Below are 55,623 nucleotides of genomic sequence, written 5' to 3' on the forward strand. Positions count from 1 at the left end.
TAGGGCGGGATCTTGTACCCGGCATAGAGCCCGGAATCGACGCGCACGTGCATGCCGCCCGCTGCGTGATAGCTTTTCACCAGCCCCGGTGAGGGAGCAAACGTGAACGGGTCTTCCGCGTTGATGCGGCACTCGATCGCGTGGCCCTTGAACTCGATCTCGTCTTGCTTGACCGAGAGCGGCTTGCCATCGGCAATGCGGATCTGTTCGCGCACGAGATCGACGCCGGTGATCGCTTCGGTGACGGGATGTTCCACCTGCAGGCGGGTGTTCATCTCGATGAAGTAGAACTCGCCGTTTTCCCACAGGAACTCGATCGTGCCCGCCCCGCGATAGCCCATGTCGGCCATCGCCTTGGCGACGATGCCGCCCATGCGATTGCGTTCTTCGGTCGAGATGACGGGCGAGGGCGCTTCTTCGAGCACCTTCTGGTGGCGGCGCTGGAGCGAACAGTCGCGTTCGCCCAGATGGATCGCATTGCCGTTGCCGTCACCGAAGATCTGGAATTCGATGTGGCGCGGGTTGCCGAGGTACTTCTCGATATAGACCGTGGCATCTCCGAACGCGGCCTTGGCCTCGCTCCCGGCCTGCTGGATCAGCGTTTCGAGCTCTTCGGGGCCGTTGCATACCTTCATGCCGCGACCGCCGCCACCCGATGCGGCCTTGATGATGACCGGATAGCCCGCCTTCTCGGCAATCGCCTTGGCTTCGGCGATGTCGGAAACCGCGCCGTCCGATCCGGGCACGAGCGGCAGCCCCAGCGCGCCTGCGGTGCGCTTCGCCTCGATCTTGTCGCCCATCGTGCGGATGTGTTCGGGCTTGGGGCCGATCCACGTGATGTCGTGCGCTTCAACGATCTCGGCGAACTTGGCGTTCTCCGAGAGGAAGCCGTAGCCGGGGTGGATCGCGTCGGCATGGGTGATCTCGGCAGCCGAGATGATTGCCGCGACGTTCAGGTAGCTGTCACGCGCAGCAGGCGGGCCGATGCAGACCGCATGGTCGGCAAGGCGCACGTGCATCGCGTCGGCATCAGCGGTGGAGTGCACCGCGACCGTCTCGATGCCCATTTCATGTGCGGCGCGGTGGATGCGCAGCGCGATTTCGCCGCGGTTGGCGATCAGCAGGCGCTTGATGGCCATGTGCGGTCCTTACGCGATCACGACCAGCGGCTGGTCGAATTCGACCGGCTGCGCGTTCTCGACGAGGATGGCCTTCACGACACCTGCGGCAGGCGCGGTTATCGGGTTCATGACCTTCATCGCCTCGATGATCAGGACGGTATCGCCCGCCTTGACCGTCTGGCCGACGGTGACGAAGTTCGCGGCGCCCGGCTCGGCGGCGAGATAGCAGGTGCCGACCATCGGCGACTTGAGCGCGTTGGCGTTGTCGTCTGCAGGTGCGGCAGCCGGGGCTGCAGCTGGAGCAGCAACCGGAGCGGGAGCAGCGGCGGCAGGTGCCGGGACCGAGACTTGCGCCACGGGCGCTGCGGTGATCTGGCGGGCGACGCGGATCTTGCGCTCGCCATCCTCGACTTCGATTTCGGAAAGCCCGGTTTCGGCAAGAAGCTCTGCCAGTTCGCGCACCAGCTTGCTGTCAATTGCCATGTTGTCGGCCTTGTCGCCGCGTTCGTGACCCATTGGAATTTCCTCGCGGGGTATGAATTCAGACCGCGCGCCATGCCCCCAAGATGTCCGGCTGGCAAGGGGCGCAGGCCCTTGAAGGTGGAAAAACGCGCGTCCTAAAGCCGCGAAACGGCGTACAGCGCGACGAGATAGCTGTTCGCGCCAAATCCGCATACCGTGCCGAGCGCCGCCATGCCGACATAGGACTTGTGGCGGAAGTCCTCGCGCTTGTGCGGATTGGACAGGTGGACCTCGATCACCGGAACCTTGATCGACTTGATTGCATCGTGGATCGCGACCGAAGTGTGAGTGTAAGCCCCGGCGTTGAGCAGGACGGCCTTGACGCCTTCGGCCTGGGCTTCATGCAGCCAGTCGACCAGATGGCCTTCATGGTTGGACTGGCGCATGTCGATCTCAAGCCCCAGTTCGCGGCCGCGATCTTCAAGCATCCCTGCAATGTCATCCAGCGTCTGCGACCCGTAGATCTCGGGCTCACGCAGGCCAAGCAGGTTGAGGTTGGGGCCATTGAGCACGTAGACCGTCGTGCCTTGCCCGAATGATTGCGTCATGTGATCCCCCGATCGCGATTTGCCTGTCGTGATAGACGTTGCAGGCAAACGTGCAAGGGAGGAGGGCGTGTCAGCCGCCCGGAGCGATGGCCGGGCCGGGCGGGGATTCGATGGTGTTGTCGTAGATCGCGCTGTCCGGGGAATCGTCGGTGACGCCACCGTTGTCGGCAGCTTCGCCGTAGATCGGCTCGCCGCCAGCGTCTGGCGCAGGAGCCGGATTGCCGGTCGCCGCCATGCTCAGCGCCTCGCGTGAGCGCTTGTCTGCGGCCTCGGCCTTTGCCTCGAGCGCGGCGAGGCGCGCCTCGAGCTTTTCGTCGGCCGCTTTGCCGCAGCCGCCGAGCAGGGCCGCAAGCGCCACGAGCGCGGGAACGGCCGCACGAAGAGTCCGCCTGCCAGCGAGCGGCAGTGTCTGCGAGGATTGGGCCGACCTTGTTGTCATGGCCGTCTCAATAGCAGGCGGAAGTTACCAGAAACTAACCAAGAAGACCGGCAATCACCGGTCGCTGCCGCGAACCTTGCCCCACTGGCGAGCGGCAGTGTAGCCAAGGTAGCCGGTGCCGAAGAGGGCATAGAGCGGCTCGGGCAAACCGCCCAGATAGGCGTTCATGCCGGCGGCGATGTCTTGCGCAGCCTGCGGGCGGAACGCCGCGATCAGGCCCATCGGCAGGGCCCAGAGGATCATCGCGTACATCACATAGAGAAAGCCGGGCCGGGCGCGACTGGTCCAGCGGTCGGCCGATCCGGCCTCGGCGAGGATTGCCGAAATGCACGCCTGCAACTGCTTGAGCTCCTGCGTGCCTTCGAGTTTGAGCAGTTCGAGCTTTGCCCGGTCGCGGGCGTCCTTGTCGGGGATCACCTTGTCGATGGTGCCGGAAACAGGGGAGATCAGTGCTTCGAGAATACCCATTGCGTCGCCCTTTCGAGAAGTTGGACGCGCGATGAGGTAACCATGTCGGCTGATGTAGGAAAACGGTTTTCAGCAAAAAGGCCCGAAACGCTTGGAGCGCCGGGCCTTTTGGAAAATTGGTCGGGACGAGAGGATTCGAACCTCCGACCCCCACACCCCCAGTGTGATGCGCTACCAGGCTGCGCTACGTCCCGACCGGAAGCGCGCCTATAGGCAGCACTTTCTGCGATGGCAAGCGTCTGATTGGCGAAAGGTTCCGCATGCGAGGCGTGGCGTAACGCCGCGTCAGATTGCCTAGGCTATTGCAAACTGCTAACCGCGCCGCTTGCAGCAGCCGAGGCCGCGTTTTGCAGGATGTCTGCAGGCGGTGCGGTTGCAAAACCATAGTCGCGATCCCAGAAACGGACCCATGATGCTGAGCACTCTTTCCGCCGCCGCCGCGAATGCCGGACAACCGCCTGCCTGGATGAGCTTCCTGCCGCTGGTGGCGATGGGCTTCATCTTCTGGTTCCTGATCCTGCGCCCGCAGATGCGCCAGCAGAAGGAGCACAAGGCCAAGATCGCCGCGATGAAGAAGGGCGATATGGTCGTGACGGCCGGTGGCCTGATCGGCAAGGTCATCAAGCTCGACGATCATTATGCGGAACTGGAACTCGGGCCGAATGTCCGGGTGAAGGCCGTGCGCGCGACCATCGGCGACATCGTGCCACCTGCAGGTTCCGCGCCTGCAAACGACTGATGGCCAACGACTGAATTCTCTTTTCCTGAAAGCTGACCGCCCATGCTCGATTTTCCGCGCTGGAAGGTGATCTGGCTCTGGCTCATCACGCTGATCTGCGTGGCCGCCGCCACTCCCTCGCTCACCTCCACCATGGGCCTTTCGTGGCCGACCGCACTGCCCGAACCCAAGGTGAACCTCGGGCTTGACCTTGCCGGTGGGAGTCACATCCTGCTTGAGGCAGACCCTGCGCAGGTGCGCCAGCAGCGCATCGAGGGGATGGAGGAATCGGTCCGCAACAAGCTGAAGCAGGATGGCAAGGACATCCGCATCAGCGACATCTCGAACCGCGATGGCGCGCTGACATTCGTGGTCGCCGATCCCTCGCAGGTCGATGCGGTGCGCGAGGCCGTGCTGCCGTTGACCAACGGGGCAGGGCTTACCGGCCAGCGGGATTGGGACATCAACGTCGTCGACGGCAACCGTTTCGTCCTCGCGCCGACCGAGGCCGGGGTCAATCAGGCCGTCACCCAGGCGATGGACACTGCGGTTGAAGTGGTGCGCAAGCGCATCGACGCGCTTGGCACCAAGGAGCCGACCATCATCCGTTCCGGACCGACGCGTATCGTCGTTCAGGTGCCGGGCCTGCAAGATCCGCAGGCGCTGAAGAATCTGCTGGGCCAGACCGCGAAGCTCGAATTCAAGCTGGTCGATACCTCGGCGCTACCATCTGACGTGGCGCGCGGCATCGCGCCTCCGGGCAGCGAGATCGTGCCGTTCACAAGCCCTGCCGAAGGTGGCGGCGTGCCATCGATTGCGGTCAAGCGTCTCGGCGGCATTCGCGGCGATCAGCTGACCAACGCTCAGCAGACCAACAACCAGCAGACCAACGAGCCGGTCGTCAACATCACCTTCAATACCGAAGGTGGCGCCAAGTTCGCCAAGCTGACCACGCAGAACGTGGGCAAGCAGTTCGCGATCATCCTTGATGGCAAGGTGCTGTCTGCGCCGACCATCAATGAACCGATCATGGGGGGCAGCGCAATCATATCGGGCCGCTTCACCACCGAAAGCGCCAACGCGCTGGCTATCTCGCTGCGTTCGGGCGCTCTGCCGGTAGACCTCAAGGTCGTGGAAGAGCGGACCGTCGGGCCTGACCTTGGCGCGGACTCGATCCGCAAGGGCATGATCGCGATGGGCGTGGGCACTTTCGCTCTCGCGATCTTCATCCTCGTCACCTATGGTCGCTTCGGCGTCTATGCGAACCTCGCCGTGATCATCAACGTGCTGATGATCCTTGGCATCATGGGCATCATTGGCACCACGCTGACCCTGCCGGGCATCGCCGGCTTCGTGCTGACCATCGGCGCGGCGGTCGACGCCAACGTGCTGATCAACGAACGCATCCGCGAGGAACGCCATCGCGGCCGCAAGGTCACACAGGCGGTCGAACTCGGCTACAAGGAAGCCAGCCGCGCGATCTTCGATGCCAACATCACCAACGTCATCGCCGCCGTGCTGATGTTCGCGTTCGGCTCGGGTCCGGTAAAGGGCTTTGCCGTCGTTCTGATGATCGGCATCGCCACCTCGGTGTTCACCGCCGTGACGCTCACCCGCATGTGGGTGGTCCAGTGGCTGCGCCGTGCACGTCCCACCGAAATCGCCCTGTAAGAGGAGGAAGAACACATGAAACTCCTCAAGCTCGTCCCCGATCACACCAACATCCACTTCCTCAAGTGGCGCCTGCCGTTCTACATCATCAGCCTTGTGCTGATGGCGGCATCTTGGGGTCTGGTGCTGACCAAGGGCCTCAACCTCGGCGTCGATTTCATCGGCGGCCAGATGATCCGCGTGACGTTCGAACGCAGCGCCGAAGCGCCTGTCTCCACGCTGCGCGAGGAAGTCGGCAAGCTGGGCTATGGCGAGCCGATCATTCAGCGCTACGGCAAGCCGAACGAAATCTCGATCCGCATGAAGCTGCCCGAAGGCGCAGACCATGAAGCCGCGCTGGCCGACAAGATGGCGCGCACGATCACGGCCGACATCAAGAAGAACCACGCCGACGCGCGCATCGACGGCGTCGATTCGGTCTCGGGCAAGGTGTCGAAGGAGCTGGGCTGGGACGCGTTCAAGGCGCTCGGCCTGGCCTCGCTGGCGGTGGCGGCCTACATCTGGCTACGCTTCGAATGGCAGTTCGGAGTAGGCGCGCTCTTCGCGCTGGTCCACGACGTGACGCTGACGCTCGGGCTGTTCGCGCTGACGGGGATGGAGTTCGATCTCAACATCGTCGCCGCGCTGCTGACGCTGATCGGCTATTCCTTGAACGATACCATCGTCGTCTATGACCGCATCCGCGAGAACATGAAGAAGTTCCGCAAGATGCCGATGCCCGAATTGCTCGATCTTTCGGTGAACGAGACGCTGGCGCGTACCATCGTGACCTCGCTCTCGATGCTGATCACGCTGGTCGCGCTGCTGCTGCTCGGCCCTGATGTGATTTTCGGCTTCACCGCCGCGATCACGCTGGGCATCTTCGTCGGCACCTACAGCTCGATCTACATGGCCGCGCCGATCCTGATCTGGCTGAAGGTCAATCCCAACAGCTTCGTGCCGACCGAAACGGCGCTCGAAAAGCAGGAGCGGCTTGCGCGCGACGGCGCCTGATCGTTCTCAAACCTGCAATGCCCGAAGCGGCGGTGGAGCTCAGCGCTCTGCCGCCGCTTCGTCGTAGAAGGCCGCAAGCGACGCAGCATTGGCGTCCCAGCTGAAGCGCTCGGCATTGGCCGCTACTGCGGCCTGGCTCGGCGGGTCGGCGAGCACTTCGGCAACGCCTTGTGCAATCGCCTCGGGTGTGCGGTCGACGATGCGACCGGCGCTGTCGTCGAGCACCACTTCGCGCGCACCGCCTACGTCCGGGATGACCACCGGGGTGCCGCAGGCGAGCGCTTCGATCCATGCGTTAGCAAGGCCTTCGCGTTCGGAAGGCAGGACCATTGCATCGGCGGCTGAGAGCAGATCGGGCAGGACGTCGTGCTCCACTGCGCCGAGGAACAGCACCCGGGAATCAAGATCGAGTTCCGTGACCAGCGCCCGCAGGACCGGCTCGTGCTCTCCGGTGCCGACAATGGCCAGCCTCACGTCTTCCGGCAGCAACAGGAGAGCCCGGATCGCGAGCGCCTGTCCCTTGATCGGCAAAAGTGCGCCCACGCAGAGCAGCAGTCGTCCGTCAGGCCAGATACCCAGCGCATGCTGTCCGGCCACCCTCTGGCGAGCCTCCGTCCGCGCCATTGGGTGGAAACGCGCGCGATCGAGCCCGGTGTAGTGCACCCGGATGCGGTCCTCGGGCATGCCGAGATCGACCATGTCACGCGCCAGGGCACAGGAAACCGAGAGGAGTACCGACGATTGCCGCGCCGCCTCCAGCATCTGCCGCCGGGGCAGGGCGCGCATGCCCCAGAGGTGGATGTCCGAACCACGGCCCTTGATCGCCAGTGGCAGATTGAGAGAGCGCGCCACTTTTGCCGCGGCAGGCCCGTCAGGATAGAAGAACTGCGCGTCGACCATGTCGAACGGTCGTTCGGCATGGAGACGCTTTGCCAGAGGGAGGATGCCGTGGGCGATCAGCATTGGGTTGATCGGCCCCGAAAGCCCCGGCACCAGCAGGAAGCGGGGATGGTGCACCGTGACACCGCCCTGCTGCTCGACTTCGGGGATTGCCCTGAGTGCAGCGTAGCGCCTCATCGGGACGGGCGGCAGGCCGACGGGGTTGACCACGGTAACCTCCCAGTCACCGCGCGCCGCAAGCGCCTGCATCTGTCTACCGACGAAACGGCCGAAACCGGGACGGCCTGTGGCAGGATAGAGTGTCGAGATCGAGAGCAGCCGCCTCACGTCAAAGCTTGCGCACGAGCATCTCGGCAAGCCCGAGCCACGCCGGCCGGTCGATCACCACCTGTCGCTGACCGGGGCCGGGCGGGAGCAGGGCGACGCGGCCGTCGCGCTGGTCGATCAGCCGACCGAAGGTAAAGCGGCCACCGGGGCGGGGCGAGAGAACGTCGCGGTTGAAGGCGCGGGCAAAATCGTCCGGGTCGATCTGACGGAGCCAGACCTGATCGCCCGCCCGGTATTCGCCCGCACTGGCATCGACCGCCATGGCCATAAGCCGCGCGGACCCATCGAGCGCCACGGGCAGTATCGCATCCATTGGCTTGGCCAGTGCCTCCGCCCCTTGCGCCCCAAGTCGCGCAACGAGGCGGGCAGGGCTCTCTTCATCGGCCTTGACCAGCAATTGCGGCTCGACCCCGAGCGCTGCGCCGATGCGGTTCATCCACGTCAGCGACAGGCTACGCGTACCGGTTTCAAGGCGGCCGATGGTCTGCGCCGTGGTCGGTGGCTCGCAACGCGCGGCAACGTCGGCGAGCGTCATGCCCTTCTGGCGGCGGATATCGCGAATTCGGTTGATCATGATGCGACCTGAGCAAGCTCCGTGCTTAACCGCAACGGTGATTTTTGCTTACCTGCAAAGTTCGCGCCGTGGCAAGGGCTTTACGTGGCCGCAAAGGCTATCCTTCAACCATCTCCGCCAGTTCCAGCCAGCGCTCCTCTGCCGCGTCCTTTTCCGCACGGACCTTTTCGAGGGCGGCCATCAGCGAATCGAATTTCTTCGGGTCCTTGGCGTAGAGGTCCGGATCGGCCAGCTGTGCCTCACCGCGCGCGATGGCGGCGTCGAGTTCCTCGATCCGCTTGGGCAGAATCTCGTAGTCGCGCTGGTCCTTGTAGGAGAGCTTGCCCTTCTTCGCCGGGAGTGGCGGCGGCGGAGGCGCCGGGGCTTCGCCCTTTTCGCCCCCCTTTGCCACCGGCTTGCCCGCAACGCGGGCTTTGCGCATCTTTTCCCAGTCGGCATAGCCACCCGCGACGATATCGACCCGGCCAGACCCGTCCATGCCCAGCGTGATCGTGACGGTGCGATCGAGGAAGTCGCGGTCGTGGCTGACGATCAGCACGGTGCCGTCGTAGTCCGAGATCACTTCCTGCAGCAGGTCGAGCGTTTCCAGATCAAGGTCGTTGGTCGGCTCGTCGAGCACCAGCAGGTTGGAAAACCGCGCGAACTCGCGCGCCAGTAGCAGGCGCGAACGCTCACCGCCCGAAAGCGTGCCGACGCGCGCCTCGACCAGGCCCGGATCAAACAGGAAGTCCTTGAGATAGCCCTGGATGTGCTTGCGCACGCCACGCACGTCGATCCAGTCGCTGCCATCGGCCAGCACGTCGCGCACCCGCTTGTCCGGCGCCATCAGGCTGCGCTGCTGGTCGATCATCACCCCCTGCAGCGTCTTGGCCAGTGTGATCGTCCCGCTGTCCGGCTCCAGTTCGCCCGTCAGCAGCTTGAGCAGCGTGGTCTTGCCCGCGCCGTTCGATCCCACCACGCCGATGCGATCCTTGCGCGTGATGCGCAGGGTGAAGTCCTTGACGATCGGCCGTTCACCGAACGACTTGTTGACGTGGTCGGCAACGATCACCGCCTTGCTCTTGGCATCGTCGCTGGCGATGGCGAGCTTGGCCGTCCCCTGCGGGCTGAGCATGGCCGCGCGCTGCGCCCGCATTTCCCACAGCTTCTCAAGCCGCCCCTGGTTGCGCTTGCGCCTTGCCGTAACGCCGCGCTCCAGCCAGTGCGCCTCGATCTTCAGTTTTGCGTCGAGTTTGTCCGCCGCGCGCGCTTCCTCGGCATAGACCTGCTCCATCCACGCCTCGTACCCGCCAAATCCGATGTCCTTGCGGCGCAGGCTGCCCCGGTCGAGCCACAGCGTCGCCCTGGTCAGGCGCTCAAGGAATGTACGGTCATGGCTGATCACCACGAACGCGCCACGATAGCGCTGCAGCCAGTCTTCCAGCCAGTCGATCGCTGCAAGGTCGAGGTGGTTGGTCGGCTCGTCGAGCAGCAGCAGATCGGGTTCGCTCGCCAGCGCACGCGCCAGCGCGGCGCGGCGACGCTCGCCTCCGCTGGCGCTGTCGGCCTTGCGCGAAAGATCGATGCCGAGCTGTCCGGCGATGGCTTCGACCTCGTGCCGGGGCGGGGCGTCCTTGCCCGAAAGCGCGAAGTCCATCAGCGTATCGTAGCCGGTGAAGAACGGGTCCTGCTCCAGCGTCACGATCTTGGTGCCGGGCTGGATCGAGCGCGTGCCCTTGTCCGCATCGACTTGCCCACCCAGCAGCTTGAGCAACGTCGTCTTTCCAGCGCCATTGCGCCCGATCAGCGCGAGCCGGTCGCGCTGCTGGATGTGGATGTCGAGGTCCTGAAAGAGCCAGCCATTGCCCTGGATCAGGCCAAGGCCTTCCCAGCTGAGTATCGGTGCCGCCATGCCGAGCCGCTTAGCCGCACCGTTGCCCGCGTGCAACGCCGGACACTGAACGATAACGTCGCTTCGCATTCACGGCTTGTTCAATGCGCGGGTCTTATGCATGCGGACATCATGAACCGTGCAATTGCCCTCCTCGCCGCTTCGCTGGCTGTCCTGCCTGTCTCGTCCCACGCGCAACAGCGCCCGGACGAGCAGAACGAGGCTCGCCGTGATCTGCGCGCCGGCAATGTGCGCTCGCTCCGCGATATCGAACGCCGCGTCCTGCCGACGAAGCCGGGAATGCAGTACCTCGGCCCGGAGTACGATCCCTCGGCCATGGTCTATCGGCTCAAGTTCATCCGCGACGGCCGCGTATCGTTCGTCGATGTGGATGCGCGCACCGGGCAGGTTCTGGGCGAGAGCCGCTAACCAGAAAATCGGTGAACACAGGCTTTCTGGCCAATTCCTTGACCGTTCAGGTTTCGCGCCCCATCTAGCCGTTCAGGTTATGGCGCCAACGCGCGCAGCAAGGGGCAAGTGATGCGCATTCTGATCGTCGAGGACGAACCCACGCTCGGCAAGCAGCTCAAGAACACGCTCGAACAGAACGGTTACGCCGTCGATCTTTCGGTTGATGGCGAGGACGGGCACTTCATGGGCTCGACCGAGGAATATGACGCGGTCATTCTCGACCTCGGCCTGCCAGAGATCGACGGACTCACCGTGCTCGGCATGTGGCGCAAGGAAGGCCGCAAGTTCCCCGTGCTGGTCCTCACCGCGCGTGACAGCTGGTCCGACAAGGTCGCAGGCCTCGATGCCGGTGCCGATGATTACCTCGCCAAGCCTTTCCAGACCGAGGAACTGATCGCCCGCCTGCGCGCGCTGATCCGCCGTGCTTCGGGCAATTCCTCGTCTGAACTGACCGCAGGCGACGTTCGCCTCGATACGCGTTCGGGTCGTGTCACGCTCAATGGCGAGCCGGTCAAGCTGACCGCACAGGAATACAAGCTCCTGTCCTACCTGCTCCACCACAAGGGCAAGGTCGTCAGCCGCACCGAACTTATCGAGCATATCTACGATCAGGATTTCGACCGCGATTCGAACACCATCGAAGTTTTTGTCACGCGCATCCGCAAGAAGCTCGGGCCGGACGTGATCACCACGATCCGCGGCCTTGGCTACAGCCTCGACGATCCGGCCGGCCCCGGTCGCGGGTAAAGCGTGGCCACTCAACGGCCCGAACCAGCACAGCCGCCGCAGCCAGCGCCGCACACCGGCTCGCTGGCGCGGCGCATGCTGCTCATCGCTGCTGGTTGGATTACCGTATTGCTGCTCGGCGGGGGCCTCGCACTCGACCAGACGCTGACCGGGCTGGTCACTCGCAATTTCGACGAACAGCTCGGCTACATGCTGACCGCGATGGTCGCCTCGGCCGAGATCGGACCTGACGGCGAGGTGTTTTTCAACCGCCCCTTGGGCGACCAGCGCTTCCTCGAACCCAACAGCGGGCTTTACTGGCAGATTTCCGGGCAGGGCCACGAGGATTTCCCCTCGCGCTCGCTGTGGGATCGCTCTCTGCGCACCAGCCTCGACAACAACTACGTCGATCCCAAGATCGACGACAGCGACCAGTTCGATGGCGAGCGCCTGCGCATCATCAAGCGCTCGGTCATCCTGCCCGGCAGCAATACGCTGTGGGAATTCCAGGTCGCCGCCAGCCGTGGCGAGATCGACGCGCAGATTCGCCGTATCCGCTCGATCCTGTTGTGGTCGTTCCTCGCGCTCGGGCTTGGGTTGTTCACCATGGCGGGCCTGCAGACATACTACGGCCTCGGGCCCTTGCGCCGCGTGCGGCTTGCCATTGCGCGCATGCGGGAAGGTGGGGCGAGCCGAGTGACCGATCCGCTGCCGCTGGAAGTGCGGCCGCTGGTGGTCGAACTCAATGCCCTGCTCGAACATTCCGAGCGGCAGGCCGAAGAAGCGCGCACCCATGCCGGCAACCTTGCCCATGCGCTCAAGACCCCGCTGACCGTGGTGATGAACGCCGCAACCGCCAAAGCCGACGACCTTGCCGATACGGTGATCCGCGAAGCTGCAGTGATGCGCCGACAGGTCGACCACCACTTGGCCCGCGCCCGCGCCGTCGGCCGCCGCGCCGTCGGCATGTCGCGCGCGCAGGTCTGGGAAAGCGCCGAAGCAGTGGAGCGCGCGGTGGTCCGGCTCTACCCGCAAGTCCGCTTCGACATGGACGGCAATCGCACTGCTGAAGTGTCGATCGAGCGGCAGGACCTCGACGAAATCCTCGGCAACCTGATCGAGAACGCGGCGAAGTATGGCGGCGGCTCGGTGTTCATCACCATCGATGCGGTGCCAGCCGACCCGAAGTTCTGCGAGATCTGGGTCGAGGATGACGGCATGGGCATTCCAGAAGAAGCCCGCACCCGCATTTTCGATCGCGGGGCGCGGCTCGATACCGGCAAGCCCGGCACCGGCCTCGGTCTCGCCATCGTCCGTGATGTCGCTGAAATCTATGGCGGCAATGTGGAGTTGAAGGAAAGCGAGGACCTCGGCGGCCTGCTGTCAGTCCTGCGCCTGCCGCGGTCCGTGACCGCCAAGTAACCATATTCCAGCATCGGCCTTGCCAATGGTTCTGGAATCTCCGATCCAGACGCGGGAACAGATGGCCACGTTGCAAGCGTGGCTGCCAACATGGGTGGGGACGTATGAAGGCAGGATTGGTTATCGGGTTCGCGGCACTGTGCCTCGGTCAGACGGGGCAGGCGATGGCGCAGGAGCAGGCCGCGCCGCCTCCGGCACCTGCGGCCACGGCGAAATCGACTTGCGAATTGCACGTCTTTCCGACCGAAAACTACATCGGCTTCAACAGCGGGCTGCTTTCAGGGTTCGGCATTGTTGGCGCCGTTGCCGATCAGGAAGCGCACAAGGGCAGGGTCGCCACGGTCAAGGACCTGATGAAGGACTACCTCGGCCCTGAAGTCCAGTTGGCCGAGCTTGAAAAGATCAACTACCGCACGCGTCTTGGCGTGCCGGACTGGAAGGTCATCATCGAGCCGCCGACGCCTTCGAACGAGGCGGTCAAGGCCGACCCAGTGCTCAAGGCCAAGATCAAGGCACTCAACGCCGATTTGAAGGCAGGCAAGCGCATCACCTCATCGACCAACCCCTGCTACGCCGAGTTCCTTCTCGTCAGCGTGTTTTACTTCAAGGCAATGATGTACGGCAGCAACCTGCTCGTCGGCACGCAGTTCCGCGATTTCAGCAAGGGCGGCAAACCGATCATTTCCATCGGTGCGGTCAAGAACCCGCTGGAAGTCTTCCCGCCAAAGACCCCGGACATGGTCGAACCGGCCAAGGCCGAACTGCGTGATGCCTTCGCCAAGGACTTCATCGAATGGACCGAGAAGAAGCTCAAGGACGACAAGGCGGTGCGAAAGTAGGGCCGGCTTGATCGGCCAGCCGAGCTTGGTGTGGCGAGGTTATGGATCCCGGCTTTCACCGGGATGACGGGTTTGGGGTAACCGTCCTACACACTTCTTCTTCCGTCACCCCGGCGAAGGCCGGGGCCCATAACCTTACTGTCGCCACCAACCCTTGCCCCGATCACGCCCTCGGATGCGCATTGCGATAGACATCCAGCAACGTCGCCGCGTCCACGCGGGTGTAGATCTGCGTTGAGGACAGGCTCGCGTGGCCGAGCAGTTCCTGCAAGGAACGCAAGTCCGCGCCCGCGCTCAGCAGGTGCGTGGCGAAGGAATGCCGCAGCGCATGGGGTGTTGCCGTGGCGGGCAGGCCCAGCGCGACGCGCGCGCGGGCTACGGCGCGCTGGACCATGCCTTGGGCCAAGGGGCCACCCTTCGCCCCGCGAAACAGCGGCTCGTTCCGGGCAAGCGGCCAAGGGCAAAGCCGGGCATACTCGGCGACGCCCTCGCGCACGATCGGCAGCAGCGGAACCACGCGCTGGCGTCCGCCCTTGCCGGTGATGACGACGCTTTCGCCCAGCGGCAGGGCCGAGGCAGGTAGCGCCAGCGCCTCGGCAATGCGCATCCCGGCACCGTAGAGCAGCAGCAGCACCGCCCGGTCGCGCGCGGCGATCCATGGCACGCTGGCGTCGTCGGCCACCATCTCGGCGAGATTGACCGCTTCGTCCGGCGTTACCGGGCGCGGCAGGCCTTTCTTGACGCGGGGCCCGCGCAGACGGGGGCGGCTGGTGTCAGCCTCGCCAGCCTGCTCGCGGGCGAAGGCGATGAACGTCTTGAGCGCCGAGAGTTCGCGCGCTGCCGAGACATTGCCCAGCCCATCGGCGCGGCGTTCGGCCAGATGGGTGCGCAGGGTTGCCGCATCGATCCGGGCCAACGAGGACCAGTTTTGCTCCTCCGGCAGGGCGTGCAGCAGGCGCGCTACCGTTGCGGCATAGGCGCGGACGGTGTGTGGTGAACGGCGGCGTCCAAGGGCGAGATGGCTGTTCCACGCCTCCAGGATATCCGCCGTCGTCACGCGCTGACCAATGCGTCGGGCACCAATTCGGCGAGCAGCGCCTCAAGCAGCGGCGCGCCCTCCTCGGTCACGCGCAGACGGGCGCCCTCTTGCACGAGATGGCCCAGGCGCAGGTATAAGTCGCGCTTTGCCGGATCGATCAGATCGTCTGCTGCGAAGCCGAAGCGTGCGGCGAGCTTGGCTGGCTCGATGCCTTCGGTCAGGCGCAGGCCCATCAGCACGGCTTCCATCGCCTGATCTGCGTGGACGAGCGCGCGTTCCTCGGCGATGCCGTGGTGCTGTTCATCCACCGCGCGCAGGAAATTCTCGGGCTTCTTGTGCCGAACCGTCGCCGCACCCAGCCTCCGCCCATGCGCACCGGGACCGATGCCGACGTAATCGTGGTAGCGCCAATACGTCAGGTTATGGCGGCTTTCCTCGCCGGGGCGGGCGTGGTTGCTTGTTTCGTAGGCGGGCAGGCCAGCAGCGGCGGTCAGTTCCCGGGTCAGGCTGAACAGATCGGCCGACTGGTCGTCGTCAAGCGGCGTCAATTTGCCTTCGCGGACCAGCGTGGCGAAGCGAGTGCCTGGCTCGATGGTCAGTTGGTAGAGCGACAGATGTCCGGTTCCGAAACCTAAAGCGCGCTTGAGTTCGGCTTCCCACTGTTCGGGTGACTGATCGGGGCGGGCATAGATCAGGTCGAAGCTGATCCTGCCGAAATGTGCCTGTGCAAGCTCCAGCGCTGCAAGGCTTTCGTTGACGTCATGCAGTCGGCCAAGAAATTTCAATGTCTTGTCGTCGAGCGCCTGCAGGCCGAGCGAGACGCGGTTGATCCCGGAACTGGCGAGCGCTGCGAAATTTGCGGCCTCGACCGAGCTCGGGTTCGCCTCAAGCGTGATCTCGATCCCCGGCGCAAAGCCCCACAGCGCCTCGGCCTCGCGCAACAGTCTTTCGACCAGCGCAGGCGGCATTAGCGAGGGGGTGCCACCACCAAAGAAGATCGAGGACAGCGGCCTGCCGGACGTCAACCGCGCTTCATGGCGCATGTCTGCCAGCAGCGCGGCTTCCCACGCAGCCACGTCAGTCCGTTCGCGCACATGGCTGTTGAAGTCGCAATAGGGGCACTTTGCGAGGCAGAATGGCCAGTGGATGTAGAGGGCTAGCGCCATGCGCCAGCCTTAGGCGGAAAACTGGTCCGCTACCAGCTTGGCGAAGGCATCGGCGCGGTGGCTGATGGCGTGCTTTTCGGCCGGGTCGAGTTCGGCGAAAGTGCGCGTATCGCCCACTGGCACGAACACCGGGTCATAGCCGAAGCCCATTGTTCCGCGCGGGGGCCACGTCAAAGTGCCGTGGGCGCGGCCTTCGTAGACCGCATGGGAGCCGTCAGGCCAGGCGATGGCGAGCACGCAGGCGAAGTGGCAGCCTCTTTCCAACTCTTGGCAACTCTCCCCGGACTCTACCGCAACTCTCGCGAACTCTGCGGCAACTCCGGCGAGCTTTCCCTCAACCTTGCCCATCGCCATGTACCAGTCGCGACCGGGGCCGCCCTCGAACACGTCGGCTTCGGCCCAGTCCGCCGTATAGACCCCCGGCGCGCCGCCGAGGGCATCGACGCACAGGCCCGAATCGTCGGCCAGCGCCGGAATCTGTGAAGCTTCCGCTGCCGCCCGCGCCTTGATCAGCACGTTCTCGATGAAGGTTGTCCCCGTCTCGGCAGGCTCCGGCAGGCCGAGCGCGCCGGCGGACAGGCACTCGATCTCATAGGGGGCGAGAAGAGCCTGAATTTCCTTGAGCTTTCCGGCGTTGTGCGTGGCGATGACCAGCTTGCCGGAACCGAGACGGGGCATGTGTACTTCCTTGCGAAAAAGCATCGTCCTAATTGTCGTCATCCCGGCGAAGGCCGGGATCCATTTCGTCGCCCGGATGCTCCGAGGGGTAGTGGACCCCGGCCTTCGCCGGGGTGACGCTATGATAGGTCCCGCCTGAACTTAACCGCGAACCGCCTTTTCCTGCGCCGCGAAGATCTCGTTGCAGCCGATGCGGGCGAGGCGGAGGAGGCGCAGGAGGCCTTCCTCGTCGTAGGTCGCGCCTTCGGCGGTGGCCTGGGCCTCGGCGATCTTGCCGCCTTCGATCAGGACGAAGTTGGCATCGGCATCAGCCGAGGAATCTTCAATGTAATCAAGGTCGAGCACCGGTTGACCATTGACGATGCCGCAGGAAATCGCGGCGACCTTCTCGGTCAGCGGGTCTTCCTTGATCGCGCCGCTGTCGAGCAGCTTCTGCACGGCGAGGCGCAGGGCGACCCATGCGCCCGAGATCGAGGCAGTGCGGGTGCCGCCGTCGGCCTGGATCACGTCGCAGTCCAAGGTGATCTGGCGCTCGCCCAGCTTCTTGAGATCGGTAACGGCGCGCAGGGAGCGGCCGATCAGGCGCTGGATTTCCTGGGTGCGGCCCGACTGCTTGCCCTTGGCCGCCTCGCGGCTGCCGCGCGTGTGGGTGGCGCGGGGGAGCATCGAGTATTCCGCCGTGACCCAGCCTTCGCCCTTGCCGCGCAGGAACGGAGGCACGCGCTCTTCCACCGAGGCGGTGACGAGTACCTTGGTATCGCCAAAGCAGATCAGGACCGAACCTTCGGCATGCTTGGTAAAGGCGGTTTCGATGACGATTGGGCGCATTTCATCGGGCGCACGGCCGGAAGGTCTCATGGAATTTCCCTCGCAAGTTTGCATGGCCTCTGGCGCATTGGTCTTGAGCCTGCAAGAGCAGTAAATAGAATGGTGATGATGACAGGACCCACGCTTACCGATCTGACCGACCGCGCTCGCGAGATTTTTCGTCTTGTGGTGGAGGGTTACATTGCGAGCGGGCAGCCGATGGGGTCGAAGGCGCTTGCCGGATCGGGGGGCGTGAACCTTTCGCCTGCGTCGATCCGCTCGGTGTTGCAGGAACTGCAGGATGCAGGGCTGCTGGCGGCACCGCATACCAGCGCGGGGCGGATGCCGACCGAGGTGGGCCTCAGGCTCTTTGTTGACGGGATCATGCAGGTGGCCGAGCCCACCGTAGCCGAACGCGCGCAGATCGAGCGGGGGCTGGCGCATGGCGGGACCATCGAGAATGCGCTGGCGGCGGCGAGTTCGGCACTGTCGGAGCTTTCGGCGGGCGCGGCGGTGGTCATGGTGCCAAAGCGCGAGCCGCGACTGGTGCAGATTTCGTTCGTGCCGCTTTCTCCCGTCCGCGCTCTGGCAGTGCTGGTCAGCGAGGATGGCGGGATCGAGAACCGGGTGATCGATCTGCCCGAACCCGTCGGCCCCAACGTGCTCGAGCAGGCGGGAAATTACCTGACGAGCCGGTTGCAGGGGCGCACTCTGGGCGAGGCATCCGGCGTGGTGCGGGCGGAAATCGCGGGCGGGCGCTCGGCGCTCGATGCTGCCAGCACCGATCTGGTCCAACGCGGGCTGGTGGTGTGGACGCAGGATGCTGCGGCGCGGCCGGTGATGGTGGTGCGCGGGCAGGCCAATCTGCTCGACGAAGCGGCGCTGAGCGACATCGAGCGCGTGCGGCAATTGCTGGAAGAACTGGAGAGCGCCGAGGCGATTGCCCGCGTTCTTGATGCCGCGCGCGAGGCGCAGGCGACGCGGATTTTCATCGGCAGCGAGAACCGCCTTTTCTCGCTTTCCGGCTCCTCGGTGATCGCTTCGCCATGGCGCGACAGCGAGGGACGGGTGGTCGGCGTGGTGGGCGTGATCGGGCCGACGCGGTTGAATTATGCGCGCGTCGTCCCCATGGTTGATTTCACCGCCCAGACGCTGGGCAGATTCATCGGACAAGACGGGTTTTCGAGAAAATGAGCGATAACGACACGCGCCCCACGGATGCAGAGGTTGAGGCGGAACTGAAGGGCGTGCCCGAGGACATGATCGACCAGTCTTCGCCCCAGAATTCGGCAGGAGACGATGAATTGAACAAGCTGCGCGAGGAACTGGAGGCGGCCAAGCAGGACGTGCTCTACGCCAAGGCCGAGACGCAGAACGTGCGCCGCCGCATGGAAAAGGACATTGCCGACGCCCGCGCCTATGCCGCAACCGGCTTTGCCCGCGATATCCTTTCGGTGGCCGACAACCTTGCCCGCGCGCTCGAGACGATTCCGGCTGATCTGCGCGAGGACGACAAGTTCAAGAACCTCGTTGCCGGGCTGGAAGCCACGGGCCGCGAGATCGAGAAGGTGTTTGGCAGCCACGGCATCACCCGCATCGCGGCGATGGGCCTGCCGCTCGACCCGCACCAGCACCAGGCGATGATCGAGATGCCCTCGGCCGATGCCGAGCCGGGCACGGTGATTTCGGAACTGCAGGCAGGCTACATGATCAAGGATCGCCTGCTGCGGCCTGCCATGGTAGCGGTGGCCAAGAAGCAGGATTGATATGACGTAGAGCCATGGTGTGTCCCCGTGCAGACGGGGACCTCAGTCGGTTTACGCTGCCATTCCGTAACAGCACCGAGGCCCTCGCCTGCGCGGGGGTGCAGGTTTGTGTTCGAGAGGTTATGGGCCCCGGCCTTCGCCGGGGTGACGGGATTAGAGTTGCCAATAGATCGGGATTAGAGTTGCCAATAAATTTGGTCGCCCCGGCGTAGGCCGGGGCCCATTCGCCAGCGCTGCGATCCTACCGCCTCAGCAACCCCACAATCTCATCCGTTGAATAGAGATCGGCAAAGACGAATGCCATGTTGTGCAGCGTTGCCGCGTGCTCTTCGTCCGATAGCGCGGCGTTGGCGTCGTTCACCATCAGTACGCGGTAGTTGTGCTGCATCGCGTCGCGGGCGGTGCTTTCGCAGCAGCAGTTGGTCAGGGTGCCGGTGATCAGCACCGTGTCGATGTTGCGCGCTTTCAAGGCTTCGTGCAGCGAGCAGGTGCCGGGGGTGAAGCCGCTGAAGCGGTGCTTGTCGATCACGGTGTCGGCGTCCTGAACGTCCAGCGTCGGCCATAGTTGCCAGAGGTGGTGGCCGGGGGTGAAGGCGTTTCGGTGGTCTTGCGCGGTGCCGCCCATGCGCACCATGAAGTTTGACCAGCTCGGGCCGCCTTCGGGCGGAGTGGTGTAGCGCAGGAAGACGTTGTGTCCGCCGATGTCGCGGACTACGGCGCTGATGCGGTTGATGTTGTCGACGATGCTGCGCGCCATGGGCACTTCGACCGGCGCGCCTTCCTCCATGAAGCCGTTCTGCATGTCGACGACGATATGGGCGAGCCGTCTTGGGTCGATGTCGCGGAAGATATTGCCATCACCGCCGCGCGAGGCGGCGAAGCGAGCGAGGATGGCGTGGTGGTCGACGGCGTGGGGCATTGGCTGGGTCCTGTCGGCAAGGACAGGATATTGCCTTGAAGCGGAGCATCTGTCCCGGGCCAGATGTCGTGGTTTCGGCAGGAGAAACCCTTGGCAGCCTCGGTTCGTCGCACGGGCCGGAACCGGGCTGCGGCCTGCTCGTCGTCTCCGGGAAACGGAGACAGACTATGCGCAAGATCATCATTGCATCGCTTATCATGGGCTCTGCCGTCACGCTGGGCGGCTGCGCCCGCAACTATGCAGGCGAGGGTGCGGCGGTTGGTGCCGCGGTTGGCGCGGGCATCGGCGCGGCAACGGGCGGCGATATTGCCACGGGTGCTGCCATCGGCGGGGCTGTCGGTGCAGCCGGTGGTTCACAGATCAGGAAGCGCGATAACCGATGCTACCAGGTGGACCGTTACGGTCGGGAGTATGAAGTGCGCTGCTGATCAGGCAGTAGTAAACGGCACCAGCGCTTCGAGCGCTTGCAAGGACGGGGCAGCCGGGGACGGTGCGCCCCGTCTGGCCATGAACATGTGGCGGACTAGTTCTGCCTGTTGTTCGATGCCGTATTGTTCGAACGGGCGGCCTGGATCGTAGGTGTAGCTATATCGGCAGAACGGATGGCGCATCAGGGGGAGCCACCATTTGCCGCGCGTCTGGGTTTGCCAGACGTGGACCATCTCGTGAATGAAAAGGCCCTGCGCGGGCAGCGATGCGTGCGCGAAATCATCGCAATAGTGCGGGCTGGGAGGGGCGAAGTGGATGTGGCCCATGGGGGCCATCACCGTTCCGGTCGGCTGAAACGGAAACCAGCGACGACGGCGGATGCGGACGGGCGCGGGGTTGACGGCTTGGCCGAAAACTTCGGCGACGAGCGCACATTCGCCGCGAGTCAGAGCGCGCTCCCCGCCGGGCGGGCAGGGAGCGCCGGTTGATCTCACATCTTGCTCATGTCGTGGCCCGACATGTCGTGGCCGGAATGGTCCATGTCTTCCACGGCATCACCGCCGCTTGCGCCGCCAATGGTTTCGATCCGGGCGGGAACGCTGACCTTGTCACCATTGTCGAGCGTGATGGTCAGTTCGGTGGTGCTGCCAGCCTTGAGCGTGTCACCCACATCGAACAGCATGACATGGAGGCCGCCGGGCTTGAACTGGACGCTTTTGCCTGCCTCGATCGGCACGTCCTTGACCTGCTGCATCTTCGAGATGCCGTTGGCGGTCGTGGTTTCGTGCATTTCGGCGCGTTCGGCGCCTTCGACATAGACCGAGGCGATCTTGCGCGGTGCGCCGCTGCCTTGCGAGACGGTGAAATAGGCAGCGCCCGGGGTTCCGGGAACGGCGGGCAGGCGCACCATGGCATCGGTCACCATCACGCCGGGGGCGTTCTCGGGGCCTGCCTGCGCGCTCTGGCTGGCCGCTGCGCCGGGATCTTCGGACTTTTGCCCGCATGCGGCGAGCGAGAGGGCGATGGCGGAAAGTCCAATGATTGCAAGCTTGCGCATGGGTGGCGACTCCAGATGCCGATATGTCGTCCGAGGTAAGCGCGCGCAGGCCTTGTGCCAAGAAGAACCCTACCTATATCGCCCTCAATCGAGCCGCACATGGCGGTCTGCCCGGCAGGGGGACCTTCAATCCTCGCGGTGTCTTGAATGGAAGGAACTGGGGAACTCATGGCTAAAGTTATCGGTATCGACCTTGGCACGACCAACAGCTGCGTTGCAGTGATGGACGGGGGTACGCCCAAGGTCATTGAAAACTCGGAAGGTGCGCGCACCACGCCGTCGATCGTCGCTTTCACCAAGGATGGTGAGCGCCTGATCGGCCAGCCGGCCAAGCGCCAGGCTGTCACCAACCCGGACAACACGATTTTCGCGGTGAAGCGCCTGATCGGCCGCCGCTTTGACGATCCGCTGACCCAGAAGGACACGGAACTCGTCCCCTACACAATCACCAAGGGCAAGAATGGCGATGCCTGGGTCAAGGCCGGTGGCCAGGACTACAGCCCGTCGCAGATCTCGGCCTTCACCCTGCAGAAGATGAAGGAAACCGCCGAGGCCTATCTCGGCGAGACCGTCACGCAGGCGGTGATCACAGTTCCGGCCTACTTCAACGACGCGCAGCGCCAGGCGACCAAGGACGCCGGGCAGATCGCGGGCCTTGAAGTGCTGCGCATCATCAACGAGCCGACTGCTGCGGCGCTCGCCTATGGCCTCGACAAGCAGGACGGCAAGACGATCGCGGTCTATGACCTTGGCGGCGGCACGTTCGACATCTCGGTGCTGGAAATCGGCGACGGCGTGTTCGAGGTGAAATCGACCAACGGCGACACGTTCTTGGGTGGTGAAGACTTCGACACGGTCGTGGTCGAGTACCTGGCCGACAAGTTCAAGGCCAAGGAAAACATGGATCTGCGCGGCGACAAGCTTGCCCTGCAGCGCCTGAAGGAAGCCGCGGAAAAGGCCAAGATCGAGCTGTCGTCTGCCCAGACGACCGAGATCAACCTGCCGTTCATCACCGCCCGCATGGAAGGTGGCTCGACCACCCCGCTCCATCTGGTGGAGACGATCACGCGCGCCGATCTGGAAAAGCTGGTTGCCGGCTTGATCCAGCGCACGCTTGATCCTTGCAAGAAGGCTCTGGCTGATGCTGGCGTTACTGCCAAGGACATCGACGAGGTCGTCCTCGTCGGTGGCATGACCCGCATGCCCAAGGTCCGCGAAGTGGTGAAGGACTTCTTCGGCAAGGACCCGCACACCGGCGTGAACCCGGACGAAGTCGTGGCGATGGGCGCGGCGATTCAGGCTGGCGTGCTGCAGGGCGACGTCAAGGACGTGCTGCTGCTCGACGTGACCCCGCTTTCGCTGGGCATCGAGACGCTGGGCGGCATCATGACCAAGATGATCGACCGCAACACCACGATCCCGACCAAGAAGAGCCAGGTCTATTCGACTGCCGAGGACAACCAGCAGGCGGTGACGATCCGGGTCTTCCAGGGCGAGCGCGAGATGGCGCAGGACAACAAGCTCCTCGGCCAGTTCGACCTCGTCGGCATTCCGCCCGCACGGCGCGGCGTGCCGCAGATCGAGGTGACGTTCGACATCGACGCCAACGGCATCGTGAACGTGAGCGCGAAGGACAAGGGCACCGGCAAGGAGCAGCAGATCCGCATCCAGGCGTCTGGTGGTCTGTCGGATGCGGACATCGACCAGATGGTCCGCGATGCCGAGAAGTTCGCCGAAGAGGACAAGAAGCGTCGTGCCGAGGCGGAAGCCAAGAACAACGCCGATAGCCTCATCCACGCGACCGAGCGCCAGCTTGAAGAGAACGGCGACAAGATCGACGCTTCGCTGAAGGCCGAGATCGAAGCCGCCATCGCCGAAGCCAAGACGGCTGTCGAAAGCGGCAACGCGGACGAGATGACCGCCAAGACCCAGGCGCTGACCGAAAAGGCCATGAAGATGGGGCAGGCGATCTACGAGAAGGAGCAGGCTGCTGCGGCTTCTCCGGGTGCCGAAGCCCCGAAGGCCGATGACGATGTGGTCGACGCCGAGTTCTCGGAAGTCGACGACAACAAGTGATGTTGCGATGAAACCGGCCCGCCGCTCGCGTCCCTGCGCTGGCGGCGGGTCTTCGCGTTAGGGAAGCGCAATGTCGGCGGAAATCGATTTCTACGAACTGCTCGAAGTGAAGCGGACTGCGGACGAGAAGGTCCTCAAGTCTGCATACCGCAAACTCGCCATGAAGTTCCATCCGGACAAGAATCCGGGCTGTGCCGAGAGCGAGGCCAAGTTCAAGCAGATCAACGAGGCCTATGCCTGCCTCTCCGACCCGCAGAAGCGGGCGGCCTATGACCGTTATGGCCACGCCGCGTTCCAGCAGGGCGGCGGCGGCAATCCCGGCGGCGGCTTTGGCGGCGGGGATTTCGGCGATATCGGCGATATCTTCGAGACGATCTTCGGCGGTGCGTTCGGCGGCGGCGGGCGTCAACAGGCGCGGCGTGGCGCGGACTTGCGCTATGACCTCGAGATCAGCCTCGAGGACGCGTTCCACGGCAAGGAAACCGAGATCGCGGTTGAGGTTTCGCAGAAGTGCGAGCCTTGCAGTGGATCGGGCGCGACGCCGGGGACTTCGGCGCGGCGCTGCAACCTGTGTGGCGGGCACGGCAAGGTGCGGGCGCAGCAGGGCTTCTTCATGGTGGAGCGGGCTTGCCCGAACTGTCACGGTCGGGGCGAAGTGATCGAGAGCCCATGCAAGGCCTGCCGTGGCGAAGGCCGCGTCGATGCCGAGCAGCGGCTGCAAGTGAATATTCCGGCAGGTGTCGATACCGGCACCCGGATCAGGCTTGCGGGCAAGGGCGAGGCGGGGCCGTTCGGTGCGCCTCCGGGCGACCTTTACCTGTTCCTGCACATCCAGCGCCACAAGGTGTTCGAGCGCGAAGGCACCACGCTGCTGACGCGCTGCCCGATCAGCTTTACGACGGCAGCGCTGGGCGGCGAAATCGAAATTCCGGGGCTGGACGGCAAGGTTCACGCCATCGAGATTCCGGCTGGCATCCAGTCTGGCAAGCAGTTGCGCAAGCGCGGCGCGGGTATGCCAGTGCTGCAGGGGCGCGGGATTGGCGATCTGGTGGTGGAAATCCACGTCGAGACACCGACCAAGCTCTCTGCGCGCCAGAAGGAAATCCTGCGCGAGTTTCAGGCGACCGAGACGGGTGAGGAATGCCCGCAGTCGAAGGGCTTCTTCGAGCGCATCAAGGATGCGTGGACGGGGATCTGATTGCTGAGTCCCCGCGAAGGCGGGGGCCTCGGGCGGTTTAAGCTGACGTTCTGTAACAACACCGGGGCCCCCGCCTGCGCGGGGGCGCATGCTGTGTTATTCGAACGCCGCCACAACCTCCGCGCGCACACGGTCGACCAGGCCCGGCTCGGCAACCAGCCGCCCTTGTTCCTCCTCCAGTATGGCCAGAAATGCATCGCGCTTGAACGCTGCGATGACGTTTGGCGAGAGCGGCTCCTCGACCGTCGAACAGATCAGGTCGATCATGCGCTCGGCGCCGTGGAGGCGGCCCCACAGGTAGTCGTTCTCGCGGTAGGCGCGGCTGAAGAAGGCGCCGAAGTTGAAGAATTCCACTCCGCGCAGGCAGGCGAATGTGCCGCCCTTGCGGATCGAGGTGGCGTCGTCCGGCGAGATGCGGTCGACCTTGACCGGATCGAACTCGCCCATGCCTTCGCCCTGCAGCAGTGGCAGAGTGGCGATGTCGTAGAACGGGAAGCCGAGATAGGCGTGGAGGAAGCGGCGGCGCAGCAGCTTGTCCATGCTCTCGAGCGCGGCGACGAGCATGGAATCGACCTGCAGGTCGAGCCCTACCAGATCGCGCCGCGTGGAAATGGCGCTGAGCACGGCGGCGGGATCGATGGTGGCAAGCGCGGCTGTCTCGGCAAAACCGGGGCCAAGACCTTCGACGGTTTCGCGACCCTGATAGAGTGCCTGCGCGCGATAGACCGCATCGCGCGCGGCTTCACGGTCGGCAATGCTGACGCTTTCGCCCGCTTCCCAATCGTGAGTCAGGCGACGGGCGAGAAGCTTGAGGCGGCGGATGCGGAAGGCCAGATCGTGGGTGCGGAAGAAGATGATGGCAGCGTCGGTTGCCCCGCCGCCGCGCAGGGCCGACAGGCGGTCGAGGCCCACGGCGGTCAGGTGCTCCCACAGCGAGGCTTCGACTTTGGCTGCCGTCGCGGCTTCTGGCGCGGCCTCGTGGATCAGGGCGGCCAGATCGGCGACGATCCCGGCGAGCTTGGTCTGGGCATAGCCATGAAAGGCAAAGCCCGCGCGTTCAGCCGCCGCCTGTTGCGCCTTGTTGCGCCACGCGGTCAGGCGGCGTTGGTTGGGCCGGTCGAAGAACAGGGTGTGGCCAAACAGGGCCTCGACGGTCTGCTCTATCTCGGGCCGCAGCGCTTCGACGATGGTGCGCAGGCGCTGACGCTGGCGCGACTGGCGTTCAAGCGATTCGAGGTTGTCGCGGATCGGTTGCTCGCGCGGGATCGACGATAGCGAGCCGAAGATCGCGGAGAAGAAGCCGATGGTGCGCCCGCCCTTGGGCGCAATGCGCATGTGATCAGGGCTTGGATCGACATAGACGAAGCGGCGGTCCACCTCGCGGCGTGCAGGCCGGTCGCGCAGCACGCTGATCGCCTGCGCGAAGGGGCGGTTCACCAGAACCGCGCCATCGACCAAGGCAACGGAATCGACATCGCCACGCTTCCAGTGGCTTGGCATGATGCGCTGGAGGAACTGTGCGCGACCGGGCCACTTCTGGCCGCGCTCCGCCACGAGACTGTCGATCTCGTCGATCAGCAGCGGGGGGAAGGCGCCGGGGAAGCTGGCGGTCGACCGGGCAGCGAGGACCAGTTCGGGGCTGGGGGCAAGACTGCGGTCGCCGTTGCGGCTGGTGGCACGGCGAAAGCCGATGGACAGGCGGTGTTCGCTCTCCACCACAGTCTCGGGACTGTTCAGCCGCAGTTCCTCAAGGTGGCCGTTGAAGTCGGTTGCGGTGACCAGCAGGTCGATGGGGTGGCCTTCGGGCAGGAGTGGATCGCCCATCGGTGTCCTGGCCATGGCATCCAGCGCATCGGCGATCATCCGCGAGAAGCCGATGCCGCTGAAGGGTGGTGCGAACCAGCGCGCCCGGATCAGGCGCGAGACCTTGCGGCGCACTTCCGATCGGGTTTCCGGCGCGACTGTGCTGCTCACCACGTTGCCGGGGCGCTTGAGCACGAACCAAACCAGCGGCTGCGCCCAGAACTTGGCAAAGCGGCTCCACGGCTTGGCATCGGGATCGAGCAGGACGTCGATGTCAGCCCGTTCCAGCCACATCGCTGTTAGCGGCTCAAGGCTTTGTCCGGTGGCGATCGCCTGCGAGAGAAACACCCCGTTGATGCCCCCGGCGCTGGCACCGGAGATGATGTCCGGCAGAAGGCGCAAGCGCAGGTCGCGGGTGAGGGCAATTTCCTCGAACAGGCGGAGATAGACGGCCTCCACACCTTCGGAGACCGGACCATCAGGGCAATGGAACGCACGGCTGGCGCGCGTTGCCCGCCACAGTTCCTTGGTTACGCCGTGCATGTAGACGGCAAGGCTGATGCCGCCATAGCAGACAAGGGCAAGTCGCAGTTCTTTCTGCCGCATGGTTGCACAATGGCACCGAAGCGGGTCGCTCGCCAGTTGGATAATTCCCTGCGCAGGAACGCTACCGTCATCCGGGGTTTGTGTCAGACAGCAAGGTGATAACCGGAGAATTCAGATGGTCGAGGAACGTGTCGAAGTACGCCAGCCCGATGGCAGCGTGGAAACCCGCACGACGGTGCACGACAGCCCCGTGGTGCGTAGCAGCGGTGGTGGAAGCGGCTGGCTGATTGCGCTCGTGCTGATCGTGGGCCTGCTGGTGGGCGGCTACTTCCTGTTGCAGGCACAAGGCAGCCGTTCCGCACGCGACAATGCGATTGCCGAGGCTGCGGACGACGTCGGACAGGCGGCCAAGACCGTCGGTGATGCCGCCAAGGACGTTGCTGACGGCGACGGGAAATAAAGGCACACGACAGGACGCGATGTAAAACATGCCGACATCGTTTCATCGCATTTTTTGTCAGGTATCTGAAAAATAATGATTTTATTGGCCGGGCTCGCCGATGGGCGGGTGTCAGGGTAACCGACGCTTTACCCTTTGCGATGTAAGAAAGGCGCGAAGGAGCCAATTCCGTGCTCCGATAGGTACTTGCGCCGGACCGATGATCCGCCTGTTCAAACACTATATCCCGCATTCGGTCCTGTTGTTGGGCCTGCTGGATTTCGCCCTGCTGATCGGGGCTGGCGAGATCGGCTGGCAATTTCGCGCGCATCAGATCGGCATAGATCCGGGCGTGGTGCCGATGCGCGCAACGCCGCTGTTGCTGTTTGCGGTGCTGGTGCAGATGGCAATGATCGCGGTCGGGGTCTATGGCTCTGATGCGCTGCGCTCGATGCGCTATGCTACCGCGCGGCTGCTGGTGGCGGTGAGCCTGGGCATCATCGCGCTTTCGGTGGTCTATTTCATGCTGCCCGGCCGGACGCTGTGGCGCTCCAACCTGTTCTACGCGATGTTCCTCGCGATGGCGTTTCTCGTGGCGATCCGGCTGCTGCTGGGCGGGCTGCTGGGAACTTCGGCATTCCGCCGCCGTGTGCTGGTGCTGGGCGCAGGGGCGCGGGCAGAGCGTTTGCGGCAATTGGGCGACAGGCCCGAAGCGGGCTTTGCCATTGTCGGCTATATCGGCATGAGCAGCGCCGCGCCCGTCGTCGTCGAAGCAATCCACCGCGATGCGATCAACAACCTTACCCGCTACGTCGAGAACCTTGGCGTGAGCGAAGTGGTGTTGGCGCTGGAGGAGCGGCGCAATGCCCTGCCGCTCAAGGACCTGCTGCGGATCAAGACCACCGGCGTCCACGTCAACGACTTCTCGACCTTCATGGAGCGTGAGACGGGGCGGGTCGATCTCGACACGGTCAACCCCAGCTGGCTGATCTTTTCGGACGGATTCTCCTCCGGCCGTGCATTGTCGAGTGCGGCGAAGCGCATCTTCGACATCGCCGCCAGCCTGCTCCTGCTCAGCCTGACACTGCCGGTGATCGTGCTGTTCGCATTGCTGGTGAAGCTCGACAGCAAAGGCCCTGCGTTCTTCCGCCAGACCCGCGTCGGCCTCTATGGCCAGCCTTTCAATGTGATCAAGCTGCGCTCTATGCGCACCGATGCCGAGGTGAACGGCGCGCAGTTCGCGCAGGAAAACGATCCGCGCGTGACGCGCATCGGCCGCTTCATCCGCAAGGTGCGGATCGACGAACTGCCCCAGACCTGGAGCGTGCTCAAGGGCGAGATGAGCTTCGTCGGCCCTCGCCCTGAACGTCCAGAGTTCGTGGCGGAACTGGAAGAGCAGCTGCCTTACTACGCCGAGCGCCACATGGTGAAGCCGGGTATCACCGGCTGGGCGCAGATCAATTACCCCTATGGTGCCTCGCTGGCGGATTCGCGGCACAAGCTTGAATACGATCTCTATTACGCCAAGAACTACACGCCCTTCCTCGATCTGCTGATCCTCCTCCAGACCCTGCGCGTCGTGCTGTGGCACGAAGGCGCGCGGTAAGGAGGGCGTCGCGATGCCAAGTCCCCTTACGTGGCCAGGCTTCGGGCAGTGGGCCTTTCTGGCCGCCGCCTTCGCTTTTCTGCTGCTGACCGGCTGGCGCTGGGAACGGCGGCGGAGCGACCGCAACGGTTCGGCCCGCGCCGAAATCGCGGCATTCACGTTGACCGCCGCATGGGCGCTGATCATCGCCGGGACCGGGCATGAAACGCTGGTCGGCCAATTGTTTGAGACTTTGCGCAGCCTTGCCTGGCTGAGCGTCGCTTTCGTCCTGTTCTCGCGCGATGGGCGGCATACCAGCGTTGCGCCGATCCGTCCGGTCCTTGCGGCGCTGGTCTTCGTGGAGATGCTGCAGTTTCTGCTGCTGATCATGAACCTGCGTTACGATGGCAACGCGGTCGCGCAGGGGATGATCTTCCAGATTTCGGTGCTGTTCCGCCTGCTGGTGGCAACGGGCGCGCTGGTGCTGGTGCACAACCTCTATGCTGGCGCCATGGCGCAGCAGCGCATTGCCCTGCGCTGGACCTGCATCGCGCTGGCGACGGTCTGGGGCTATGACCTCAATCTCTACACCATCGCCTATCTTTCCCACAGCCTGCCGGTCGAGCTGGAAGCCCTGCGCGGGGTCGCGCAGATCGGTGTGGCCTGCCTCCTGACCATCGGTGCGGTGCGCGGACGCTCTGCGCTGCGCTTCTCGCCTTCGCGCGCGGTGGCGTTCCAGTCGCTGTCGCTGCTGGTGATCGGGGCCTACATGATCCTGATGGTCGGCGCGGCGCAGTCGCTGGCCTGGCTTGGCGGCAACGCGAGTCAGCTGGCGCAACTGGGCTTCGTCTTCGTGACCACGGTACTGGTCGTCGCCATCCTGCCTTCGGGACGTGTGCGCGGCTGGCTCAAGGTCATGCTGGCCAAGCATTTCTTCCAGCACCGCTATGACTATCGTGCCGAATGGCTGCGCTTCACCCGCACCATAGGTCGAGCCAGCACCAACGCACCTTCGCTCCATGAACGCGTGGTGCAGGCCGTTGCGGACATCACCGACAGCGCGGCGGGCCTGCTGCTGACGCAGGCCGAAGGGGGCGAGATGGTGCTCGCTGCGCGCTGGCAATGGCCCACTGCCGACGTTCCGGCCGAGGCACTGTCGCCTGAGAACGTCGCGTTCTTCGAGAAGCGCGGCTTCATCGTCGATCTCGACGAGCTGCGCTCCGGCGTCGATCATCAAGGCGAGCGCAAGGCTGTGCCGGACTGGCTCATCGAGGAGCATTCGGCATGGGCGCTCGTGCCTCTGCTGCATTATGACCGGCTGGTCGGGCTTGTCGTGCTGGGACGCCCGCCCGTCGCGCGCAAGCTGGACTGGGAGGACTTCGATCTGCTGCGCGTGGTCGGCATGCAACTGGCGAGTTACCTTGCCGAGCATGCCGGGCAAAGCGCGCTGCTCGAGGCGAGCCGGTTCGACGAGTTCAACCGCCGCATGGCCTTTGTCATGCATGACATCAAGAACCTCGCCAGCCAGCTGAGCCTGCTCTCGCGCAATGCCGAGAAGCATGCGGAGAACCCGGCGTTCCGGGCCGACATGTTGATCACGCTGCGCAACTCTGCCGACAAGCTGAACGCATTGCTCGCACGCCTCTCGCGCTATGGCGGATCGGGTGGAGAGCGAGTCGAGGACATCGATGCAAGCGAAGTGATCCGCACGGTTGCCGCGCGGTACAATGCGCCGGGACTGACGCAGGTCCACGTGACCCATGATGCGCCGTGCCATGTGTTGGCGAGCCGCGAGCTGCTTGAACAGGTCGTGCTTCATCTGGTGCAGAACGCGATTGATGCCAGCCCCGAAGGCATGGCGGTGTTCCTCCAAGCCAATGTCGACGGGCTATACGGCGCGATCGAGGTGATCGATACCGGCTGCGGGATGAGCGCGGAGTTCATCCGCAACCGCCTGTTCAAGCCGTTCGTATCGACCAAGCCCGGCGGCTTCGGCATCGGTGCGTTCGAAGCGCGCGAGATGGTCCGCTCGATGCGAGGGAAGCTTGAAGTCGAGAGCCGTGAAGGGTTGGGCAGCCGGTTCACCGTGCGCCTGCCGCTGGCAGCGGCGCAGGGCCTGATCGAATCCATGCAGGGAGACAGCAACTCCCTGGGCAAGAAGGTGGCATGATGAGCGAGTTGAAATCCGGCCAGCGGCCCGTGCTGCTGATCGTCGAGGACGATCCCGGCCTGCAGGCGCAGCTCAAGTGGGCCTACGAGGACTTCGAGGTCGTGATCGCCGGAGACCGCGCGAGCGCGCTGACGCTGCTGCGCTCCGAAGAGCCGGCGGTGGTGACGCTCGACCTCGGACTGCCGCCTGATCCCGATGGCACGACCGAAGGATTTGCCGTGCTCGATGAAATCATGGCGCTGCGGCCGCAGACGAAGGTGATCGTCGCGAGCGGTCACGGCGCGCGCGAATCCGCGCTAAAGGCGATCGAGAAGGGCGCTTACGACTTCTACCAGAAGCCCGTCGACATCGATGCGCTGGGCCTGATCGTACGGCGCGCGCTGCATCTGTCTCAGATCGAGGCGGAGAACCGCTCGCTCGCCACGCGCGCTTCGTCGGATAACAAGGTGCTCGGCCGGATGGTCACCGCCGCGCCCGAGATGATCAAGGTCGCCCGCACCATCGAGCGCGTGGCCAACACCAACGTCTCGGTCATGCTGCTCGGCGCGAGTGGCACCGGCAAGGAACTGCTGGCGCGCGGCCTCCACGATTGCTCCAGCCGTGCATGCGGCTCGTTCGTGGCGATCAACTGCGCCGCTATCCCCGAGAATCTCCTCGAAAGCGAGCTGTTCGGGCACGAGAAGGGTGCGTTCACCGGCGCGGTCAAGACCACCGAGGGCAAGATCGAACTGGCCAGCGGCGGCACGCTGTTCCTGGACGAAGTGGGCGACATTCCGCTGCAATTGCAGGTCAAGCTGCTGCGCTTCCTGCAGGAGCGCACGATCGAGCGCATCGGCGGGCGCCGCTCCATCGAGGTCGACACGCGCATCGTATGTGCCACGCACCAGAACCTTGAGGCGATGATCACCGACGGACGGTTCCGCGAGGACCTCTACTATCGCCTTGCCGAAATCGTCGTGAAGATCCCCGGGCTGGCCGAGCGTCCCGGCGACGCCACGCTGCTCGCCAAGACGTTTCTGATGCGCTTTGCCAAAGAGATGAACCCCTCGGTCAAGGGCTTCGCTCCAGATGCGCTGGCGGCCATCGACGGGTGGAACTGGCCGGGCAACGTACGCGAACTGGAGAACCGGGTGAAGCGCGCGGTGATCATGGCTGATGGCAAGCTGGTCAGTGCGGCCGACCTCGACTTGCCGACCAGCAGTGGCGAGGAAAGCTCGCCGCTCAACCTCAAGACCGCGCGCGAGGTGACCGACCGCAAGGTGATCCGCCATGCGCTGGCCCGCAGCGAGGGCAATATCTCCAGCACCGCCCGCCTGCTCGGCATCAGCAGGCCTACGCTCTATGACCTGCTCAAGCAGTACGATCTCCATAACTAGGCTCCTCGCTGCGGCGCTGGCCGCGCTGGCGCTTGCAGGTCCGGTGCGCGGAGACGTGCCGCGTGATTTGCTGGCCAAGGCGCGGACCGCGTTGTCCAAGCGCGACGGGATCGCCGCGGAGGCCCCCTTGCGCGCAGCTATGCGGCAAGGCGCTTCGGCAGACGACGTGCGCGCGGAGCTGGGTGAGGCGCTGTTGCTGCAAGGGGACCGGCGCGAAGCGCGCGAGGTGCTCTACGGTGGCGATTTCCGTCCGGACAGCGCAGCACACGGATGGCAGTTGCGCGGACGGATCGAACTGATCGAGGGACAACTGGCAGCGGCGGGGCAGGCATTCGACCAGTCCTTCCGCCTTTCGCCTGACAACGCCTCACTCTGGGTCGACATCGCTCGCTTGCGCTTCAGCGGTGGCGAGCAGGCGCAGGCCATCGAGGCGGCCGAGCGCGCGGTGAAGCTGAACCCCAAGGACCCGCGCGCGCTTGAACTGCGTGGACTTCTGGTGCGCGAGCAGTTCGGTCTTCAGGCCGCGCTGCCATGGTTCGAGGCAGGCTTGCGCGTCGCGCCTGATGACGTCGGCCTGCTTGGTGAATATGCCGCCACGCTGGGCGACATGGGCCATTACCGGGCGATGCTGGTGGTGTGCCGCAAGCTGGCCAAGGTCGATCCCGGCAATGTGCGGGCGCTCTACCTCCAGGCCGTGCTGGCGGCGCGGGCGGGGCAGACCAACCTTGCCCGCAAGATACTGCTCCAGACGGGAACAGCACTGCGGGACATGCCCGCTGCGATATTGCTCAACGGCATTCTCGAATATCGCGCGGGCAATGCGAACCTTGCCGTTGGGCACTTCGACCGGTTGCTGCGCATTCAGCCCGACAACCTTCAGGCGCGCATGCTGATGGTCCGCGCGCTTGAACGGCAGGCGCTGCATGCGCAGGCGGCAGACATGGCCGATGCCTGGGCAAGGCAGGCCTTTGCGCCGCCGTACCTGCTTTCGCTTGCGGGGGATGCCCACGCAGGCCTGAAGCAGAAGACAGAAGCCACGGCTTATCGCCAGCGCGCCCGGATTGTCGGGATGCGCAATGCCGTGCCCGTCGCACCGGGCCAGCCGCTCGCGGTGCTTGCGCTGGCCTATGGCGATGCGCCGAACTTTGCCGCCAATGCCGTGCCGTACATTCGCGGACTGATCGCGGCGGGGCAAACTGGCCAAGCCGTAGCCGTCGCTGACCGGTTGCGGCTGGCCAATCCCGGTGCTGCCGAGGCTTGGTTGCTGGCGGGTGATGCAAGGCTGATGGCGGGCGACCGGCTTGGTGCGCTGGATCAATATGGTCGCGCCGCGCTGATCCGCTTCAACCTGCCGACGCTGCAGCGAATCGACAACGTCCTGCGGCTCGTCGGGAAAAGCGCCGAAGCGAACTCCGTTGTCGCACGGTACCTGCGCCAGAATCCCGGCAACCCTCAGGGATTGAAGCTGCTGGCTTCCGGGCGAGCGTCGTCGGGCGACATTGAAGGTGCACGCCGCATTGAAGCGGTTCTGGCGGCACGCGCCCTTCGCAATCCGACATGAACTCGTCCCTCGACACATCGCTCCGCTCCGCTTAATCGGGTTTCAACCGAACGATTAAACTGCGGAGGATGTGATGGCAGGTGCGCTCGAAGGGTTGACCGTACTCGAATTTGCCGGGATCGGCCCTGGACCGTTCGCGTGCATGATGCTGGCCGATCATGGCGCGCGCGTGATCCGTATCGACCGTCCGGTGAAGGGCGACCGCGTTGGCGACAGCGGCAACCGCGACATCCTCAACCGCAATCGCGAACGCATCGAACTCGATCTCAAGGACTCAGGCGCCATCGCGAAGATTCGCGAAATGGTTAAGGACGCCGATGCCATCGTCGAAGGCTATCGCCCCGGCGTGATGGAGCGCCTCGGCCTCGGGCCTGACGTGCTGCTCGCGGACAACCCCCGGCTCGTGTTCGGACGCATGACGGGATGGGGACAGGAGGGGCCGATGGCGCCACTCGCAGGCCATGACATCAACTACATTGCCTTGGCGGGGGCGCTGCACAGCTTCGGGCAGGCGGGAGGCAAACCGCAATTTCCGGTCAATCTCGTCGGCGATTTCGGCGGCGGCGGGATGCTGATGGCGTTTGGCGTCATGGCGGCGGTGTTCTCGGCTCAGCGCACCGGCAAGGGCCAGGTCGTCGATTGCGCGATGGTCGATGGTGCTGCGATCCTGTCGGCGATGACCTACACGTTCCTCGGAAACGGCCGCTGGAAGGACGAGCGCGGCGTCAACCTGCTCGACGGAGGGGCGCACTTCTATGACACTTACGAGACCAGCGACGGCAAGTATGTTTCGATCGGCTCTATCGAACCGCAGTTCTATGCGCTGCTGCTGGAAAAGATCGGTCTCAAGGACGATCCCGCGTTTGCCCCTCAGATGGACCCGCGCGTCTGGCCGCAGCTCAAGGAGCGCCTGACCGCGCTGTTCCTGACCAAGACCCGCGACGAATGGTGCGCAATCATGGACGGCACTGACATCTGCTTCGCGCCTGTGCTCAGTCTGCGCGAGGCACCGAAGCATCCGCATAACGTGGAGCGTGGCACATTCGTCGAGGACGACGGCATGGTCATGCCCGCACCTGCACCGCGCTTCCTCGGCACGCCTGCGCCGAAGCCGTCATTGGCCGGGAAGGGCTGAAAGCACTCCCCGCCCGCTCGCCCTGAGCCTGTCGAAGGGCGGTGGCTCAGCGCGAGCGGGAGTGGGTATTGCGGATCAGTCGGCGCGAACAGCGGCGTCCAGCTCTGCATCAGGATACTTGCGCTTGTGGCGGATCGACCACCACAGCGACAAGCCGATGAGGACAGCGCCGATCAGGCCGGTGACGGTTTCGGGAATGTGGAACTTTGCCGAGAGCAGCATGATCGCGGCAAGAGCAATGATCGCCCAGAACGCGCCATGCTCAAGGTAGCGGTATTCCGACAGCGTGCCCTTCTGCACCAGCATGATCGTCATCGAACGCACGAACATCGCACCGATCGACAGGCCGAGTGCGATGATTACCATGTTGTTCGACAGCGCAAAGGCCCCGATCACGCCGTCAAAGCTGAAGGATGCGTCGAGCACGTTGAGGTAGAGGAACCCGCCGAGGCCTGAGCGCACCACTAGTCCCGCAGCCTTCTGTGCCTCGTCCCGCATCTCGAGGATCGTGCTCAGTGCTTCGACGCCGATGAACGTGACAAGGCCGAGCACGCCTGCGACGAGGAAGGTCATCCCCTCATCCTCGGGTAGCAGGTAGGTCATGCCATAGAGCGCCAGCAGCAGCAGTGCGATCTCGGCGGCCTTGATGTTGGAGACGACGGCAAGCTTCTCCTCGATCCACTTGATCCAGTGGACCTCCTTTTCGCCATCAAAGAAGAACGACAGGCCGACCATGGCGAGGAACGCTCCACCGAACCCGGCGATGCCAACGTGCGCGCTGCTGACGATTTCCTCGTAGCGCTTGGGATCATTGAGCGAGAGCTGCAGTGCTTCGACCGGCCCGAGGCCAGCTGCAATCGCGACGATGGCCAGCGGAAACACGATGCGCATGCCGAACACGGCGATGACCATGCCCCAGGTCAGGAAGCGCTGCTGCCAGATGCTATCCATGTCCTCGAGCACGGCGGCGTTGACCACCGCGTTGTCGAACGAGAGCGAGACTTCGAGAATCGAGAGCACGAACACGATCCACACCAGCGACATCGTGCCGCTGGCCGTGCCCGTCTGCATCCAGCCATAGGCCACGGCCATGGCAAGGCAGACCAGCGTGAAAAGGATCGAACCCTTGTAGAAGCGAAGCAAACGGAATTCCCCTGTTGTGCGATCTGGCCCGTTACTTGGGCTGGTAGGTCTGTTCAATACCGGGGAACGCGCGAGAACGCACTTCGTCGGCATAGCGCGCAGCCGCACCCGAAATAGTCTCGGCAATATTCTCGTAGATCTTCACGAAGCGCGGCACCCGCTCGAACATGCCGAGCATGTCTTCGGTCACCAGCACCTGCCCGTCGCACTGGGCGGACGCACCGATGCCAATGGTCGGGCAGGGCACGGCCTGCGTGATGGCAACGGCAATAGGTTCGACCACGCCTTCGATCACGATGGCAAAGGCACCGGCATCGGCCAGCGCTTGCGCATCGCCGACGATCTTGGCCGCTTCGGCCTCGCTGCGCCCACGGGCGTTATAGCCGCCGAGTACGTTGACCGCCTGAGGCGTCAGGCCAACATGGCCCATGACCGGAATGCCGCGCGCGGTGAGGAATGCGACCGTTTCGGCCATGGCTTCTCCGCCTTCCAGCTTCACAGCCGCACAGCCGGTTTCCTTGAGCAGGCGCGCGGCGCTTTCGAAGGCGGCTTGCGGCGAGGCTTCGTAGGAGCCGAACGGCATGTCGACCACGACGGCAGCGTGATAGGAGCCGCGCACTACCGCCGCACCATGCGCTGCCATCATGTCGAGCGTGACCGGCACCGAAGAGGGCAGGCCATAAATCACCTGCCCCAGCGAATCCCCGACCAGCAGCAGGTCGCAATGGGCATCGAGCAACTGCGCCTGCCGCGCGGTATAGGCGGTGAGCATCACCACCGGTTCCTTGGTCAGGCCGTCCTTCTTGCGCTGGCGGATCGCGGGGATCGTCAGCCGCTTCATAGGTGCGGGCGTGGGGTTGGCGCGGCTGGTTGCGGTGTCGAGCTGGAAGGTCGTTGACATCGTTGCGCATCCTTTGAGGCGGGCAGTCGCTTCTAGTCGCTTGTCGGAAACCCGCAAGGTGGCCAGATATTTGGCGCATCTTTGATGCAAGTCTGGGGAAAAATGGCTTGCGCGCAAGACTGTTCCCGCTAGCTTCGCCGCCATTACCTGGTTTCCGGCGCAACCGTTTCGGTTTCAGATGCCGGTCCAAGGCGGGAGAAATTCATGTTCGGTCGCGTCAAACCGCTCGACGCCATTCTTGCTACTGCAGAAAAGAAATCACTGCATCGCTCGCTGGGCGCCTTCCAGCTTACCATGCTTGGCGTTGGTGCCGTCATCGGCACCGGGATCTTCGTGCTGACGGCGGAAGCCGCGCAGAAGGCTGGTCCCGGCATGATGATCAGCTTCATCATCGCAGGCTTCGTCTGCGCCGTAGCGGCGCTGTGTTACGCCGAAATGGCATCGATGGTGCCGGTTTCGGGCTCTGCCTATACCTACAGCTATGCCGTGATGGGCGAACTGATCGCTTGGATGGTGGGTTGGGCGCTCATTCTCGAATATGCCGTGGCGGCAGGCGCGGTCAGCGTCGGCTGGTCGGGCTATGTCGTCGGCCTGATCGAGAATGCCTTCCACATAGACATACCCGACCTTCTGGTCCGTGGGCCCTATGATGGTGGCGTGGTGAACCTGCCGGCGATGCTGATCGCAGGGCTCGTCACCTGGCTGCTCGTGATCGGCACCAAGGAAAGCGCCTCGGTCAACGCGGTGCTGGTGGCGATCAAGGTTTCGGCGCTTACCCTGTTCATCATTCTCGCCGTGCCGGTGATGAAGATGGAGAACTTCGAGCCCTTTGCACCGCTCGGCTTCGGCGGAATCGGTGCGGCTGCTGCTTCGATCTTCTTTGCCTATGTCGGGTTCGACGCTGTCTCCACCGCGGCAGAGGAGACGAAGAATCCGCAACGAAACATGCCGATCGGCTTGATCGGCAGCCTCGCGATCTGCACCGTGTTCTATCTTCTCGTTGCAGCGGGCGTGATCGGTTCAGTCGGCGCGCAGCCTGTGCTCGATGCCAAGGGTCTTGGCATGGAGCCAGGCAGCCGTGAACTGGCCGCACAGTGCCTTGCCATGGGCGATCAGGCAGTCGTCTGCTCGAAGGAAGCGCTGGCGTGGACGCTGCGTGAAATCGGCTGGCCCAAGATCGGCAACCTGATCGGCCTTGCCGCCGGTCTTGCCTTGCCATCGGTCATCCTGATGATGATGTTCGGCCAGACCCGCATCTTCTTCGTGATGAGCCGTGACGGCCTGCTGCCGGCTTCGTTCTCGAAGATCCACCCGCGCTACAACACGCCCCACGTGATCACGATCCTCACCGGGATTTTCGTGGCGCTGTTCGCGGCGTTCTTCCCGGTCGGGCTGCTGGCCAACATCTCCAACTCGGGCACGCTGTTCGCCTTTGCTGCCGTGTCGATCGCGGTGCTGGTGATCCGCCGCCGCGAACCGGGCCGTCATCGCCCGTTCCGCACTCCGGCGATCTACCTGACCTCGCCGCTGGCTTTCGCGGGCTGCCTCTACCTGTTCTACAAGCTCGACGTGAAGAGCCAGATGCTGTTCGTGGCGTGGGCTGCTGTCGGTCTGGTGGTCTATTATGCCTACAGCCGCAGCCGCAGCCATGTGGGCCGTGGTTCGGTTGAAGTGCACGAGGCCGACGCCGATGCACCGCCGCAGCCGGTGCCGCCGATCAACTGATCGCGCACCTCCGCAAGAGAACAAGGGCCGCTCCTTCCGGGGCGGCCCTTTTCTGTGGCCCTCTCCCGCAGGCGGGAGGGGTTGGGGGAGGGTATGTTACCTCTCCAGCATCAGAGCTTGGTTTCGGTAAATCCACCCTTCACATCGTTGGTCACGTCCATGCCGAGCGCCATCTTGGCGGTGCCGATGACACCCAGGTCACCTGCCCAGATCGAGGCATCGCCAAGGTCCATGCGCAGGAACAGAAGGTTCGGCGAATCCGGCCCGCCGGGAAACCATGCCTCGACGAAGTTGTTCCAGTGCTCTTCCAGCACCGCCCGATCTGTTTCCTCGACCAGCACGCCATGGAAGCGGGCGAAGACATCGTGCCCCTTGGACGAGAACGTGGCGGTCGCGCCGCCCATCCTGGCAAAGCGGTTGTCGCGGCTGGTGAAGAACCAGATCGCGCCGTTGGCGTCTTTATCGAGCTGCGCGGTCATCGGTGCTGCCGAATCCGGATCGTCGTCCAACTGGAGCATCACGTAGGGCGACGAGGACATCGCCTTCCAGAATTTTTCACGCAGCTCTTCGGGATTGCCCTGATCATACTTCATGGGGGATTTTCCTTTTCCGGTCTGGGGTTGCCTGATGAACGGGAAGGAGCATCGGAGGTTCCCCCCAGGCTTTTCCCCAAGGCTGTGCACAAAGGGGAAATGCAGCACGGATTGCGCGTTCCGCAAAATAGAACATAATAAGAACAAAGGAACGAATCGCATGATCGAAAACGCCTCCATCCGCGATCCCGTCGCGCTCGCACCCGGCTTGGTCAGAGGCATCGGCGCCACGGCCCGCACTCCGCGCTGGCAACCCGGCTTGTCGCTTGACTGCCTCCATGCCGAACTGTTCGCCCCGACACGCGATGCCTCGGGAGCAGGCATGGCGCTTGCGCTGGCCCGCGATGCGCTTGCGCTGGACAAGCCTGCGCAAGAGCCTGACCGTCGCCCGTTCCTGTGGGTGCAGGACAGGGCGGCGCTGCGTCTTTCCGGTCGGCCCTACCTGCCCGGCCTGCCCGCAGACTTGCGCCACCGCCTGATCCACGTTGCTGCCACCACGCCCGAGGATGCCCTGTTCGCGCTGGAAGAAGGCCTGCGCTGTCGCGACCTTGCCTTCGTGATCGGCGAACTCGGCGGCAATCCGCGCGCGCTCGATTTCACCGCCTCGCGCCGCCTCAGCCTGGCGGCGGAAAAGCATGGGGTTCCGCTGTGGCTGGTGCGGCTCGATGCCCGGCGCGATCTCGGCGCGGCGCGGATGCGCTGGGAGGTGGGCGCAGCGCCTTCGCCCCGTCCGCGCTGGAACGCGCATGCTCCGGGCCAAGCCACCTGGCGCGCCGACCTGTTCCGCGCCCACACCTTCCACCCCGGACAATGGACCCTGCGCGATGACGATGCTCTCCTCGTCGCCGAACCTGCTGCCTCCCAAAGTTCCTCAGCGCCGGATCATGGCGATCTGGTGCACGGAACTGGCGATCGATCGCTGGCGGCTGGCTGAAGGGCTGGCGTGCGGGGAGGGGGCTGACGCTGCACCGCTTGCCCTGATCGAAGATACCGCGCACGGCCCGCGCATCGCAGCCGTGAACGCTGCCGCGCGTGTCGCAGGGGCTGCGCCGTCCATGCGCCTTGCCGATGCGCGCACGCTCTGCCCTGCGCTTGCCGTGCGCCCGGCTGATGCGGCGGGCGATCTTGCCTTTCTCGAAAGCCTGGCCCTGTGGGCGCAGCGCTGGGGGCCATGGAGCGCGCTCGATCCACCCGATGGCCTGCTGGTCGACGTGACCGGCGTGGCCCATCTGTTCGGCGGCGAAACGGCGCTGGTCGGCGATGCGCTGCACCTGCTCGAAAAGCGTGGCCTTGCCGCCCGCGCCGCGCTCGCGCCCACTGCAGGCGCGGCGTGGGCGCTCGCCCATTTCGGCGCGCAGGCCGCAATTGTCCCGCCAGAGGCCGATCCCCGCACGCATCTCGCCGATCTTCCGGTTGCTGCGCTGCGTCTCGATGCCGATGTGGTCTTGCTGCTGCGCCGCCTCGGCCTCAAGCGACTGGGCCAGATTCAGGGCCTGACGCGCGAGAACCTTGCCCGCCGCTTCCGCAATACCCGCTCCGCTGCCGCCAATCCGCTGCTCCGCCTCGACCAGCTCTTCGGCCTGCGCCCCGAGCCGCTGCTGCCCGTCGTCGGCGTGCCCGCCCCGCTCGTCCAAAGACGCCTGATGGAACCGATCCGCCACCGCACCCTGCTCGATCAGGTCGTGGCCGATCTTGCCGCAGAAATGGCGCGCCTGCTTGAAGGGCTGGGGCAGGGCGCGCGCCGTCTCGAACTGGGGATGTGGAAGGTCGATGGCGAAGTGCTGGTCCGCCGCCTCGAGATGGCCGCTGCTTCACGCGATCCGGCGCATGTCTGCCGCCTCTTCGCCGCCCGCCTTGACGATCTCGATGCGGGCTTCGGGATCGAACTCGTCCGCCTGCGCGCGTCATGGACCGAGCCGCTGCTTTTGGCGCAAGCCGATCTTGATGCTGCCGCCGAACGCCATGGCACCAGCCTTGCCGCCTGCATGGATCGCCTGACTGTGCGCCTGGGGCCCGATGCGGTGCTCCGCCCGGTTGCTCACGCCAGCCACCTGCCCGAACGCGCCCAGCGCTGGCAGCCACCGCTGGCCGATCTTCCCTCTTCACAGGAAGAATTGCGTTTCCATCACAGGCCTCTGAAACTGCTTGATAAACCCGAGCCCGTTTCGGTCATCTACGAAACACCTGACGGTCTTCCCCGGCAGTTTCAATGGCGCGGCCAGTTGCACAAGGTCGCCCGCGCCGAAGGGCCCGAGCGCATTGCCCCCGAATGGTGGCGCGAACGCTCGACCGTGCGCTTGCGCGATTATTACAGAATCGAGGACGAGACCGGCCGCCGCTACTGGATCTACCGCCACGGCGTGATCGGCGATGGCCGCGGCGGAGCCCCCGAATGGTTCATTCAGGGGCTCTTCGCATGACCGACCTGTCCACAGGTTCGGGCTGGCACATTGCTGAAAAGAACATATAAAGAACGAATGTCGCAGCTATCTGTTCTCGAACGTCTCGAAATCCTTGCCGATGCCGCCAAGTACGATGCCTCCTGCGCTTCGTCGGGCACCACCAAGCGCAACAGCAAGGGCGGAAAAGGCATCGGATCGACCGAGGGCATGGGTATCTGCCACGCCTATGCGCCCGATGGTCGCTGCATCTCGCTGCTCAAGATCCTGCTGACCAATCACTGCGTGTTCGATTGCCACTACTGCGTGAACCGCAAGAGCTCGAACACCCGCCGCGCGCGTTTTACCCCGCAGGAGGTGGTGGACCTGACCCTGTCGTTCTACCGCCGCAACTATATCGAGGGGCTGTTCCTCTCCTCGGGCATCGTCAAAAGCTCAAGCCACACCATGGAACAGTTGATAGAAGTCGCCCGTATCCTGCGGGAGGAGCACGATTTTCGGGGCTACATCCACCTCAAGACGATCCCCGAGGCCGATCCCGAACTGGTCGCGCAGGCCGGACTCTATGCCGATCGCGTCTCGATCAATGTCGAACTGCCGACCGTTGCTGGCCTCACCCGCCTCGCGCCAGACAAGTCCGCACCGCAGATCGAAGGGGCGATGGGATCGCTGAAGCAGGCGATCGTCGAGGCCAAGGACGCCCGCAAGCGCTTCCGCCACGCGCCCAAGTTCGCGCCCGCAGGCCAGTCCACCCAGATGATCGTCGGCGCGGATGCCGCTACCGATGCCGATATCGTCGGCCGTGCCAGCACGCTCTATGACCGCTTCCGCCTGCGACGCGTCTATTACTCCGCCTTCAGCCCCATCCCCGATGCCAGCGCGGTCCTGCCGCTCAAGCGCCCGCCCTTGATGCGCGAACATCGCCTCTACCAGTCCGACTGGCTGATGCGCTTCTACGGTTATGCCCCGCACGAGGTGCAGCAGGCCGCCGGGAGTGACGGCATGCTCCCGCTCGACATCGACCCCAAGCTTGCCTGGGCGCTGCGTTTTCGCGGAGACTTCCCGGTCGACGTCAACCGCGCCCCGCGTGAGAAGCTGCTGCGGGTGCCGGGGCTGGGGGTGAAGGCGGTGAATGCCTTGATCGCCGCGCGCCGTCAGCGCTGCTTGCGTCTGGCAGACGTCGGCAAGCTCACCGTTTCCATCGCCAAGGTGCGCCCGTTCATCGTCACGGAGGACTGGCGCCCGTTGCTGCTGACCGACCGTGCCGACCTGCAGAGCCTGCTGGTGCCAAGTGTCAAGCCTACCCAGATGGAACTCTTCGCATGAAGCCGTTCCGCGACATGCGCCTGGCCGAGGCGTTCCGTATTCAGCTTGCCGCGCCGGACGATTTCGAAGGCTGGCGCGATGCCGCACGCCGGATGATCCGCGCTGATGTGCCGCCGGACCGGATCACCTGGGAATCGCCTGCCGACCAGAGCGCCGACCTCTTCGCGCAAGGCGACCGTCGCCTGCCTTCGCCACCTGCCGATGCACCGCAGCCTCGCGCTTCGCGGGACTTCCTACAACTTGCGCAAAGCGTGATCCTTCATTCTGATAGTAGGCGGTTTTCTCTGCTCTACCGTATGCTCTGGAGGCTCCAGTCGCGCCCGCGCCTGATGGAAGACAAGGCTGACGCCGACGTTCGCCAGATGGAGGACCTTGCCCGGCAGGTGCGGCGCGACATTCACAAGATGCGCGCCTTCGTCCGCTTCCGTCTCGTCGGGAGCGAGCAAGCAGAGCACTACGTCGCCTGGTTCGAGCCCGAGCACCACATCCTGCGCGCCAATGCCGGGTTCTTCGTGCGCCGCTTCACCACCATGCGCTGGTCGATCCTCACTCCGCGCGGGTGCCTGCACTGGGATGGCGAGACCCTGCAGGAAGGCCCGCCCGCCACCCGCGCCGATGCGCCCTCTGGCGATCCGGTCGAGGCGCTGTGGCGCGGTTATTATGCGTCGATCTTCAACCCTGCGCGTTTGAAGATCGGGGCCATGCTCAAGGAAATGCCCCGCAAGTACTGGAAAAACATGCCCGAAGCCGCGCTCATTCCCGAGCTGATCGCAGGGGCGCAGGCGCGCGAGGCACGGATGGTGAAGGCGGGCGAACAGGACTTCGGCGAGCGGCCGCAGAGCCTTGAGGCGATCGGCGAGGCGATCCTTGCCTGCCGCCGCTGCGAGATCGGTTGCAACGGCACGCGCGCCGTCATGGGCGAGGGGCCGTCCACCGCTCCGCTGATGATCGTGGGCGAGCAACCGGGCGATACCGAGGAAGAGCAGAGCCGCCCCTTCGTTGGCCCTGCAGGCCGCCTGCTGCGTTCACATCTTGAGGAAGCGGGCATCCCGGACGAGCGCACTTACGTGACCAACGCGGTCAAGCACTTCAAGTTCACGGCCACCGGCAAGCGCCGCCTGCACCAGAACCCGACGGCCAAGGAAATCGATGTCTGTCGCTGGTGGCTCGATGGCGAGCGGGCGCTGGTCCGGCCCCGGCTCGTTCTGGCGCTGGGAGCAAGTGCGGCGCGCAGTCTGCTGGGCAAGACGGTCAGCGTGCAGAAGGTGCGCGGGGAGGCGCACGTCTTGGATGACGGCAGCGAACTGTGGATCACCACCCATCCGAGCTATCTTCTACGTCTGGATGACAATGGCCGAACCGAAGAAGAAGCCAAATTCGCGAATGACTTGTGCAAAGTCGCTGCGCGTCTTTCGGAACTTTCCGGTAAAGGCTGATGCCCGAACCCGCGCTGACGCCGCCACGGCGCCACGTCACCCCGACAGAAGGCGGTCCGCCGCCGCCTGCGCCTTTCGTGGAACTGGGCCTTGCGACCTGTTTCTCCTTCCTGCGCGGCGCGTCCGAAGCTTCTGCACTGGTCGAGACGGCACGGGCGCTGGGCTATGACGCGCTCGGCATTGCCGATGCCAACACCATGGCGGGCGTGGTCCGGTTTCATACCGAGGCCGAGGCGGCATCGCTGCGCCCGGTGATCGGTTGCCGCATCGAGACGGTGGAGGGCCTGGCCTTCCTTGCCTACCCGCAGGATCGCGCGGCCTATGGCCGGTTGTGTCGCCTGATTTCGGCGGGGCGGATGTCCACCCTTGATGGCGAATGGCAGGCCAAGGGCGTGTGCGACATCGATCTGGCGTTGTTGGTGGCTCATGCCGAGGGAGTGCACCTGATCCTCGTTCCACCACCCGTTCTGGATCAGGTATTTACCGTTCAAACTGAAAGTAATGTCTACACTTTTCCGGCAGGAGAATCCCCGGCTTCTCCGCCCCCTATCCACAACCAGTCCCTGCCTTTTCCCGAACTTCTCCCCCACCTTGTCCACAGGCTGCCGACCATGCGGCATCTGGCTGCCAGCTACCTCTATGCAGGGGACGACATTGCCCGGATCGAGGGCCTCGACGCTATGGCGCGCAGCAATGGCCTTGGCCTGCTCGCCACCAACGAGGTTCTCTATGCCACGCCCGAGCGACGCCCGCTGCAGGACGTGATGACGGCAATCCGCCACAAGACCACGGTGGTGGCCGCCGGGCACCTGCTTGAGCCCAATGCCGAGCGGCACCTGAAATCGCCCGAGGAGATGGTCCGCCTGTTCCGGCGCTGGCCCCATGCCATTGCCGCAACGCGTGAAGTTGCCGATGCCTGCCGCTTCAGCCTCAGGGAGCTAAGCTACGAATACCCTGAGGAAATCTGCCCCGAAGGCCACGATCCGCAGTCATGGCTCGAAGTGCAGACCTGGCAGGGCGCGCAGGGAAGATATCCCGAGGGCATGCCCGACAGCGTGGCCGACACGCTACGCCGGGAACTTGACCTCATAGGCAAGCTGAACCTCGCAACCTACTTCCTGACTATCAAGGATATCGTTGATTTTGCACGTAATTGCGATCCGCCTATCCTGTGTCAGGGGCGCGGATCGGCGGCCAATTCGGCGGTCTGCTTCTGCCTTGGCATAACCGCCGTCGATCCCGCCAGGCACGCCCTGCTGTTCGACCGCTTCATTTCCGAAGAGCGCAAGGAGCCGCCCGACATCGACGTCGATTTCGAGCATGAGCGGCGCGAGGAGGTCATCCAGTACATCTACCGCCGCTATGGCCGGGCGAGGGCGGGCCTCTGCGCCACGGTGATCCACTATCGCCCGCGTATGGCGATCCGCGAGGTGGGCAAGGCGATGGGCCTGTCCGAGGACGTGACCGGCGCGCTCGCCCGCACCGTCTGGGGTAGCTGGGGCACCGAAGTGGGCGAGAGAAACGTCAACGAAAGCGGCCTTGACGGCACCGATCCCTACCTCAGGCGTGTGATCAGCATTGCCCAGCAAATGATTGGCATGCCACGCCATCTTTCCCAGCATGTCGGTGGTTTCATCCTCACTCAGGGCCCACTCACCGAAACCGTGCCGATCGGCAACGGCGCCATGGCCGATCGCAGTTTCATCGAATGGGACAAGGACGACATCGACGCGCTGGGCATCCTCAAGGTCGATGTGCTGGCGCTCGGCATGCTCACCTGCATCCGCAAGTGCCTCGACCTGCTGGGTGCCCACCATGGTCGCGACCTGACGCTGGCCACGGTCCCGCGCGAGGATCCGGCGGTCTACGACATGCTGTGCAAGGGCGATTCCCTGGGCGTGTTCCAGGTGGAAAGCCGCGCGCAGATGAACATGCTGCCACGCCTGCGCCCCCGCTGCTTCTACGATCTCGTCATCGAAGTCGCCATCGTCCGCCCTGGCCCGATCCAGGGCGACATGGTCCACCCCTACCTCAAGCGACGGCGAGGCGAGGAGAAGGTCGAGATCCCTGCGCCCGGCCCGGAACACGGGCCGCCGGACGAGCTTTCCTCGATCCTCGCCCGCACATTGGGCGTGCCGATCTTTCAGGAGCAGGCGATGAAGATCGCGCTCGATGCGGCAAAGTTCAGCAGCCTCGAAGCCAATCGCCTGCGCAAGGCCATGGCCACGTTCCGTTCGCGCGGGATGGTTCACGAGCTTGAGGACATGATGGTCGGCCGCATGGTCCAGCGCGGCTACGATCCCGATTTCGCCGCGCGCTGCTTCAACCAGATCAAGGGTTTCGGGGAATACGGCTTCCCCGAAAGTCACGCCGCCAGCTTCGCGCACCTTGTCTACGTCTCTTCATGGCTCAAGTGCCACTATCCGGCCGCCTTCGCCTGCGCCCTGTTCAATTCGCAGCCGATGGGCTTCTATGCCCCAGCGCAGATCGTCGGCGATGCGGCGCGTCATGGCGTGGTCGTGCTTCCGGTGGATGTGAATTATTCGGACTGGGACTGTACCCTGGAGCAGGAGGGACGCGCGCTCCGCCTCGGCCTCAGGCAGATTGACGGCTTCCCCGAACACGCCGCCGCCATGCTCGTCGCGGCGCGGGAGCAGGGTGGGGGCTTCACCGATGCCACCAGCCTCAAGGAGCGAGCAGGGCTCTCGCCTGCGCTGGTCGAGCGGCTTGCCGCAGCCGATGCGCTCGGCTCGCTCGGCCTGACGCGCAGGCAGGCGCTGTGGGATGCGCGCAGCCTTGTTGCGCCGAAGGAACTGCCGCTCTTTGCCGCCATGACGTCACGCTCCGAAGGAGAGGAACGCAATCGTGCCGTTCTGCCCATGATGCCGCTGTCCGAGGAAGTCGTCGCCGATTACCAGACGCACCGCCTCTCGTTGAAGGCCCACCCGCTGGCGTTCCTGCGGCCCCTTCTGGGCGAGCGCGGCTTCGTGCGGGCAGTGGACCTCAGGAACCACAAGTATCGTGCCACGGTGCAGGTGGCGGGCGTGGTGCTGGTGCGTCAGCGCCCGGGCAGCGCCAAGGGTGTGTGCTTCATCACGCTCGAGGACGAGACCGGCGTGGTCAATCTGGTGATCTGGCCCGATCTGATGGAGAAGCAGCGCAAGGTCATCATGGGGTCGCGGCTGATGGAAGTGCGCGGGCGGGTGGAGTACGACGACGAGGTCATCCACGTCATCGCCACACACCTGACAGATGCCAGCGCGAGCCTCGATGCTCTGTCTGATGCGGACCGTCTGAACCCGCCCATCGCGCGGGCTGACGAATGCAATCGGCCCATTCCTGAGCGTGCAGGGCCGGGTGCCCGCACCCACCCGCGTGACGTGCGGATCATCCCCAAGTCACGCGATTTTCATTAGCTCCGGAGCCGTTCGATCCCCTGCGCCAGCGCGACGTAGAGCTTGCCCATGTCCGAGGAGAGTAACGTAACGCCCAGCGCGTTACCGTCACGCGTCGAAAGCAACTGGCGCAGCATCGATTCAAAGTCGTGGATGTAGCGGTTCACGTGCTCGCGGAACTCGCTCTCCGCCTCGTAATGCGCCTGCACCGCCTTGGCCTCGGCGCTTTCCAGCAGCGATACGGCACGGCGCGTGAAGATGCCGCGATCCCCGCGCAGGTACGAGGCCCAGGCGGTTTCCGAGACATCGGTCGACAGCGCCTTGGCAATGTCGATGGCCGACGAGTTCAGCGATTCGGTGATCAGCGCGGCGCGACGGGCAAAATCGTTGTCGACCTGCTCCTCGGCCTTCTCGCGCACCCGGTTGACGCGGGCCTCAAGATTGCCGGCCAGTTCATCGACCTTGGTCAACTGGTCGCGCATCTGGATCGCTGTGTCGCGGCTTGCGGCAGCAGCGGTATCGATCGCTTCCTCAAGCCGACCGACGAGTTCGGCAGCGCGGCCCTGCAGGACGCGGGCAATCGCCGCGCTGCTCTGTTCGCCAAGCTGCTCGGAAAGCGCTTCGATTTCGCCCGCAGTACTGGCGCGCAAGTCTTCGCCCGCCTTGCCGGCAGCCTGCGTCAGACGTTCGACCGCGCCCGAAAGTCGCGTTTCGATGTCTTGCGACAGCGCCTCGCTTTGCGCGCGCACCCCGGCCAGGACCTCGCGCAGGGCGACAAGCTGCTTCTCGCGCTCCGCCGCCTGCTCAAGCAGCGTCTTCTGGGCCTTCTGCAAGTCCTTGATCGTAGATGAAACTTCGCCCCGCGCTGTGCCAACCGTCTCCGACAACGCACGACCACCGTCGCCCGCCTCGCGCAAGGTGTCACGCAAGGTGAACACTCGGTCCTCGAGGCCTTTGAGCCCCGCTTCGGTGCTGCGCAGGGCTTCGGGGATCTGGGTGCGGGTGTGATCGCCGCCGGCCTGGATCAGTTCGAGCAGGCGCACGGCGGAATCGGTCAATTCCCCGATCTGCAGGTCGGTCCCGGCTAGCGCGTGACGCATCTCGGCAAGGCGGCCGGTGAGATCGCCCATCGCCTTGTCGACTTGCGCGGCGGTCTGCGCACCCTGTTCGCCTGAGTTGCGAAGAACCTCGGAAAAGGCACTGACCTTATTGCCGATTTCCTCAAATCGGGCAGCGAGCTTCTCAGCCTCCGCAGCCTGCATCCTGCGCTGGGCCTCGATCGCCTGATCCAGATCGGCAAGCTTGCTGGCAAGCGTTTCCGCCGCCGAGGCTGCCGCCCGCTCCATCGCCGCGCGACGTTCGCCCACGGCCTCGTCGATTTCGGCGAGACGCTGTTCGAGCGCGGACCGCTGTTCGGATGCACTGGCTTCAGCGGAGGCGCGGCGGCGGGCGAGTTGCTCGTCGAGATCTCGTGCCTGTGCCTCGAGCATCGCGGTGAGGGAGCGCGCTGCCTCCTCGAAACGTGCCAGACGTCCCGCAGAGTCTGCCAGGAGTCCCTCGTGTGCCTCGCCGAGTTGGAAAAGCGTTGCGCGCAAGGCTTCGGCCTGTGCCTCGCTGCGATCGTGCCAGGCGGCAAGGGCGGCTTCCTCAGCTTGTGCCGTAGCAGCGGACTGGTCAGCCGTACGCGCGGCAAGAGCGTCGAAACGGCTTTCAGCGAGACCGGCCAGGTCATCGGACGCCTTGGCGAAGCCCGCCAATGCGGCATCGACCCGTTCGCGGAACGAGGTGACCTGCCGTTCGCTGGCGAGGCCGAATTCGTTGAGCCGCTGGAAGCCTGAGACCAGTTCCTCAAGCTGCAGGTGTGCAGTCCGCCCCGCATTGCCGATGTTGTTGGTCACGTCCTTGGCAGCGTTGGCGATTACCGGCAACTGCCCGCGCAGCTTGTCCATGTTGTCGAGCGCGGCGGACGAGACTTCGGCAATCCGGTCGATCTGCGCGCCATTCGTGCCGACAAGCGAATCGAGTTGCGATGCGCTGCCGGAAAGCCGTTCCACCGCCATCCGGCCGAGTGCTTCGAGATCGCGGCTCTGGGCGGCAATGAAATCGCGCGCCAGGGCGAGTTCGGTGTTCATCGAGACGAGGCGCTGTTCCAGCAACGCGGATTCCTGCCCCAGAACGCGGGAGACATCGGTGAAGCGACCCGCTTCCCGGCGGCTCGTGCGCATCGTCAGAAGCAAGAGGACCAGCACCAGCAGCACAGGCACCGACCACTGCGTCACCCACCAGGCCCACTGATCGGGGGCGATCGGTTGCGTCTGCCTCAGGATCACCGCCCAGACGAAGAAACCCGTCCAGCTGGCGATGGCGACAAGTGAGGCCGATGCACCGATCCAGCTACGGTCTGGCGCGGCCTGCGCAACGTCATCATCATCAAGCATGTCATGGGCGGCAAGAGTTCGCGGAGCCACGGACTCGGGATCGTGGGGCGCATGCGCCATGGTGGTCTCAGTGGTGTCCTGTTCGGCACCGTCGATCGGAATGATCCGTCTTCCCCCGTTCATACTTTGGCACATACCACGATTTGCGCAGAGGCATAAACCCCGCCTTAACGATTTGACCCGTAGCCCGGTCGCATGGCCTACGAAGGTGCCTCCCTCGACGCAAACCTCGCCGCTGCCGCCGGGCACGATCCCGATCTGGTGCGCGAATTGCGGGCCGCATTCATCGAAAGTGCCGAGCGGCAGGTCGATCTGCTGGGCCGTTCGCGCTGCGATGGCAACTGGCACGTGGCGGCGATGCGGCTGAAGGGCCTCGCCGCAAGCTTCCATGCCGATGGACTGCTCGGTCTTGCCGAGGAAGCGCTCGATACCGTTCCCGGTGATCCTGCCGTCCTACGCCGCCTTCGCCAGATGCTGGACGACCTCGCCGTCGAACCCTGATCGCAGTCAGATTCGGTTAACGCCTGACAAGTCGCTTGCCCGCCTTGGCAGCGCGGCCCCCAATCCCTACCATGGCGCGTCAGGAGGCCAATTCTTGCGGGTCGCAGTTCTATCGTTGATTGAAGCCGCCGGTGCCGAACCGGGAGGTTTGCGCGGATATCTGCCGATCGGCGGACGCTCACTGCTGCGCCACCAGATCGGCCTTGCCCTTTCGCTCGGCGCCAGGCGCATCGTGGTCATGGCCGAAGGCATCAGCGGTGAACTCGTCGCGCTCCAGCACGTCGCTGAAGCGGGCGGCGCGCAGTTCCATGTCGTGGCCACGGCACGGGCGCTGGTTCCGCTTCTGCCGCCGGAGGACGATGTGATCGTGCTCGGCGACGGCCTGCTGGCGATGCCCGAGGCCTTGCGTGAACTGATCGAGGCAGGTCCTGTCGTTCTGACACTCCCGGTCGAAACCGGCCTGCCGCTGGGGTTCGAGCGGATCGACATCAACAGCGCCTTTGCCGCTGCGATGCGCTTCCCGGGCCGGATTGCTGCGGGCCTTGCCGATCTCCCGCCCGAGTGGAACGCCCAGTCCGCCCTGCTGCGTCTGGCAGTGCAGGGGCGTGTGGCCCAACGCGGCATACCCTCGGCCCTGCTTGACGATGGTCGCTGGAACATCGTGCGCTCCGAAGAGGAAGCCCACGTTGCCGAGCGGCAATGGCTGCGGCTCCACACGAGTCTTTCTGCGGATGGCGCAGGCGCAGGCTCGCCGGGTGAACTGCTCGCCATGGCCGTGGTGCGGCGTTTCGGACCGGCTCTGCTGCACGCGGGCACCCGTCCGGCTCTGGTGGGCCTTGCCGCGGGCATCGTCGGCCTGCTTGGTGGAGGCCTTGGCTGGCTTGGAAACTTTGCCATCGGCTTCGTGCTTCTTGGCCTTGCCTGGCTGATCGAGCGTGTCGCCAGCCTGCTTGGGCAGGTCGAGCGTGATTCGCTGCTGGCTTCGGGCCTTGCCCGGCGCAGCGTGGGCATCTTTCACCTGCTGATCGATCTGGGACTGGTGACGCTGGCGGGCTGGCGCAGCGAATTGCCAGCTTCTGTCGCCGTGCCCTTCGGACTCAATTTCTTCGCGCCGTTGCTGCTTGTCGGCGGCGCGCGGCTTGTCAGGCTGGCGCTGCCTGCCAGAAGTGCAAAAGGCTGGCTTTCCGACCGCCTCGTGCTCGGTTTCCTGCTTGCCCTGTACAGCGCCTTCCTGCCGTTCGACGTTGCGATCGGCCTGTCGGTTCTGGCGCTTCTCGGCTCGTGCCTGCTGGCCTTGCAATTTGCCGCAGACGTTCGTCCGGCCGGTTCACCTAACCCGCAGTTAACCAGTCGGCCTTAAGAGCGTCGCATGGAATTGACCGCATCCATCGGCAATGATCCCGCTGAGATCGAGGCACTCCTTCGCGACGATCTGACCCACGCGGATCAGGCGCTCGTTCACATGGGCCCGATCCTCAGGCATCTGCTCCAGAACGACGACAGTTCGATCTTCAGCGACGAAGTGATCGCGCGCGTACGCGGCATGCTTGCGGACATCGCCCGCCAACTGGTGCAGGCGCTGGGCGAGGCTGCCGGGCACGATGACGCCGCAAGCTGGGCACGCGAAGCAGGGCCGGGCCTTGCTGCGATGCTCTCGGGCAATCAGGCCCTGCTCAACCACCTGCACATGCTGGCGGTCGAATGGCAGTTGACCGAGAAGCTGCAGGGCAGGCTTGGGCTCGATCCCGTGCTGACGCCCTTGGTGCAGGACCTCATCGCCTCGCCCGATCCTGACGTGGCCGCGCGCGGCATGAACCTGCTCGCAGCACAGGCCCGCTTTGGCCAGTCCTTGCGGCGGATGCAGATTCCGCTGGCAGAACTCCCGGGCGATCTGCACCATCTCTCGCTGATGACCATGCAGGCCTACATTTCGGAGGATCCATCAGGGATGTCGGCGGCGGGCACAGCCGAGGTGGCCTTGCGCAAGGCCCGCTCACAGTCGGTGTCACGGCTTGAACTGCTCGAGCACCTGACCGCCCTGCTGTCCGCTGATCTTCCCCGTGTTCTGCAGATCGAGAATGCTGGCGTTGCCCTGTTCCTTTCGGCCCTGAGCTTCGGCGCGGGCCTGTCGCGCGAGACGGCGATCATGTGCACGACCGAGAGCCAGCTTGCGCGGCTCGCGCTGGCGCTCGCGGCATCGGGTGCCGGTCGCGACGCCATCGTTGCCGCTTTCGTTGCGCTCCACCCCGAAGTCGCCCTGCCCGACGGGATCGAGCGCCTTGAGCCCGATCGCGCCGCTGCGCTTCTCGCGCGTTCGTTGGCGGGGCAGGAACACTGAGATGACGGCTGCCGGGCCGATCCTTGCTCGCTGCGATGGCTCGGACCGCCTTGTCGAGGCGGACGAAACGCTTGCCGCGCTGCAGGTTCGGCTTGGCGGTGCCTATCCGGGCGCCTTGGCGATCCCCGGCCTGTTGGCACTTGTGCGCCGGTCGCGCACTGTCCGTTTGCCGCTTTCATGCCAGCTGACGGTTGCCGACACCGAACAGCCCCTGTCCTTCCGTGCCTGTGCGACGCCCGATGATAAAGGCACGCGGATAGAGATCACCGACTGGCGCCTGTCCGCCGACGCCTGGGCCGGGCAGGATGGCGCAGGCACCGATCAGGCGCTGCTGCGCCAGCTGGCCGAGGCCCACGTCGTGCTTGATGCCGAACAGCGCGTCGTGTCTGGCATGGTCGAGGGTGCGGATCTCTGCGAGTTTGCCAGCGCATTGCGCCAAGGCTTCGGTTGCTACTGGACCGATCTTGTCGAGATCGAAGGCAGTGCCCATCGCCAGCCGCTGCACTGGCGCCTTCTCGATGGGGCGCGGCTCCGGGTGCAGGGTTCTGTGCGGGACTGGAAGGCCTGCGTCCTGCCGCTCCGCAGTGGTGGCTTCGAGCTGCTGCTCGTCGCCGAGACGGTGCTTCCCACCTATGTGACCGCGCCTGCCAGCACATCCACTGTTGAAGAGGCAGTGCCAGACTGGAAGGGCCTGCTCGGTCGCAAGCTGGCCCCGGCGCTGCGCCAGCCGATCAACCGCATCATCGCCAACGCCGAGACGATCCGCACCCGGCTCGCCGGGCCGCTCTCGGAACAGTACGTCGCCTACGCCGGAGACATCGCCGAAGCCGGACGCCATCTTGCCTCGCTGGTGGAAGACCTCGCCGATCTCGAGACGGTCGAGGCTGATGGCTTTTCCCCCGAACCCGACCATATCGACCTCGCCGATTGCGCGAGGCGCGCGGCCGGCATCCTCGGCGTGCGAGCGCGCGAGCGTGGAATCACGCTGGCATTGCCCTTGGCCGAGGAGCACGTGCCTGCCATTGGCGAGTTCCGCCGTGTGTTGCAGGTTCTGCTAAACCTGATCGGCAATGCGGTCCGCTATACCCGCAGCGATACGACGGTCAGCATCGACTGCGGCATCGATGGCGCGCTGGCCTGGGTTTCGGTGAGCGACGAAGGCGAGGGGATTGCGCCCGAGCAGTCGGAGAAAGTGTTCGAGAAGTTTGAACGCCTTGGCCGCAGTGGCGATGGCGGAAGCGGCCTCGGCCTCTACATTTCGCGCAGGCTGGCGAGGGCAATGGGTGGCGAACTTGTCGTCGGCAACGGACCAGCAGGCGGCGCCCGCTTCGTGCTGTCATTGCCTGCCGACCTTGCCGCGCAGGCGAGCGCTACGGGTTAGCGCCCGCGCTTTCCGGCGCGCCACAGCGCCACAACGCCGATCAGCATCAACCCTGCGCCGATATAGGCCCACTGCTTCTGCGCGAGCATGAAGCTCGAGGACGGCCACATGATCAGCCCGAGCCCCTGGCCGACCCACAGTCCGCCAATGAGAAGGGCGGCGATGCCGAAAATCCTGAGAATTGTCGTCATCGCCGCCCGTCCATTACCTGCGGTTCGATCAGCGGTCGCTCAGCGGCACGTAGTCGCGCTGCGTCGGGCCGGTGTAGATCTGGCGCGGCCATGCGGTTTCTCTTGAGAAACCGGCACAAAGCAAAGCGGCCGCGCCTTCCGACCTATCAGCGGTCGCTCAGCGGCACGTAGTCGCGCTGCGTCGGGCCAGTGTAGAGCTGGCGCGGACGCCCGATCTTCTGGCCTGGATCGCTGATCATTTCGTTCCACTGCGCAACCCAGCCCACGGTGCGGGCAAGCGCGAAGAGAACGGTGAACATCGTGGTCGGGAAGCCGATCGCGGAGAGGATGATGCCCGAGTAGAAGTCGACGTTCGGGAACAGCTTCTTTTCCGCGAAGTAGGGATCGCTCAGGGCGATCTCTTCAAGGCGAAGCGCAGTTTCGAACAGCGGGTCCTGCACGTTGAGCGCGGCGAACACTTCGCGCACGGTCGACTGCATCACCGTCGCGCGCGGATC

At 64.7% G+C, this 55,623-nt stretch carries 50 protein-coding genes and 1 tRNA gene (2 of these 51 running past the window's edge); 28 read left to right on the forward strand and 23 right to left on the reverse strand.

Annotated features, from left to right (window positions below; translation table 11 throughout):
- The 6 genes from accC to ACZ1JX_RS05210 all read right to left on the reverse strand — a co-directional run.
- On the reverse strand, positions 1–1,139 hold the 5' portion of the coding sequence (gene accC / locus ACZ1JX_RS05185) for an acetyl-CoA carboxylase biotin carboxylase subunit (RefSeq protein ID WP_465125703.1). Its footprint begins 208 nt before the window's first position; the window shows 1,139 of its 1,347 coding nt (coding positions 1–1,139); it begins with the start codon at positions 1,137–1,139; its stop codon lies off the left edge, out of view.
- A 9-nt stretch (positions 1,140–1,148) separates the two neighbouring features.
- Positions 1,149–1,637 (reverse strand): acetyl-CoA carboxylase biotin carboxyl carrier protein, encoded by a 489-nt coding sequence (accB, locus tag ACZ1JX_RS05190; RefSeq protein ID WP_465125704.1) that lies wholly within the window; start codon positions 1,635–1,637, stop codon positions 1,149–1,151.
- Positions 1,638–1,738: 101 nt separating this feature from the next.
- Positions 1,739–2,191: a type II 3-dehydroquinate dehydratase gene (aroQ, locus tag ACZ1JX_RS05195; protein ID WP_465125705.1), complete on the reverse strand. Its 453-nt coding sequence runs from the start codon at positions 2,189–2,191 to the stop codon at positions 1,739–1,741.
- Between the two features lie 70 nt (positions 2,192–2,261).
- Complete coding sequence (locus ACZ1JX_RS05200; protein WP_465125706.1) at positions 2,262–2,630, reverse strand: hypothetical protein; 369 nt, start codon at positions 2,628–2,630, stop codon at positions 2,262–2,264.
- Positions 2,631–2,684: 54 nt separating this feature from the next.
- Positions 2,685–3,098: a holin family protein gene (locus tag ACZ1JX_RS05205; protein ID WP_465125707.1), complete on the reverse strand. Its 414-nt coding sequence runs from the start codon at positions 3,096–3,098 to the stop codon at positions 2,685–2,687.
- A 117-nt stretch (positions 3,099–3,215) separates the two neighbouring features.
- A tRNA-Pro gene (locus ACZ1JX_RS05210) sits at positions 3,216–3,292 on the reverse strand.
- Positions 3,293–3,507: 215 nt separating this feature from the next.
- Between ACZ1JX_RS05210 and yajC the strand changes: the two genes are divergently transcribed.
- The 3 genes from yajC to secF are packed head-to-tail and all read left to right on the forward strand — an operon-like array spanning position 3,508 to position 6,480.
- Positions 3,508–3,837, forward strand: a complete 330-nt coding sequence (gene yajC, locus ACZ1JX_RS05215) for a preprotein translocase subunit YajC (RefSeq protein WP_144907185.1) — start codon at positions 3,508–3,510, stop codon at positions 3,835–3,837.
- A 42-nt stretch (positions 3,838–3,879) separates the two neighbouring features.
- A complete protein-coding gene (gene secD, locus ACZ1JX_RS05220) occupies positions 3,880–5,487 on the forward strand; it encodes a protein translocase subunit SecD (protein ID WP_465125708.1) in 1,608 nt (535 codons plus the stop codon).
- Positions 5,488–5,502: 15 nt separating this feature from the next.
- Positions 5,503–6,480 carry a protein translocase subunit SecF gene (gene secF, locus ACZ1JX_RS05225; protein ID WP_465125709.1) on the forward strand — a complete coding sequence of 326 codons (978 nt, stop codon included), beginning with the start codon at positions 5,503–5,505 and terminating at the stop codon, positions 6,478–6,480.
- A gap of 39 nt (positions 6,481–6,519) precedes the next feature.
- Here secF and ACZ1JX_RS05230 read toward each other — a convergent pair whose 3' ends face one another.
- From ACZ1JX_RS05230 to ACZ1JX_RS05240, 3 genes are all read right to left on the reverse strand, one after another.
- Entirely contained in the window at positions 6,520–7,707 is a 1,188-nt protein-coding gene (locus ACZ1JX_RS05230; RefSeq protein WP_465125710.1) for a glycosyltransferase, read from the reverse strand.
- Between the two features lies 1 nt (position 7,708).
- Positions 7,709–8,281: a helix-turn-helix domain-containing protein gene (locus ACZ1JX_RS05235; RefSeq protein ID WP_465125711.1), complete on the reverse strand. Its 573-nt coding sequence runs from the start codon at positions 8,279–8,281 to the stop codon at positions 7,709–7,711.
- 97 nt (positions 8,282–8,378) lie between these two features.
- The gene (locus ACZ1JX_RS05240; protein WP_465125712.1) at positions 8,379–10,172 is read right to left on the reverse strand and encodes an ABC-F family ATP-binding cassette domain-containing protein; all 1,794 of its coding nucleotides are present in this window, start codon (positions 10,170–10,172) and stop codon (positions 8,379–8,381) included.
- Positions 10,173–10,283: 111 nt separating this feature from the next.
- Between ACZ1JX_RS05240 and ACZ1JX_RS05245 the strand changes: the two genes are divergently transcribed.
- The 4 genes from ACZ1JX_RS05245 to ACZ1JX_RS05260 all read left to right on the forward strand — a co-directional run bounded on the left by ACZ1JX_RS05245 (position 10,284) and on the right by ACZ1JX_RS05260 (position 13,609).
- Positions 10,284–10,580 carry a PepSY domain-containing protein gene (locus ACZ1JX_RS05245; RefSeq protein ID WP_465125713.1) on the forward strand — a complete coding sequence of 99 codons (297 nt, stop codon included), beginning with the start codon at positions 10,284–10,286 and terminating at the stop codon, positions 10,578–10,580.
- A gap of 111 nt (positions 10,581–10,691) precedes the next feature.
- Positions 10,692–11,369 (forward strand): response regulator transcription factor, encoded by a 678-nt coding sequence (locus tag ACZ1JX_RS05250; protein WP_196274488.1) that lies wholly within the window; start codon positions 10,692–10,694, stop codon positions 11,367–11,369.
- Positions 11,370–11,444: 75 nt separating this feature from the next.
- On the forward strand, positions 11,445–12,770 hold the full coding sequence (locus tag ACZ1JX_RS05255) for a sensor histidine kinase (RefSeq protein ID WP_465126360.1): 1,326 nt from the start codon (positions 11,445–11,447) through the stop codon (positions 12,768–12,770).
- Positions 12,771–12,874: 104 nt separating this feature from the next.
- Positions 12,875–13,609: a hypothetical protein gene (locus tag ACZ1JX_RS05260; protein WP_465125714.1), complete on the forward strand. Its 735-nt coding sequence runs from the start codon at positions 12,875–12,877 to the stop codon at positions 13,607–13,609.
- A 163-nt stretch (positions 13,610–13,772) separates the two neighbouring features.
- Here ACZ1JX_RS05260 and ACZ1JX_RS05265 read toward each other — a convergent pair whose 3' ends face one another.
- The 4 genes from ACZ1JX_RS05265 to rph form a co-directional block, all read right to left on the reverse strand.
- Positions 13,773–14,666, reverse strand: coding sequence for a tyrosine recombinase XerC (locus tag ACZ1JX_RS05265; protein WP_465125715.1), 894 nt, complete (start codon positions 14,664–14,666; stop codon positions 13,773–13,775).
- Positions 14,663–15,814, reverse strand: coding sequence for a radical SAM family heme chaperone HemW (hemW, locus tag ACZ1JX_RS05270; protein WP_465125716.1), 1,152 nt, complete (start codon positions 15,812–15,814; stop codon positions 14,663–14,665). Before hemW ends, ACZ1JX_RS05265 begins: the two co-directional genes overlap by 4 nt.
- A 9-nt stretch (positions 15,815–15,823) precedes the next feature.
- Positions 15,824–16,492, reverse strand: coding sequence for an RdgB/HAM1 family non-canonical purine NTP pyrophosphatase (gene rdgB / locus ACZ1JX_RS05275; protein ID WP_465125717.1), 669 nt, complete (start codon positions 16,490–16,492; stop codon positions 15,824–15,826).
- Positions 16,493–16,633: 141 nt separating this feature from the next.
- Positions 16,634–17,350, reverse strand: coding sequence for a ribonuclease PH (gene rph / locus ACZ1JX_RS05280; protein WP_144907197.1), 717 nt, complete (start codon positions 17,348–17,350; stop codon positions 16,634–16,636).
- A gap of 78 nt (positions 17,351–17,428) precedes the next feature.
- On the opposite strand from rph, the gene hrcA reads away from it, so the two are divergent.
- Entirely contained in the window at positions 17,429–18,493 is a 1,065-nt protein-coding gene (gene hrcA / locus ACZ1JX_RS05285) for a heat-inducible transcriptional repressor HrcA (protein ID WP_465126361.1), read from the forward strand.
- A complete protein-coding gene (grpE, locus tag ACZ1JX_RS05290; protein WP_465125718.1) occupies positions 18,490–19,065 on the forward strand; it encodes a nucleotide exchange factor GrpE in 576 nt (191 codons plus the stop codon). The genes hrcA and grpE overlap by 4 nt, the downstream gene beginning before the upstream one ends.
- A gap of 241 nt (positions 19,066–19,306) precedes the next feature.
- Here grpE and ACZ1JX_RS05295 read toward each other — a convergent pair whose 3' ends face one another.
- A complete protein-coding gene (locus ACZ1JX_RS05295) occupies positions 19,307–19,984 on the reverse strand; it encodes a cysteine hydrolase family protein (protein WP_465125719.1) in 678 nt (225 codons plus the stop codon).
- 167 nt (positions 19,985–20,151) lie between these two features.
- On the opposite strand from ACZ1JX_RS05295, the gene ACZ1JX_RS05300 reads away from it, so the two are divergent.
- Positions 20,152–20,412 carry a YMGG-like glycine zipper-containing protein gene (locus tag ACZ1JX_RS05300; RefSeq protein ID WP_465125720.1) on the forward strand — a complete coding sequence of 87 codons (261 nt, stop codon included), beginning with the start codon at positions 20,152–20,154 and terminating at the stop codon, positions 20,410–20,412.
- On the opposite strand, the gene ACZ1JX_RS05305 is transcribed toward ACZ1JX_RS05300, so the two are convergent.
- Both ACZ1JX_RS05305 and ACZ1JX_RS05310 read right to left on the reverse strand, forming a co-directional pair.
- The gene (locus ACZ1JX_RS05305; RefSeq protein ID WP_465125721.1) at positions 20,413–20,907 is read right to left on the reverse strand and encodes a vgr related protein; all 495 of its coding nucleotides are present in this window, start codon (positions 20,905–20,907) and stop codon (positions 20,413–20,415) included. It lies immediately after the preceding gene.
- Positions 20,904–21,470: a copper chaperone PCu(A)C gene (locus tag ACZ1JX_RS05310; protein WP_465125722.1), complete on the reverse strand. Its 567-nt coding sequence runs from the start codon at positions 21,468–21,470 to the stop codon at positions 20,904–20,906. The genes ACZ1JX_RS05305 and ACZ1JX_RS05310 overlap by 4 nt, the downstream gene beginning before the upstream one ends.
- Positions 21,471–21,638: 168 nt before the next feature.
- On the opposite strand from ACZ1JX_RS05310, the gene dnaK reads away from it, so the two are divergent.
- Complete coding sequence (gene dnaK, locus ACZ1JX_RS05315) at positions 21,639–23,546, forward strand: molecular chaperone DnaK (protein ID WP_465125723.1); 1,908 nt, start codon at positions 21,639–21,641, stop codon at positions 23,544–23,546.
- 70 nt (positions 23,547–23,616) lie between these two features.
- A complete protein-coding gene (gene dnaJ / locus ACZ1JX_RS05320; RefSeq protein WP_465125724.1) occupies positions 23,617–24,744 on the forward strand; it encodes a molecular chaperone DnaJ in 1,128 nt (375 codons plus the stop codon).
- Positions 24,745–24,840: 96 nt separating this feature from the next.
- Here dnaJ and ACZ1JX_RS05325 read toward each other — a convergent pair whose 3' ends face one another.
- A complete protein-coding gene (locus ACZ1JX_RS05325) occupies positions 24,841–27,153 on the reverse strand; it encodes a patatin-like protein (RefSeq protein WP_465125725.1) in 2,313 nt (770 codons plus the stop codon).
- A 115-nt stretch (positions 27,154–27,268) separates the two neighbouring features.
- Between ACZ1JX_RS05325 and ACZ1JX_RS05330 the strand changes: the two genes are divergently transcribed.
- The 6 genes from ACZ1JX_RS05330 (at position 27,269) to ACZ1JX_RS05355 (ending at position 35,359) form a co-directional block, all read left to right on the forward strand.
- Complete coding sequence (locus ACZ1JX_RS05330) at positions 27,269–27,553, forward strand: hypothetical protein (protein WP_465125726.1); 285 nt, start codon at positions 27,269–27,271, stop codon at positions 27,551–27,553.
- A gap of 199 nt (positions 27,554–27,752) precedes the next feature.
- A complete protein-coding gene (locus tag ACZ1JX_RS05335) occupies positions 27,753–29,138 on the forward strand; it encodes a TIGR03013 family XrtA/PEP-CTERM system glycosyltransferase (protein WP_465125727.1) in 1,386 nt (461 codons plus the stop codon).
- 13 nt (positions 29,139–29,151) lie between these two features.
- On the forward strand, positions 29,152–31,287 hold the full coding sequence (gene prsK / locus ACZ1JX_RS05340; protein ID WP_465125728.1) for an XrtA/PEP-CTERM system histidine kinase PrsK: 2,136 nt from the start codon (positions 29,152–29,154) through the stop codon (positions 31,285–31,287).
- Positions 31,287–32,663: a PEP-CTERM-box response regulator transcription factor gene (gene prsR / locus ACZ1JX_RS05345; RefSeq protein ID WP_465126362.1), complete on the forward strand. Its 1,377-nt coding sequence runs from the start codon at positions 31,287–31,289 to the stop codon at positions 32,661–32,663. The genes prsK and prsR overlap by 1 nt, the downstream gene beginning before the upstream one ends.
- On the forward strand, positions 32,629–34,224 hold the full coding sequence (locus tag ACZ1JX_RS05350; protein ID WP_465125729.1) for a tetratricopeptide repeat protein: 1,596 nt from the start codon (positions 32,629–32,631) through the stop codon (positions 34,222–34,224). The genes prsR and ACZ1JX_RS05350 overlap by 35 nt, the downstream gene beginning before the upstream one ends.
- A gap of 73 nt (positions 34,225–34,297) precedes the next feature.
- A complete protein-coding gene (locus tag ACZ1JX_RS05355) occupies positions 34,298–35,359 on the forward strand; it encodes a CaiB/BaiF CoA transferase family protein (protein WP_465125730.1) in 1,062 nt (353 codons plus the stop codon).
- 75 nt (positions 35,360–35,434) lie between these two features.
- Here the strand turns inward: ACZ1JX_RS05355 and ACZ1JX_RS05360 are convergent, their stop codons facing one another.
- Both ACZ1JX_RS05360 and panB read right to left on the reverse strand, forming a co-directional pair.
- On the reverse strand, positions 35,435–36,502 hold the full coding sequence (locus ACZ1JX_RS05360; RefSeq protein ID WP_465125731.1) for a DUF475 domain-containing protein: 1,068 nt from the start codon (positions 36,500–36,502) through the stop codon (positions 35,435–35,437).
- Between the two features lie 31 nt (positions 36,503–36,533).
- Positions 36,534–37,403 carry a 3-methyl-2-oxobutanoate hydroxymethyltransferase gene (gene panB / locus ACZ1JX_RS05365; RefSeq protein ID WP_465125732.1) on the reverse strand — a complete coding sequence of 290 codons (870 nt, stop codon included), beginning with the start codon at positions 37,401–37,403 and terminating at the stop codon, positions 36,534–36,536.
- 204 nt (positions 37,404–37,607) lie between these two features.
- Between panB and ACZ1JX_RS05370 the strand changes: the two genes are divergently transcribed.
- The gene (locus tag ACZ1JX_RS05370; protein ID WP_465125733.1) at positions 37,608–39,128 is read left to right on the forward strand and encodes an amino acid permease; all 1,521 of its coding nucleotides are present in this window, start codon (positions 37,608–37,610) and stop codon (positions 39,126–39,128) included.
- A 110-nt stretch (positions 39,129–39,238) separates the two neighbouring features.
- On the opposite strand, the gene ACZ1JX_RS05375 is transcribed toward ACZ1JX_RS05370, so the two are convergent.
- Complete coding sequence (locus ACZ1JX_RS05375) at positions 39,239–39,721, reverse strand: pyridoxamine 5'-phosphate oxidase family protein (protein ID WP_465125734.1); 483 nt, start codon at positions 39,719–39,721, stop codon at positions 39,239–39,241.
- A gap of 160 nt (positions 39,722–39,881) precedes the next feature.
- Here ACZ1JX_RS05375 and ACZ1JX_RS05380 point away from each other — a divergent pair, with 160 nt between their 5' ends.
- The 5 genes from ACZ1JX_RS05380 to ACZ1JX_RS05400 are packed head-to-tail and all read left to right on the forward strand — an operon-like array spanning position 39,882 to position 48,298.
- Positions 39,882–40,655 (forward strand): hypothetical protein, encoded by a 774-nt coding sequence (locus ACZ1JX_RS05380; protein ID WP_465125735.1) that lies wholly within the window; start codon positions 39,882–39,884, stop codon positions 40,653–40,655.
- The gene (locus ACZ1JX_RS05385; RefSeq protein WP_465125736.1) at positions 40,606–42,141 is read left to right on the forward strand and encodes a DUF6504 family protein; all 1,536 of its coding nucleotides are present in this window, start codon (positions 40,606–40,608) and stop codon (positions 42,139–42,141) included. Before ACZ1JX_RS05380 ends, ACZ1JX_RS05385 begins: the two co-directional genes overlap by 50 nt.
- A gap of 57 nt (positions 42,142–42,198) precedes the next feature.
- Entirely contained in the window at positions 42,199–43,446 is a 1,248-nt protein-coding gene (locus tag ACZ1JX_RS05390; protein ID WP_465125737.1) for a putative DNA modification/repair radical SAM protein, read from the forward strand.
- Positions 43,443–44,882: a UdgX family uracil-DNA binding protein gene (locus ACZ1JX_RS05395; RefSeq protein ID WP_465125738.1), complete on the forward strand. Its 1,440-nt coding sequence runs from the start codon at positions 43,443–43,445 to the stop codon at positions 44,880–44,882. The genes ACZ1JX_RS05390 and ACZ1JX_RS05395 overlap by 4 nt, the downstream gene beginning before the upstream one ends.
- A complete protein-coding gene (locus tag ACZ1JX_RS05400) occupies positions 44,882–48,298 on the forward strand; it encodes an error-prone DNA polymerase (RefSeq protein WP_465125739.1) in 3,417 nt (1,138 codons plus the stop codon). The genes ACZ1JX_RS05395 and ACZ1JX_RS05400 overlap by 1 nt, the downstream gene beginning before the upstream one ends.
- Here the strand turns inward: ACZ1JX_RS05400 and ACZ1JX_RS05405 are convergent.
- On the reverse strand, positions 48,295–50,838 hold the full coding sequence (locus tag ACZ1JX_RS05405; protein WP_465125740.1) for a coiled-coil domain-containing protein: 2,544 nt from the start codon (positions 50,836–50,838) through the stop codon (positions 48,295–48,297). The two genes, ACZ1JX_RS05400 and ACZ1JX_RS05405, sit on opposite strands and share 4 nt — an antisense overlap.
- Before the next feature lie 72 nt (positions 50,839–50,910).
- Here ACZ1JX_RS05405 and ACZ1JX_RS05410 point away from each other — a divergent pair, with 72 nt between their 5' ends.
- From ACZ1JX_RS05410 to ACZ1JX_RS05425, 4 genes are all read left to right on the forward strand, one after another.
- On the forward strand, positions 50,911–51,216 hold the full coding sequence (locus ACZ1JX_RS05410; RefSeq protein ID WP_144907219.1) for an Hpt domain-containing protein: 306 nt from the start codon (positions 50,911–50,913) through the stop codon (positions 51,214–51,216).
- A 94-nt stretch (positions 51,217–51,310) separates the two neighbouring features.
- Positions 51,311–52,576, forward strand: coding sequence for a hypothetical protein (locus ACZ1JX_RS05415; RefSeq protein WP_465125741.1), 1,266 nt, complete (start codon positions 51,311–51,313; stop codon positions 52,574–52,576).
- A 9-nt stretch (positions 52,577–52,585) separates the two neighbouring features.
- Positions 52,586–53,554: a hypothetical protein gene (locus ACZ1JX_RS05420; protein ID WP_465125742.1), complete on the forward strand. Its 969-nt coding sequence runs from the start codon at positions 52,586–52,588 to the stop codon at positions 53,552–53,554.
- 1 nt (position 53,555) lies between these two features.
- Entirely contained in the window at positions 53,556–54,935 is a 1,380-nt protein-coding gene (locus tag ACZ1JX_RS05425; RefSeq protein ID WP_465125743.1) for a sensor histidine kinase, read from the forward strand.
- Here ACZ1JX_RS05425 and ACZ1JX_RS05430 read toward each other — a convergent pair.
- Both ACZ1JX_RS05430 and ACZ1JX_RS05435 read right to left on the reverse strand, forming a co-directional pair.
- Positions 54,932–55,126, reverse strand: a complete 195-nt coding sequence (locus tag ACZ1JX_RS05430) for a hypothetical protein (RefSeq protein WP_465125744.1) — start codon at positions 55,124–55,126, stop codon at positions 54,932–54,934. The two genes, ACZ1JX_RS05425 and ACZ1JX_RS05430, sit on opposite strands and share 4 nt — an antisense overlap.
- A 146-nt stretch (positions 55,127–55,272) precedes the next feature.
- A protein-coding gene (locus ACZ1JX_RS05435; RefSeq protein WP_465125745.1) for a citrate synthase crosses the window boundary here: on the reverse strand, positions 55,273–55,623 show its final stretch. 936 nt of this gene lie beyond the right edge of the window; the window shows 351 of its 1,287 coding nt (coding positions 937–1,287); the start codon falls outside the window, past its right edge — the gene reads right to left on this strand; its stop codon occupies positions 55,273–55,275.

Source organism: Novosphingobium sp. BL-A-41-Hi4A-0G, from assembly GCF_055521735.1.

What these genes read in the sequence shown, in the direction of transcription:
- dnaJ (WP_465125724.1), top strand. Translation starts at nt 23,617, where the DNA reads ATGTCGGCGGAAATCGATTTCTACGAACTGCTCGAAGTGAAGCGGACT.
- ACZ1JX_RS05400 (WP_465125739.1), top strand. Translation starts at nt 44,882, where the DNA reads ATGCCCGAACCCGCGCTGACGCCGCCACGGCGCCACGTCACCCCGACA.
- ACZ1JX_RS05300 (WP_465125720.1), top strand. Translation starts at nt 20,152, where the DNA reads ATGCGCAAGATCATCATTGCATCGCTTATCATGGGCTCTGCCGTCACG.
- ACZ1JX_RS05355 (WP_465125730.1), top strand. Translation starts at nt 34,298, where the DNA reads ATGGCAGGTGCGCTCGAAGGGTTGACCGTACTCGAATTTGCCGGGATC.
- ACZ1JX_RS05245 (WP_465125713.1), top strand. Translation starts at nt 10,284, where the DNA reads ATGAACCGTGCAATTGCCCTCCTCGCCGCTTCGCTGGCTGTCCTGCCT.
- ACZ1JX_RS05385 (WP_465125736.1), top strand. Translation starts at nt 40,606, where the DNA reads ATGGCGATCTGGTGCACGGAACTGGCGATCGATCGCTGGCGGCTGGCT.
- ACZ1JX_RS05405 (WP_465125740.1), bottom strand. Translation starts at nt 50,838, where the DNA reads ATGAACGGGGGAAGACGGATCATTCCGATCGACGGTGCCGAACAGGAC.
- ACZ1JX_RS05375 (WP_465125734.1), bottom strand. Translation starts at nt 39,721, where the DNA reads ATGAAGTATGATCAGGGCAATCCCGAAGAGCTGCGTGAAAAATTCTGG.
- aroQ (WP_465125705.1), bottom strand. Translation starts at nt 2,191, where the DNA reads ATGACGCAATCATTCGGGCAAGGCACGACGGTCTACGTGCTCAATGGC.
- yajC (WP_144907185.1), top strand. Translation starts at nt 3,508, where the DNA reads ATGATGCTGAGCACTCTTTCCGCCGCCGCCGCGAATGCCGGACAACCG.
- ACZ1JX_RS05370 (WP_465125733.1), top strand. Translation starts at nt 37,608, where the DNA reads ATGTTCGGTCGCGTCAAACCGCTCGACGCCATTCTTGCTACTGCAGAA.
- ACZ1JX_RS05295 (WP_465125719.1), bottom strand. Translation starts at nt 19,984, where the DNA reads ATGCCCCACGCCGTCGACCACCACGCCATCCTCGCTCGCTTCGCCGCC.
- ACZ1JX_RS05390 (WP_465125737.1), top strand. Translation starts at nt 42,199, where the DNA reads ATGTCGCAGCTATCTGTTCTCGAACGTCTCGAAATCCTTGCCGATGCC.
- prsK (WP_465125728.1), top strand. Translation starts at nt 29,152, where the DNA reads ATGCCAAGTCCCCTTACGTGGCCAGGCTTCGGGCAGTGGGCCTTTCTG.
- ACZ1JX_RS05410 (WP_144907219.1), top strand. Translation starts at nt 50,911, where the DNA reads ATGGCCTACGAAGGTGCCTCCCTCGACGCAAACCTCGCCGCTGCCGCC.
- ACZ1JX_RS05325 (WP_465125725.1), bottom strand. Translation starts at nt 27,153, where the DNA reads ATGCGGCAGAAAGAACTGCGACTTGCCCTTGTCTGCTATGGCGGCATC.
- ACZ1JX_RS05250 (WP_196274488.1), top strand. Translation starts at nt 10,692, where the DNA reads ATGCGCATTCTGATCGTCGAGGACGAACCCACGCTCGGCAAGCAGCTC.
- ACZ1JX_RS05235 (WP_465125711.1), bottom strand. Translation starts at nt 8,281, where the DNA reads ATGATCAACCGAATTCGCGATATCCGCCGCCAGAAGGGCATGACGCTC.
- ACZ1JX_RS05380 (WP_465125735.1), top strand. Translation starts at nt 39,882, where the DNA reads ATGATCGAAAACGCCTCCATCCGCGATCCCGTCGCGCTCGCACCCGGC.
- ACZ1JX_RS05200 (WP_465125706.1), bottom strand. Translation starts at nt 2,630, where the DNA reads ATGACAACAAGGTCGGCCCAATCCTCGCAGACACTGCCGCTCGCTGGC.
- ACZ1JX_RS05335 (WP_465125727.1), top strand. Translation starts at nt 27,753, where the DNA reads ATGATCCGCCTGTTCAAACACTATATCCCGCATTCGGTCCTGTTGTTG.
- hrcA (WP_465126361.1), top strand. Translation starts at nt 17,429, where the DNA reads ATGACAGGACCCACGCTTACCGATCTGACCGACCGCGCTCGCGAGATT.
- ACZ1JX_RS05330 (WP_465125726.1), top strand. Translation starts at nt 27,269, where the DNA reads ATGGTCGAGGAACGTGTCGAAGTACGCCAGCCCGATGGCAGCGTGGAA.
- dnaK (WP_465125723.1), top strand. Translation starts at nt 21,639, where the DNA reads ATGGCTAAAGTTATCGGTATCGACCTTGGCACGACCAACAGCTGCGTT.
- ACZ1JX_RS05350 (WP_465125729.1), top strand. Translation starts at nt 32,629, where the DNA reads ATGACCTGCTCAAGCAGTACGATCTCCATAACTAGGCTCCTCGCTGCG.
- secF (WP_465125709.1), top strand. Translation starts at nt 5,503, where the DNA reads ATGAAACTCCTCAAGCTCGTCCCCGATCACACCAACATCCACTTCCTC.
- ACZ1JX_RS05425 (WP_465125743.1), top strand. Translation starts at nt 53,556, where the DNA reads ATGACGGCTGCCGGGCCGATCCTTGCTCGCTGCGATGGCTCGGACCGC.
- accB (WP_465125704.1), bottom strand. Translation starts at nt 1,637, where the DNA reads ATGGGTCACGAACGCGGCGACAAGGCCGACAACATGGCAATTGACAGC.
- ACZ1JX_RS05395 (WP_465125738.1), top strand. Translation starts at nt 43,443, where the DNA reads ATGAAGCCGTTCCGCGACATGCGCCTGGCCGAGGCGTTCCGTATTCAG.
- hemW (WP_465125716.1), bottom strand. Translation starts at nt 15,814, where the DNA reads ATGGCGCTAGCCCTCTACATCCACTGGCCATTCTGCCTCGCAAAGTGC.
- secD (WP_465125708.1), top strand. Translation starts at nt 3,880, where the DNA reads ATGCTCGATTTTCCGCGCTGGAAGGTGATCTGGCTCTGGCTCATCACG.
- ACZ1JX_RS05310 (WP_465125722.1), bottom strand. Translation starts at nt 21,470, where the DNA reads ATGCGCAAGCTTGCAATCATTGGACTTTCCGCCATCGCCCTCTCGCTC.
- ACZ1JX_RS05240 (WP_465125712.1), bottom strand. Translation starts at nt 10,172, where the DNA reads ATGGCGGCACCGATACTCAGCTGGGAAGGCCTTGGCCTGATCCAGGGC.
- ACZ1JX_RS05255 (WP_465126360.1), top strand. Translation starts at nt 11,445, where the DNA reads ATGCTGCTCATCGCTGCTGGTTGGATTACCGTATTGCTGCTCGGCGGG.
- prsR (WP_465126362.1), top strand. Translation starts at nt 31,287, where the DNA reads ATGAGCGAGTTGAAATCCGGCCAGCGGCCCGTGCTGCTGATCGTCGAG.
- ACZ1JX_RS05430 (WP_465125744.1), bottom strand. Translation starts at nt 55,126, where the DNA reads ATGACGACAATTCTCAGGATTTTCGGCATCGCCGCCCTTCTCATTGGC.
- grpE (WP_465125718.1), top strand. Translation starts at nt 18,490, where the DNA reads ATGAGCGATAACGACACGCGCCCCACGGATGCAGAGGTTGAGGCGGAA.
- ACZ1JX_RS05260 (WP_465125714.1), top strand. Translation starts at nt 12,875, where the DNA reads ATGAAGGCAGGATTGGTTATCGGGTTCGCGGCACTGTGCCTCGGTCAG.
- rph (WP_144907197.1), bottom strand. Translation starts at nt 17,350, where the DNA reads ATGAGACCTTCCGGCCGTGCGCCCGATGAAATGCGCCCAATCGTCATC.
- ACZ1JX_RS05420 (WP_465125742.1), top strand. Translation starts at nt 52,586, where the DNA reads ATGGAATTGACCGCATCCATCGGCAATGATCCCGCTGAGATCGAGGCA.
- panB (WP_465125732.1), bottom strand. Translation starts at nt 37,403, where the DNA reads ATGTCAACGACCTTCCAGCTCGACACCGCAACCAGCCGCGCCAACCCC.
- rdgB (WP_465125717.1), bottom strand. Translation starts at nt 16,492, where the DNA reads ATGCCCCGTCTCGGTTCCGGCAAGCTGGTCATCGCCACGCACAACGCC.
- ACZ1JX_RS05205 (WP_465125707.1), bottom strand. Translation starts at nt 3,098, where the DNA reads ATGGGTATTCTCGAAGCACTGATCTCCCCTGTTTCCGGCACCATCGAC.